General features: G+C 68.4%; 45 protein-coding genes and 1 tRNA gene (1 of these 46 running past the window's edge). 25 read left to right on the top strand and 21 right to left on the bottom strand.

What is annotated here, in order from left to right:
* From HYV14_10665 to HYV14_10630, 8 genes are all read left to right on the top strand, one after another.
* Nucleotides 1-518 carry the 3' portion of a hypothetical protein gene (locus tag HYV14_10665; GenBank protein ID MBI2386462.1) on the top strand. It extends 259 nt beyond the left edge of the window, so only the last 518 of its 777 coding nucleotides appear in the window; its start codon lies beyond the left edge, outside the window; the stop codon is at nucleotides 516-518.
* Nucleotides 508-1002: an acyl-CoA thioesterase gene (locus HYV14_10660; GenBank protein MBI2386461.1), complete on the top strand. Its 495-nt coding sequence runs from the start codon at nucleotides 508-510 to the stop codon at nucleotides 1000-1002. The genes HYV14_10665 and HYV14_10660 overlap by 11 nt, the downstream gene beginning before the upstream one ends.
* Nucleotides 1003-1254: 252 nt before the next feature.
* Nucleotides 1255-1455, top strand: coding sequence for a cold shock domain-containing protein (locus HYV14_10655; protein ID MBI2386460.1), 201 nt, complete (start codon nucleotides 1255-1257; stop codon nucleotides 1453-1455).
* A gap of 88 nt (nucleotides 1456-1543) precedes the next feature.
* Nucleotides 1544-1723, top strand: a complete 180-nt coding sequence (locus HYV14_10650; protein MBI2386459.1) for a hypothetical protein — start codon at nucleotides 1544-1546, stop codon at nucleotides 1721-1723.
* Nucleotides 1724-1789: 66 nt separating this feature from the next.
* Nucleotides 1790-3466 (top strand): FecR domain-containing protein, encoded by a 1677-nt coding sequence (locus HYV14_10645; GenBank protein ID MBI2386458.1) that lies wholly within the window; start codon nucleotides 1790-1792, stop codon nucleotides 3464-3466.
* Nucleotides 3463-7986 carry a PQQ-binding-like beta-propeller repeat protein gene (locus HYV14_10640; GenBank protein ID MBI2386457.1) on the top strand — a complete coding sequence of 1508 codons (4524 nt, stop codon included), beginning with the start codon at nucleotides 3463-3465 and terminating at the stop codon, nucleotides 7984-7986. Before HYV14_10645 ends, HYV14_10640 begins: the two co-directional genes overlap by 4 nt.
* Nucleotides 7983-8918: a PorV/PorQ family protein gene (locus tag HYV14_10635; protein MBI2386456.1), complete on the top strand. Its 936-nt coding sequence runs from the start codon at nucleotides 7983-7985 to the stop codon at nucleotides 8916-8918. Before HYV14_10640 ends, HYV14_10635 begins: the two co-directional genes overlap by 4 nt.
* Entirely contained in the window at nucleotides 8915-10120 is a 1206-nt protein-coding gene (locus HYV14_10630; GenBank protein ID MBI2386455.1) for a hypothetical protein, read from the top strand. The genes HYV14_10635 and HYV14_10630 overlap by 4 nt, the downstream gene beginning before the upstream one ends.
* 52 nt (nucleotides 10121-10172) lie before the next feature.
* Here the strand turns inward: HYV14_10630 and rmuC are convergent, their stop codons facing one another.
* From rmuC to HYV14_10610, 4 genes are read right to left on the bottom strand one after another with little or no spacing between them, the layout of a single operon-like run.
* Nucleotides 10173-11285, bottom strand: coding sequence for a DNA recombination protein RmuC (rmuC, locus tag HYV14_10625; GenBank protein MBI2386454.1), 1113 nt, complete (start codon nucleotides 11283-11285; stop codon nucleotides 10173-10175).
* Entirely contained in the window at nucleotides 11282-11824 is a 543-nt protein-coding gene (locus HYV14_10620) for an SRPBCC domain-containing protein (protein ID MBI2386453.1), read from the bottom strand. The genes rmuC and HYV14_10620 overlap by 4 nt, the downstream gene beginning before the upstream one ends.
* A 49-nt stretch (nucleotides 11825-11873) precedes the next feature.
* The gene (locus HYV14_10615) at nucleotides 11874-12587 is read right to left on the bottom strand and encodes a hypothetical protein (GenBank protein ID MBI2386452.1); all 714 of its coding nucleotides are present in this window, start codon (nucleotides 12585-12587) and stop codon (nucleotides 11874-11876) included.
* A gap of 48 nt (nucleotides 12588-12635) precedes the next feature.
* Nucleotides 12636-14507: a hypothetical protein gene (locus HYV14_10610; GenBank protein ID MBI2386451.1), complete on the bottom strand. Its 1872-nt coding sequence runs from the start codon at nucleotides 14505-14507 to the stop codon at nucleotides 12636-12638.
* A 52-nt stretch (nucleotides 14508-14559) separates the two neighbouring features.
* On the opposite strand from HYV14_10610, the gene HYV14_10605 reads away from it, so the two are divergent.
* The gene (locus HYV14_10605) at nucleotides 14560-15711 is read left to right on the top strand and encodes an acyl-CoA dehydrogenase family protein (GenBank protein ID MBI2386450.1); all 1152 of its coding nucleotides are present in this window, start codon (nucleotides 14560-14562) and stop codon (nucleotides 15709-15711) included.
* Nucleotides 15705-16187, top strand: coding sequence for a cupin domain-containing protein (locus tag HYV14_10600; protein MBI2386449.1), 483 nt, complete (start codon nucleotides 15705-15707; stop codon nucleotides 16185-16187). Before HYV14_10605 ends, HYV14_10600 begins: the two co-directional genes overlap by 7 nt.
* Before the next feature lie 130 nt (nucleotides 16188-16317).
* Here the strand turns inward: HYV14_10600 and HYV14_10595 are convergent, their stop codons facing one another.
* Complete coding sequence (locus tag HYV14_10595) at nucleotides 16318-16857, bottom strand: hypothetical protein (GenBank protein ID MBI2386448.1); 540 nt, start codon at nucleotides 16855-16857, stop codon at nucleotides 16318-16320.
* Here HYV14_10595 and HYV14_10590 point away from each other — a divergent pair.
* From HYV14_10590 to HYV14_10580, 3 genes are all read left to right on the top strand, one after another.
* Nucleotides 16856-18568 carry a hypothetical protein gene (locus HYV14_10590; GenBank protein ID MBI2386447.1) on the top strand — a complete coding sequence of 571 codons (1713 nt, stop codon included), beginning with the start codon at nucleotides 16856-16858 and terminating at the stop codon, nucleotides 18566-18568. The genes HYV14_10595 and HYV14_10590 overlap by 2 nt on opposite strands.
* A gap of 63 nt (nucleotides 18569-18631) precedes the next feature.
* On the top strand, nucleotides 18632-18928 hold the full coding sequence (locus HYV14_10585) for a hypothetical protein (GenBank protein MBI2386446.1): 297 nt from the start codon (nucleotides 18632-18634) through the stop codon (nucleotides 18926-18928).
* A gap of 72 nt (nucleotides 18929-19000) precedes the next feature.
* Entirely contained in the window at nucleotides 19001-20359 is a 1359-nt protein-coding gene (locus HYV14_10580; GenBank protein MBI2386445.1) for a cytochrome B6, read from the top strand.
* 126 nt (nucleotides 20360-20485) lie between these two features.
* Here the strand turns inward: HYV14_10580 and HYV14_10575 are convergent, their stop codons facing one another.
* From HYV14_10575 to HYV14_10560, 4 genes are read right to left on the bottom strand one after another with little or no spacing between them, the layout of a single operon-like run.
* The gene (locus HYV14_10575; protein MBI2386444.1) at nucleotides 20486-21088 is read right to left on the bottom strand and encodes a cytochrome b/b6 domain-containing protein; all 603 of its coding nucleotides are present in this window, start codon (nucleotides 21086-21088) and stop codon (nucleotides 20486-20488) included.
* Complete coding sequence (locus tag HYV14_10570) at nucleotides 21073-22722, bottom strand: cytochrome C (protein MBI2386443.1); 1650 nt, start codon at nucleotides 22720-22722, stop codon at nucleotides 21073-21075. Before HYV14_10570 ends, HYV14_10575 begins: the two co-directional genes overlap by 16 nt.
* Nucleotides 22716-23048 (bottom strand): hypothetical protein, encoded by a 333-nt coding sequence (locus HYV14_10565; GenBank protein MBI2386442.1) that lies wholly within the window; start codon nucleotides 23046-23048, stop codon nucleotides 22716-22718. Before HYV14_10565 ends, HYV14_10570 begins: the two co-directional genes overlap by 7 nt.
* A 10-nt stretch (nucleotides 23049-23058) precedes the next feature.
* Entirely contained in the window at nucleotides 23059-24549 is a 1491-nt protein-coding gene (locus tag HYV14_10560; GenBank protein ID MBI2386441.1) for a DUF3373 family protein, read from the bottom strand.
* Nucleotides 24550-24713: 164 nt separating this feature from the next.
* Between HYV14_10560 and HYV14_10555 the strand changes: the two genes are divergently transcribed.
* Entirely contained in the window at nucleotides 24714-25109 is a 396-nt protein-coding gene (locus tag HYV14_10555; protein ID MBI2386440.1) for a winged helix-turn-helix transcriptional regulator, read from the top strand.
* A gap of 7 nt (nucleotides 25110-25116) precedes the next feature.
* On the opposite strand, the gene HYV14_10550 is transcribed toward HYV14_10555, so the two are convergent.
* The 3 genes from HYV14_10550 to HYV14_10540 all read right to left on the bottom strand — a co-directional run bounded on the left by HYV14_10550 (nucleotide 25117) and on the right by HYV14_10540 (nucleotide 26679).
* A tRNA-Thr gene (locus tag HYV14_10550) sits at nucleotides 25117-25187 on the bottom strand.
* Nucleotides 25188-25243: 56 nt separating this feature from the next.
* A complete protein-coding gene (locus HYV14_10545) occupies nucleotides 25244-25858 on the bottom strand; it encodes a hypothetical protein (GenBank protein MBI2386439.1) in 615 nt (204 codons plus the stop codon).
* Between the two features lie 107 nt (nucleotides 25859-25965).
* Nucleotides 25966-26679, bottom strand: coding sequence for a polysaccharide deacetylase family protein (locus tag HYV14_10540; GenBank protein ID MBI2386438.1), 714 nt, complete (start codon nucleotides 26677-26679; stop codon nucleotides 25966-25968).
* A gap of 123 nt (nucleotides 26680-26802) precedes the next feature.
* Here HYV14_10540 and HYV14_10535 point away from each other — a divergent pair, with 123 nt between their 5' ends.
* Genes HYV14_10535 through HYV14_10520 form a run of 4 tightly spaced genes read left to right on the top strand, consistent with a single transcriptional unit; the run spans nucleotide 26803 to nucleotide 33952 of the window.
* Nucleotides 26803-28419, top strand: coding sequence for a hypothetical protein (locus HYV14_10535; protein ID MBI2386437.1), 1617 nt, complete (start codon nucleotides 26803-26805; stop codon nucleotides 28417-28419).
* Nucleotides 28416-30461, top strand: coding sequence for a hypothetical protein (locus HYV14_10530; protein ID MBI2386436.1), 2046 nt, complete (start codon nucleotides 28416-28418; stop codon nucleotides 30459-30461). Before HYV14_10535 ends, HYV14_10530 begins: the two co-directional genes overlap by 4 nt.
* Nucleotides 30448-32892 carry a hypothetical protein gene (locus HYV14_10525; GenBank protein MBI2386435.1) on the top strand — a complete coding sequence of 815 codons (2445 nt, stop codon included), beginning with the start codon at nucleotides 30448-30450 and terminating at the stop codon, nucleotides 32890-32892. The genes HYV14_10530 and HYV14_10525 overlap by 14 nt, the downstream gene beginning before the upstream one ends.
* 7 nt (nucleotides 32893-32899) lie before the next feature.
* Nucleotides 32900-33952, top strand: a complete 1053-nt coding sequence (locus tag HYV14_10520) for a hypothetical protein (protein ID MBI2386434.1) — start codon at nucleotides 32900-32902, stop codon at nucleotides 33950-33952.
* 444 nt (nucleotides 33953-34396) lie between these two features.
* Here the strand turns inward: HYV14_10520 and HYV14_10515 are convergent, their stop codons facing one another.
* Complete coding sequence (locus HYV14_10515; GenBank protein MBI2386433.1) at nucleotides 34397-35416, bottom strand: IS110 family transposase; 1020 nt, start codon at nucleotides 35414-35416, stop codon at nucleotides 34397-34399.
* 134 nt (nucleotides 35417-35550) lie between these two features.
* Between HYV14_10515 and HYV14_10510 the strand changes: the two genes are divergently transcribed.
* Genes HYV14_10510 through HYV14_10500 form a run of 3 tightly spaced genes read left to right on the top strand, consistent with a single transcriptional unit; the run spans nucleotide 35551 to nucleotide 38294 of the window.
* Nucleotides 35551-36819 carry a glycosyltransferase gene (locus HYV14_10510; protein ID MBI2386432.1) on the top strand — a complete coding sequence of 423 codons (1269 nt, stop codon included), beginning with the start codon at nucleotides 35551-35553 and terminating at the stop codon, nucleotides 36817-36819.
* Between the two features lie 30 nt (nucleotides 36820-36849).
* A complete protein-coding gene (locus HYV14_10505) occupies nucleotides 36850-37698 on the top strand; it encodes a hypothetical protein (protein ID MBI2386431.1) in 849 nt (282 codons plus the stop codon).
* 8 nt (nucleotides 37699-37706) lie between these two features.
* On the top strand, nucleotides 37707-38294 hold the full coding sequence (locus HYV14_10500; GenBank protein MBI2386430.1) for a hypothetical protein: 588 nt from the start codon (nucleotides 37707-37709) through the stop codon (nucleotides 38292-38294).
* On the opposite strand, the gene HYV14_10495 is transcribed toward HYV14_10500, so the two are convergent.
* Entirely contained in the window at nucleotides 38291-39040 is a 750-nt protein-coding gene (locus tag HYV14_10495; GenBank protein ID MBI2386429.1) for a hypothetical protein, read from the bottom strand. The two genes, HYV14_10500 and HYV14_10495, sit on opposite strands and share 4 nt — an antisense overlap.
* Nucleotides 39037-40041 carry a hypothetical protein gene (locus HYV14_10490; protein MBI2386428.1) on the bottom strand — a complete coding sequence of 335 codons (1005 nt, stop codon included), beginning with the start codon at nucleotides 40039-40041 and terminating at the stop codon, nucleotides 39037-39039. The genes HYV14_10495 and HYV14_10490 overlap by 4 nt, the downstream gene beginning before the upstream one ends.
* 107 nt (nucleotides 40042-40148) lie before the next feature.
* Between HYV14_10490 and HYV14_10485 the strand changes: the two genes are divergently transcribed.
* Entirely contained in the window at nucleotides 40149-41375 is a 1227-nt protein-coding gene (locus HYV14_10485; protein ID MBI2386427.1) for an adenosine deaminase family protein, read from the top strand.
* On the opposite strand, the gene HYV14_10480 is transcribed toward HYV14_10485, so the two are convergent.
* The 6 genes from HYV14_10480 to HYV14_10455 all read right to left on the bottom strand — a co-directional run bounded on the left by HYV14_10480 (nucleotide 41372) and on the right by HYV14_10455 (nucleotide 49204).
* Nucleotides 41372-41734 (bottom strand): cupin domain-containing protein, encoded by a 363-nt coding sequence (locus tag HYV14_10480; GenBank protein ID MBI2386426.1) that lies wholly within the window; start codon nucleotides 41732-41734, stop codon nucleotides 41372-41374. The two genes, HYV14_10485 and HYV14_10480, sit on opposite strands and share 4 nt — an antisense overlap.
* Before the next feature lie 62 nt (nucleotides 41735-41796).
* Nucleotides 41797-42396, bottom strand: a complete 600-nt coding sequence (locus HYV14_10475; GenBank protein MBI2386425.1) for a hypothetical protein — start codon at nucleotides 42394-42396, stop codon at nucleotides 41797-41799.
* 11 nt (nucleotides 42397-42407) lie between these two features.
* Nucleotides 42408-43211, bottom strand: a complete 804-nt coding sequence (locus HYV14_10470; GenBank protein ID MBI2386424.1) for a hypothetical protein — start codon at nucleotides 43209-43211, stop codon at nucleotides 42408-42410.
* Nucleotides 43212-43234: 23 nt separating this feature from the next.
* A complete protein-coding gene (locus tag HYV14_10465; protein MBI2386423.1) occupies nucleotides 43235-44587 on the bottom strand; it encodes a hypothetical protein in 1353 nt (450 codons plus the stop codon).
* A gap of 94 nt (nucleotides 44588-44681) precedes the next feature.
* On the bottom strand, nucleotides 44682-45845 hold the full coding sequence (locus HYV14_10460) for a hypothetical protein (GenBank protein ID MBI2386422.1): 1164 nt from the start codon (nucleotides 45843-45845) through the stop codon (nucleotides 44682-44684).
* A gap of 5 nt (nucleotides 45846-45850) precedes the next feature.
* Nucleotides 45851-49204, bottom strand: a complete 3354-nt coding sequence (locus tag HYV14_10455; protein ID MBI2386421.1) for an ERAP1-like C-terminal domain-containing protein — start codon at nucleotides 49202-49204, stop codon at nucleotides 45851-45853.
* 178 nt (nucleotides 49205-49382) lie between these two features.
* Between HYV14_10455 and HYV14_10450 the strand changes: the two genes are divergently transcribed.
* The 3 genes from HYV14_10450 to HYV14_10440 all read left to right on the top strand — a co-directional run.
* The gene (locus tag HYV14_10450; GenBank protein MBI2386420.1) at nucleotides 49383-53987 is read left to right on the top strand and encodes a hypothetical protein; all 4605 of its coding nucleotides are present in this window, start codon (nucleotides 49383-49385) and stop codon (nucleotides 53985-53987) included.
* 218 nt (nucleotides 53988-54205) lie between these two features.
* Nucleotides 54206-55426: a hypothetical protein gene (locus HYV14_10445; protein MBI2386419.1), complete on the top strand. Its 1221-nt coding sequence runs from the start codon at nucleotides 54206-54208 to the stop codon at nucleotides 55424-55426.
* Nucleotides 55427-55524: 98 nt separating this feature from the next.
* A partial coding sequence (locus tag HYV14_10440) for a hypothetical protein (GenBank protein ID MBI2386418.1) occupies nucleotides 55525-57671 on the top strand: 2147 nt, incomplete at its 3' end.

The raw sequence follows: 57671 nt of genomic DNA, 5'->3' as shown, positions 1-57671 counted from the left end.
AAGCGGGCTCCAAGCTGTACAACTCGGCCGTCCTGGCGCAGGGCGGCAAGAGCCGCGTCTACCGCAAGACCCATCTGTTCGGCGGCGAGAAGAAGTTCTTCACCCCCGGCGACACCGGCTTCTGGACCGAGAAGGTCAAAGACGTGTCGGTCGGCGTGATGGTCTGCTTCGACTGGTTCTTCCCCGAGGCCGCCCGGACCTTGGCCCTCAAGGGGGCGGAGATCATCGCCCACCCCTCGAACCTGGTCCTCCCTTGGGCGCCCGAGGGCATGAAGATCCGCTCCCTCGAGAACCGGGTCTTCTCCGCGACGGCCAACCGGGTCGGCATCGAGCGCGGCCTGCGCTACATCGGCCAGTCCCAGATGGTCTCCCCCAACGGGACCTTGCTGGTCCGCCTCGGCCCCGAGCAGCCCGCCGCCGCGGTCGTCACGATCGACGCCTGGACCGCCAAGAACAAGAAGGTCCACCCCGCCTGCGACTTATTCGACGACCGCAGGCCTGCTTTATATGGCCGCTAAGCCCCCCAAGGCGGACCGCCGCCTGGCCCCGCGCCCTTCCCGAGATTCCATCTCCGACGTCGCCGACCTGATGTTCCCCCCGGACGCCAACATGCACGGCACCGTCTTCGGCGGCAAGGTCCTGCAGATGGTGGACAAGGCCGCCTCCGTCTGCGCCATGCGCCACTCGGGCAAGCCCTGCGTGACCGTGGCCATGGAGCGCGTCGAGTTCCTGGTCCCGATCCACGTGGGCACCTTCCTGATCGCCAAGGCCCAGGTCAACCACACCGGCCGCACCTCGATGGAGATCGGCGTCGAGGTCTACGCCGAGGACATGCCCGGCGGCAGCCGGGTCCACACCAACTCCTGCCTCGTCACCATGGTCGCCGTGGACGACCAGGGCCGCCCCGCCCCCATCCCTCCCCTCCTCGTGGAGACGCCGGACGAGAAGGAGCGCTGGATCGCCGCCGAAGCCCGCCGCAAAGCCCGCTCGGGCTCGAAGTAAGCTTCTTTTCGGCCTTTCCGCGCCCGCCCCTCGCGTTTCGCGTCCATTAAGCGTCGTTTAGGCTCATTATGACCCCGCTTATAGGTCTTTTCTAGGCCCTATGGAGGGTGCCAAAATAACCCCCCGAATCAGTAACAAATGGTACTTGACGGACGAATGCCTCGTGGTATAATTTTGTCAGTTCCCGTCGATTCGTCGACGAGAAGGCCCTGCCGAGGGGCCCGTACAAGTCGCAATACGAGGTGTACAAGCATGCAAGGCAAAGTGAAGTGGTTCAACGACCAGAAGGGCTTCGGGTTCATCACTCCCGACGACGGCAGCGCGGACGTGTTCGTGCATCACAGCGCGATCCAGTCCGACGGCTTCCGCTCCTTGAGCGAGAACCAGGCCGTCCAGTACGATCTCCTTCAGACCGAGAAGGGCCCGAAGGCTGCCGGCGTCGTCAAGCTCTAACTCAGAGCTAGCTCCGGGTAAAAAGCCCCCCGACCGCTTCAGCGGCCGGGGGGCTCTCTTTGGCGGGTGCGTTGCGACCCGAATGGGCATGAAACGCTTCCTGGACGACCTTTTGGGCCGCCAGCCGGCCCCGAACCGCTCCAACGGATTCTTTCCGATCGGTCCGATGCCGCAGGCCTTGCTCCGCTGCCGCCAGGGCCGCAAGGCCGCCATGAACCCGCAGCCGAAGCGCCCGGTCACCCGGCGCCGGCCTCAAAACCCCGTTTAGAGACTCCGGTCTCGTAACCTTTATGACATTGACACCCCCGGGAGGCCCCTCTATACTTCACGGGTAATGCCGCCTCCCCTCCTCAAAGCCCCTCTCCTCGCCCTCGCGGCGCTTTTTTTTGGCCAAGCGGCGCGGGCGCAGATCGACATCGTCGAGAGGCAGGGCAACGTCGAGGTCTACCTGCCCCGGGTCCAGAGCTGGAATCGGGTCACCGAGGTGCCCTGGCGCGTCGAAAAGGGCGATAAGATCCGCACCGGCGGCGGCTCCACGGCCTCCCTCCTGACCCCGGACGGCTCGAAGATACTCCTGGGGGCGTCCTCCGAGTTCACGGCCGAGTCCTCCGCCGCGGTCGGGACCATGGCCCTGTTCAAGCTCGAGGTCGGCACGCTCAAGGCCTGGGTCACCAAGACCCTCAACCGCCGCTTCCAGGTCCGCACGCCGACCGCCGTCTGCTCGGTGCGCGGCACGGCGTTCTCGGTCGACGTCGCCGCCTCCCGGGCCACCTTGATCGACGTCAGCGAGGGTGTCGTCGGGGTCAAGACCTTGCTCGGCGAGGAGATCGAGCTCGGCGACGGGCGCACGATGCGCTCCATCCGGGTCATGCCCGACCAGCCGCTCGAGCGGGCGGCCGAGCGCGCCGCCGCCGCCGCGGCCGCCGCGGCCAAGCCCGCCGCCCCCGCCGCCGCCCCCAAGGTCATCGTCGCGGAGCGCAAGCCGCTGAAGCGGCTGGAGAAGACCACCGCCCCGCGGACGGTGGACGACGATTTCAAGAAGGACGTCGAGCGCGAGGTCGCCCTCGGCCAGTCCAAGGAAGCGATCCAGGCCGCCGCCGCCGTCGAGTCCCGCCGCGCCGAGTACCAGGAGGGCAAGACCCTCATCGACGCGTTCGGCAAGCGCGTGCGCCTCGAGGAGTACGTCGTGCGCCCCGCCGCCGACCAGTTCAAGCTCGTCGCCCTCTCCGAGCGCGCCGACCGTTTCGACTACTTCTACTATCAGGCCCGCTTCAACCAGACCCTGCCCGCCGACCTGACCGCGGCGACGCGCTACCTGACCGGCAAGTCCGGCGCCGCCCCCGACTACTTCATCACCGAGTTCGAGACCGGCCGCTCCAACACCCGGGACTCCGTCGTCGAGATCGGCACCGGCGGCCACCTCGTCAACTCCCCCCTGACGGCCGACAAAGTCGCCTACGACGGCCAGACCAACACCTTCACCACCGAGACGGCCGGGACCGCCTTCTGGACGACCCTCTTCGACAATTACTCCTACAAGATCAACGGGACCGAGAAGTACGGCTGGGAGCCCGCGGCCGGGGCCAACATCACCTCCTACGACTACGCCGTGGGCGGCATCCACACGCGCATACTCGGCGGCGGCGCGGACTGCGCCCTGGCCGGCTGCGCGGTCGCCGCGCCCGTCAACTGCACCTCCACGGCCTGCGAGAACGCCGCCCGGCCCTCCGCGATCACCCAGCCCGAGGGCGCCGGCGTCTTCCACGACCGCGTCACCATCACCTACGCCTTCGACGGCACGATGGAGATGTACGACTTCTACGTCGTCTCGGACGAGGGCCGCGTGGCGACGAAGGCCGACTTCAGCGGCGTGACGAGCGGGGCGCGCTACAAAGAGAAGCTCGTCCAGCACAACTTCCAGCAGCGCATCATCGCCTCCGAGTTCGGCGGCCGCAGCATCGACATCGTCGTCGAGCCCAAGATCCTGATCAAGGCGGGGGTCCTCCAGTGAGGAGGCTCCTCCTGGCGCTGGCGGCGGGCCTGGCTCTCGCGAGTCCCGCGTCCGCCGGCCCGGCCCAGACGCCCTGGCCGATGCGGCTAGGGAACGCCCAGCACACGAGCTCGACGACCGCCGGCGGGAGCATCGGCAACCCCCGCGTCTATTGGAGCCGGCAAGTCCTCGGCAGCGGCGACTTCTCGGGCGGCGTCGGCACGGTGCGGCCGCGCTACGGACCCAGCATCGGCCCCGACGGGACCCTCCTCGTCCCTTCGTTCGACCGCCTCCTGGCTCTCAATCCCTCCGACGGCGCCACGCTCTGGCAGACGGGGGCGACAGGCGCCAAGATCTCCCAGCCCGCGGTCACCGACAACGGCCTCGTGATCTATTCCAGCCAAAACGTCGTAGTGGCCGTTTCCACCAACACCGGCGCCGTCCAGTGGACGGTCGATCCGCGCGGCCCCTTCACGACCTTCAACTTCCCCGGAGGCTCGCCTGCGATCGGGGCCGACGGCTTCATCTACCTCGGCGACCAGGACGACGAGCGTGGCCTGGGCACCTATCCTTCCTACATCTACAAGATCGACGCCAGCACGGGCGGCGTGGCCTGGCGCACGAAGGTCGGAGCGAGCAGCTACTCGGGAGCTCCCGCGATCTCCACGGACGGGGCGCAGGTCATTTATCGCGGGAATTATACGGGCACGATCTCGCTCGCCAGCGCCACCGGCGTTTTCATCAGCAGCCACTACCCCGGCGGCTGGGCGGACTCGCTGGCGCTATCGGTGGACGATCAGGGCTTCGCCTACTTCACCTCGGAGAACGCGGCCTCCGGCGGCGAATATCTGATGAAGATGGACCTCCTGACGAACACCACGATCTGGCGCACCGCTGGCGCGGGGTCCGACAGCAACACGACCATATTCAGCCCGATCATCGCTCCGAGCCGCGTGATCGCCTCGAACGGATTTTCCAACCTCCAAGCCTTCGACCGGACCACCGGCGCCGCCTCCTGGACCTACTTCCCGACCGCCAGCCTGCAGTACGGCGGCGCGCCGACCTTGGTCAACGGCACGTCGCTCTATTTCCTCGACGACGGCAAGCTCGTGTCGCTCGACCCCGCCACCGGCGCCGTCAACTGGACGATGAACTACGCCGGGAACGACGGCTACGCGCAGTGGGGGTCCGGCGGCATCGCCGTCAGCAGCACCGGCGCGCTCTATTTCACCCACACGCAGACCTCCGGACGCAACGCCTACGCCGTCGCCGACTCGGGCGCGCGCCAAGTGGTCGGCATGTCCTCGTCCTCCATCGTCGCGCAAAACGGGAGCGTGTGGACCTCGACCGTGGTCTTCGAGACCCGCGACGGCGCGAGCGCTCTCCGGGGAATGGCCTCGCTGGCGATCTCGCAGACCGCCACGACGGGACTGGCCTACAACGCCTCCGCCACGACTTACAGCGTCGTCGGAAACCTCGTCAACGGACAGTACAGTTCCAGCGAAACCGGCTTGCTGGGTCTGTCCGTGGAGGCGAACCTCAACTCGCTGAGCCACGCGAACTGGAGCACGTTCTCCTCCACGCTCACCGCGACTTTGATCGGCGTGGGCGCGACCGCATCGATCGTGACGCGCGAGACCCGCGCCTCGACTTTCACGGTGACGCTCTCGACGCCCTCGATCGAGGACGACGGGACCGGCCGCATCGTTCAGGTGACGACCTTGACCTTCACCGTTTCCAATTCGACCGGCGGCCGGGTCTCGAATTTCCCGGTCGGCCTGGACCGGACGAATTTCACCGGAACCTGCAACGCGGTCGCCCCGGAATCCTCCTTGACCCCGGCCTCGAACTACTATCTGACCGACAGCACGGGGCAGGTGAGCGTCGCCTACCGCCTGCGCTACAGCGAGTCGGGGACCCTCCTATGCGCTCCCGCGCTCGCGCTTCCGTACGTCGCGCCGACGGTGACCGCCTACGCGCTCGGACTCCCGAATCTGCCGGTCGTCCTCGCCGACGCCCGCGCCTCGACGTTCACGGTCTCCTACTCCTCGCAGGCGCTGCAAAGCGACGTGCGGCGCACGACGATGACGGTGACCGTCTTCGACCCTCTCGGCAGCACCGTACCGGCGACGATCGTCCTGCTCAAGGACATGGTCGGCGCCGCCTACTTCCTCTACGGCTTCAACGGGATCCTGGCCGGCCCGACCGTGACCTGCGGCGGGACCCAGCTCATCGGGTACACCGACTCCCTCGGCCGCGCCCAGTTCCACGCCGACGGCCGCAACTGCGGATCCCACACGTTCGACAACTTCGCGAGCTTCCTCGCGTCGGCGCCCGTTTTCACGCCGAACGTGGCCGTCTCGACCCCCGCGGTCCTCGTCGAGTCGAACTTCCTCGACTCGTACCAGGTCTCGGTGCCGACGGTCACCTCGGTCGGCGTCTCGTTCCGCAGCACGGTCACGGCGGTCAACGCGTACGGCCATCAGCTGCCGGGCTACACCGAATCGGGCGTCACTTTGACGCCGCTGTTCGACCAGACCGCGGTCCAGGGCACCGGCACGCTCGGCACGAGCGTCATGAGCTTCGCCGGCTCCGGCGGCCAGGTCGTCATCAGCTCGCAGACCTACAACAAGATCGAGGACATCCAGATCAAGGCGACCCGGGGCAGCGGCAGCATCAAGACCGGCCTCTCCGGAACGCTCGTCGTGCGCGGCCCGAGCCACTTCATCGTCACGATCCCCACCGGGACGCAGGCGGGCGTGCCGTTCTCCATGACCGTGCGCGCCGTGGACTCGTCGAGCACGCCGGTCGTCGGCTACGCCGGCACCCTCTCGCTGTCGGCGCTCAACGCGGCCAACCAATCGCTCGCCGGCGCGGGCGTGCTGGGCGTGACGAACATCAACATGCCCGCCAACGGCGTCGTCACGATCGCCAACCAGACCTACACGAAGGCGGAGAGCATCGTCATCCGCGCGGCCGACACCGGCGCGGGCGTGGTCGGCGTCTCGACGTACGCGGCCGTCGTCGGCGCGGGCACGCCCGCCCAGATCGCGCTGCTCGCCAACCCGCAGTCCACGATCGCCGGCGTGCCGAGCGTGCTGACGGCGACGATCTACGACGGCTACTCGAACCCCGTGTCCAACTCGACGGCGACCTTCTCGGTGGCGACCGGCTCGGGCGTCGTGTCGCTGTCCTTGGTCAACGGCTCGGTCGTCTCGGCGGTGACCTCGACGCAGGCCGTCACCGACGCCTTCGGCCAGACCCAGGCCTTCTTCTCCTCGACCAACAGCCTCAGCGCCCAGGCCAACCTGCTGCGCGCCTCGATCGGCGCCTTGGCCCGCGACACGACCGTGTACTCGACCGTGCTCGTGACCTCGGCGGGCGGCGCCGTCGTCAACTTCAGCAACCCCCTGCTGCGCGCCGACATCCCGGCCAACACCTACGGCTTCAGCGTGCGCCTGGGCATCCAGGGCAAGTCCGAGCTCGCCGCCGCGGACCTGGCGCTGACGACCGCCGCCTTCGCGGCCACGGCCAACACCTTCGTCTCGACGACGGTCCTCAAGCTCTCGGCCGTGCGCGACGCGAGCCCGACGACGGCGGCCGGCGCGGGCAGCAGGCTCGTCACGGTCAGCATGCCCTACGTCGTCACCTCCGGCAGCATCAGCGTCGGGGCCTACGGGGCGCAGTCCATCCTCGTGCCGCTGTCGGTGATGCGCGTCTTCAAGCTCAACCAGGCCACGAGCGTCTTCGAGCAGGTCATCGACGGCGTGACGGCGGTGAACTCGGTGACCGGCGTCGTCACGGCCGAGGTCTCCAACCCCGACGGCATCTACGCCCTTGGCGCGCCGTCGTTCACGAACCTCACCACCGGCTCCTCGGCCACGGTCACGACCGCGCTCGCCGGCGGCACCACCGCCGAGGTCGTCGTCCCGACCGGCGGCTTCTCGGCCCCGGCCACGATCTCGGTGACGGTGCCCGGCGCCTCCGCCGTGCCGGCCCTGCCCGCGCGCCCCGGCCTGACCGCGCTCGGCGTCACGATCTCGGTGACCGCCGGCGGCCTGCAGCCCTCGGCGCCGGTGACGATCAAGATCGGCTACACGCCCGCCCAGGTCGCGGGCGTCAACCCCGACCACCTGAGGCTCGCCCGCTACGACGCGACGACCGGCTGGGTCGTCCTCGACAGCAGCGCCGACAATGAGACGCGCCAGGTCACCGGCACGACCGACCATTTCTCGCTGTTCCAGATCGTCGCCCAGACGCCCGGCGCCTCGGTCGCCGACGGCTTCGTGTTCCCCAACCCGTTCCGCCCCGCGCTCGGCCACACGAAGATCAAGCTCTCGAACCTGCCCGCGGGGGCGCACGTCAAGATCTTCACGGCGACGGGCCGCCTGCTCAAGGAGCTCGACGCCGACGCCGCGGGCCAGGTCCTGAGCTGGAACGGGACCGACCGGGACGGCCGCGCGCTCGCCAGCGGAGTCTACCTCGCCGTCATCGAGGGCACGGGCGGAAGGCGCACGATCAAGTTCGCGGTGCAAAGATGAGGCTCCTCGCCCTCGCCGTCCTGCTCGTCCTCCCGGCCCTCCCGGCCCGGGCGGCGGGACGCAATTCGACGGCCGAGTTCCTCAATACCCAGCCCGACGCCCGCGCCGCGGGCATGGGCGACGCCGGCCAGGCCTGCGCCTCGGGCGCGGGCGCGCTGACGACGAACCCAGCCGCGCTCTCCGCCATCTCGGCCCACGAGGCGTACTTCACCCACTCGATCCTCGGCAACGGCATCGGCGCCGACCATCTGGCCTACGGCGGGGCGTTCGGCAAGCACCGCTTCGGCCTGGCGTACCGCCACCTCGGCTACGGGACCCTCGAGGGCCGCGACGACGCCGGCGCGGTCACCGGCGGCTTCGGCCCCGGCGACACGGTCTACGCCCTGAGCTACGGCACGACCGCCGGCGACAAGATCCGCCTGGCCGCGACGGTCAAGCGCGTCGAGTCGAAGATCGTGACCACGGCGAAGACGACCGCCTTCGACGTCGGCGGCCAGTACGACCTCGACGACGACTGGGCGGTCGGCGTCTCCGGCCACAACCTCGGCGGCGGGCTCAAGTACGAGACGCAGTCGGACCCCCTGCCCGCCCGCGCGGCCTTCGGCGGCGCCTGGCGTCCGAGCCCGGGCTGGAACGTCGCGGCCGACCTCGTCGCCCCCGCCTACTCCCCTTTCTACGTCGCCCTCGGCGGCGAGTACCGCGCCCGCCTCTCGGGCGAGAACAATTCCGTGGCTTTCCGCGCAGGCATCAACACCAAGACTCCCGACGCGGGACGCTTCTCCGGCCTCAAGGCCGGCGTGGGCGGCCGCTTCGGGCCCGTCGAGGCCGATTACGCCTTCGGCCCCGGCGGGGACATCGCGGGCTCGCATCTCTTCGCGATCACCTACCGCTTCGGCACGCCGAGCGGCGAAAAAGGACCCCGCGAGAGATGACACGCCCCCACCTCCTATTGGCGGCCGCGCTGCTCGCGGCGGGACCGGCGCGCGCCGTCGAGCTCATCCCCGTCCTCGGCGGCACCTTCCTGCTGGGGCAGACCTTGCAGGACGGCAAGTCCACCTCGTGGAACGGGAACGCCAGCCTGCAGGCCACGCCGGCCTTGAAGTTCTCCGAGGCCTGGGGCCTGATCCCGACCTACGCCTTCGCCTACCAGGGCACCAAATCCATCGCCGACCTCGGCAGCGGCGGCCAGCTGTTCCAGGACTCGATGAGCCATTCGCTGCGCGTCAAAGGCGTCTGGCGCCGCGGCAACCTCAAGCTCAAGCCCCTGGCGGGCTATCGCTGGGAGTTCCTGCGCGAGACCGCCGACGAGAAATGGGGCAAGGGCCTGTTCGACTACCGCAAGCCCTCGCTCGGCCTCGAGGCCGAGTACGCCGTCGCCGAGGCCGTCACCGTTGGCGCGTCGGTCGACTGGTACCGCATCGAGTTCCCGAACTACCGCTCGCTCGAGTCCACCGTCAAAGGCCAGGGCCTGGGACGCGAGCAGGCCTCGGGCCGCACGCTCGACACCAACAACCTGTCCTGGACCGGGACGGCGGCCTTCCCGTTCGCGATACCCGGCGTGAAGACGCGCCTGTCCGTCAATTGGACCGATCGCCGCTATCCCGAGCAGAACCTCGTCCAGCCGACGGGCTCCCTCTCCGCGGAGCGCCGCGCCGACCAGCTCAAGACCGTGGCCGTCGGGCTCGGCCGCGGCTGGCGCCTGGGGGAGGAGAGCGGCGTCTACGTCGACATGCAGGGCTCCTGGACGCGCCTGGACAGCACGCAGAACCATTACGACGCCCAGACGGCGCGCTACACCGGCGACTACTACTCCTACGAGGAGATGTCGCTGCAGCCGCGCGCGACCTTCACGCTCGGGGCCCGTAAGGTCGAGCTGGCGCTCGCCTACCTCAACACGCGCCGGGAGTACCTCTCGCGCCTCGCGCAGGACCCCGGCGGGACCTACCTCGGCGACACGATGGTCCTCAACCAGGACAACTTCCTCTTCGACCTGGCCGTGCCCGTCGGCCGCGGCTTCAAGCTGCTCGTCAACTCGACGATCGCGACCGCGCGCTCGAACCAGAAGTACGAGAAGTTCTTCAAGACGAGCTACACGCTCCAGTCCCACATGGTCGGGTTCGCCTACAACTACTAACTGCTAAAGGCCTTCCTCTAAAGCAGTTGTGTCCGGCCGCTCGCGGCCGGACCTAGCCGAGGTCGGGAGGAAGGGCGGGCGCCTCGGGCTTTTCCTCGCCCTTGCGCACGCGGTCGATCTTCGCGACGGAGGCGTCGAGGCGCTTGAAGGACGTCTGCTCGATGTCGTGGTAGAGCTCGCCCACCTTGCCGACCTGCTCTCCCAGCTTGACGAAGCGCGCCTTGAACGTCTCGTAGGTGGCCGAGAAGCTCGAGATCAGCTTGAGGACTTCCTGGGTGGCCTGCGCGAAGTGGAAGTTGTCGAAGGACTGGCGGATGACGCCGAGGACGGCGTAGAGCGTGAACGGCGAGCACAGGACCACTTTTTGTCCCAGCGCCTCGTCCACGAGCCCCGGATAATTCTCCTGGATGAAGCCGTAGACCTGCTCGTTGGGGATGAAGAGCAGGACGTAGTCGAGGGTCCCCTCCTCGACGCTGATGTAGCCGCGCCCCTGCAGCTCCTTGATCCGGTTCTTGACGTCCCGCTCGAAATCCCTCTTGAGCTTGCTGCGCTCCTCGTCTCCCTCGGCGTGGAGCATCTTCAGCCAGTTGTCGAGCGGGAACTTCACGTCCATGTTGAGCTTCTTGCCCTCCGGGAGAAGGAAGGTGAAGTCGGGGCGGGTGGCGGCGGTGTCGAGGGCGCGGTTCTTGCGGTATTGAACGCCGTCGGCCAACCCGGACGCGCGCAGGATGTCGTCGGCCATCCGCTCGCCCCACTGGCCGCGGGCGCGGGAGTTGTCCATCAGCGCGCGCAGGCCCTCGGTCGAGGAGGCGAGCTTGGCGGTCTGCTCGGTCGCGTCCTTGAGGCCCTTCTCGAGGGAGCCGTACTTGGTCGCCCGGTCGGCCTCGAACTTGCGGACGAGCTCCTCGTAGTTCTTCAGGCGCTCGGACAGCTTGTCCACGGTGTTCTCGACCGACGCCTTCTTCTCGTCGAGCTCGCTCTTCTGCTTGACCCGCTCGGTCTCGAACTTCTGCTCGGCCAGCTCCAGCAGGGCGCGGAAATCCTCGCGCATCTGGACGCGGCCGGCGTCCTCGTTCTTGCGCGAGGAGAAGAAGATGAGATAACAGATGACGACCGCGACGGCCGCGCCGGAGATCACCGCCAGCAAGATCGTCAATACGTTCATCGCCGGGACCTCGTCGTGAGGATATTCACGGCCTCGAGGTCGAGGCACTCGAGCTTGCAGGTGCGCCCCGTCTCGAGATAGAGCTTGAGCTTGGCGAGGCCGTCCTCCCAGGCGCGCGCGTAGCGCTCGCGGAGCTCGCCGGCGCCGGGGTCCGACGGGAAGCCGGCATGGAGCAAGGTCACCTCGCTCTTGCCGCCGCGGGCGGGCAGGATGAAGATCGAGGCGAGGGCGGGCGCGCCCTTCTCGCCGCGGGCCGGCTTCCACAGCCAGGCGACCTTGCGCGCGGGCTCGAGGTCCACGAAAACGCCCTCCCGCTCGCCGAACCCGGGGCAGCGGACCCCGTCCTTGGCGCGGCGGACCGGCCAGATCATGCGCAGGCGGCCCGCGTTGCGCGCGTCGGTCTCGGCGCCGAGCACCCACCAGCGCGTCAGCTCGCGGGCCGAGGTCAGGCTGCGGTAGACGAGCTCCGGCTTGGCGCGGATCGTCGCGACGAGGCGGATGTCGCGGGTGGAAAGGCGAGGGGTCTCGGCGGACGGCATCGTTTCAGTGTAGCACAGGGCCCGCGAACGGGCCAGGGGTCGAAGGGCGTCAGGCTTTGGGACCGGGGACCCGGATCTTCGCGCCTCCGGGGCCGGCGGTGCGCGGCATGAAGGAGCCCATCAGCCCGGCGAATTTATCCAGATAGCTCGGGAAGCCCCGCTCCGTCGCGGGATAGGTCAGCACGTAAAAACCGTCCTCGATGGGGACGACGACATAGGCATGCTTGCGCAGGACGAACGATTCGCCGGTGCCCGCCCGGGCGCTGATGCCCCACTTGTTGGCCGCCGGGGCCGGCGTCGCGGACTCGACGATGAAGCCCTTCGCCTTGAGGCCGGACTGCTTGAGCGTGACCTCCGGGATCACCTCGGCCTTCGTCTCCTCGTCGTAGGATACCTTGCCGTCGAGCCGGAGCAGGATGTACTCGGGGCCGTAGACCTGGGCCAGGGTCTGACGGATGAAGTCGTCGGCCCCGGAATACAGCTCCAGGCGGCCGTCGGTCAGGCGGTGCGGGCGGTAGCGGCGATACCAGCGCACGCTGAGGCTCGGCGCGCCGAGATAGAAATCGGGGTCGAAAGGGCCGATGAAGGCCGTCTGGGAGAAATCGGAGTCCTGCTGGTCGGTCATCACCTGCCAGCCCCACGGGACGGACGCGGCGAAGTCCTTGTTGATCGACTCGTAGCTCGCGTATTTGGGCGGGCTGCAGGCGGCGGCGAGGGTCAAAAGGAGGACCGCGGACAGACGGCGCAGAAAGGTGCTTTTCATCCTCTTATAGAGTTCCGAGTATAACAGGACCGCGGCATGTTGTCCAGGTCATTCCTCGGGCTCGACGGGCGCGGGCAGGGCCTTGGCCCGGGCCTCGGCCTCGCGCGCGGCTCCCTCGTTGCCCAGCTTGCGCTGCACGGCGGCCAGACGCGGCAGGATCTCGGCCTCCACGGCCGGCGCGCCCAGAGCGCGGGCCGACTCGACGGCGGACCGATACGCGTCCCGGGCCTCCGGCGCGCGGCCGCGAGCCTCGAGCGCGAAGGCGTAGGCGGCCTTCAGCTCCGGATCGCGGCGCAGGCGCGGGCGTTCGCGCGCGAGCTCCAGGTGGCGGTCGGCCTTGTCGGTCAGGCCGAGGCGGCCGAGGGCGTAGGCCTTCCAGATCAGGGCCTGCACGGAGTCCGGGGCCTGGACGAGCCAGCGGTCGAGCTCCTCCAGCGCCTTGCCCGCCTTGCGCTTGTCGGCGAGCAAAGGATCGAGGCCGTCAGGCCACATCCGGTTGGGAGCGATCAGGCGCGGCTCCCGCGGCGCGAGAAGGGCGTTCTCGCCGACCTTCTTCAGATAGACCAGGGCCCGGTCGTCGGCGTAGCCGAGGACCCAGTTGGGGTCCTCGTCGATGACCCGCGCCGGCGCCCCCGCTCGGTGGTTGTGCATCACCGCGTAGTCGAAGCGGTACACCATGTCGAGCTGGCGGAACATCCGCGGCCAGGCCGCGGCCTCGCGCTTGAACGAAGCCGGGTATACGCCGGGACGGGCGTCCACGAAGACGGGGCGGTCGGACAGGCCGATCAGCTCGGCGCCCGTGTCCGGCTCGTTGAACATGCGTCCGTGCACGCCGTTGGACTGCATGTAGTGCGCCGCGCCCGACAGCGCCGGCGCGCCGTAGCCGCGCACGCGGGAGAGCGGCTCCGCCACGAGATGATGGTAGCCCGCGAGCAGCAAGCCCGCGAACGCCGCCCAGCGCAGCACGCGCGGCCACGTGTCGGAGCGGGGCTTGAGCCAATGCCCGAGCGCGAGGGCGATGACCGGGCAGGCCGCCAGGACAGCCAGCGGGCGCAGGCCCGGCAGGACGAAGGAGAGGGCGATGACGGTCGTCGCCGCCACGGTCGTCACGAACTCCTGCTGAAGCGTGTACCAGGACGAGGCCAGCCCCGCGACCGCGAACAACGTGTAAAGGGAGAGCCAGTCCGCCGGCCAGCCGCCGGCGACCGCGGTCGCGTCCGCGAAGGTGCGCCCGAGCACGGCCCAGCCGAGCGGGTTCCAGGCGAGGGTCAGCACGCAGGCCGCGAGCGTCGCCCAATAGCCGAGGCGCTCGCGCGCGGCGGTGCGCAGGGACGCCTTGAACACCTTGAGCCCGACGAGCCACAGCCCCAGCAGGGCCGACGCGCCGTGCGTGTTGGCCCACAGCGCCGTCAGCGCCGCGGCCGCCGCCCCCTGCCACCATCGGAAGCGGTGACGGGGCCGCAGCAGGCGGACGAAGAGCGCGAAATACAAAAGATCGAAGACCGCCGGCGTCTCGACGAGGCCGGCCCAGCCCGCGCACGCGCCGAGCGCCAGCAAGGCCGCCGCCGCGAGCGGGCTGCCGTGGTTGACCGGGAGCAGGAGCGCGAAGGCGGCGGCCGCCGCGACGCTCTTCAGGAACACGACGGCCTTCACGCCGCCGAGCGCGTCGAGCCGGGCCGCGACGACGTCGAACAGCCAGGAGTCCGTCGACCACGCGCCGCCCGAGGCGCCGTAGCCGAAGGGATCCGTCCGGGGAAGGGCGTGCTCGGCGAGGATCTTCGCGCCGGTCTTCAGATGGATCCAGGTCTCGGGGGCGTGCACCGAGCGCCAGCCGAGCGCGAACACGAACGCGAAGAGCAAGGTCTCGAGGGGCCAGTGGGGGTGATGAGGCTTATCGTGCGGGTGCGCGCCTTGCTTCATTCAGCGGCTATCCTACAAAATCGGCTACAATGCGTTTCACGGAGAAAAACAAATGGATTTCGAGCTCAGCGACGCCCAGAAGGACATCCGCGACACGGTCCGCAAGTTCGCGGAGGCCAAGATCAAGCCCCTCGCCCACGACCTCGACGAAAAAGAGGAGTTTTCCGCCGACCTGACGCGGCAGATGGGCGCTCTCGGCGTGTTCGGGCTCATCGTCCCCGAGGAGTTCGGCGGCTCGGGCCTCGACTACACCTCCTACTGCATCGCCGTCGAGGAGCTCGCCCGCGTGGACGGCTCCCAGGCCGCCACGGTCGCGGCGGGCGTTTCCCTCGGCGTGGCCCCCATCCTCTACTTCGGCACCGACGCGCAGAAGAAGGAGTGGCTCCCCCGCCTTGCGGCGGGCGAGCTGTTGTTCGCGTTCGGTCTCACGGAGCCCGACGCCGGCAGCGACTCGCGCGGCTCGCGCACGAAGGCGACGAAGAACGCCGACGGCACGTGGACGATCGACGGCTCGAAGATCTTCATCACCAACGGCTCCAACGAGCTGACCGGCGGCGTGATCGTGCAGGCCGTCAGCGACCGCAACGCGGCCGGCGATCCGGAGTTCACCTGCTTCATCGTGCCCAAGGGCACGCCCGGCTTCACCTCGAGGCGCATGCACAAGAAGCTGATGTGGCGCGCCAGCGACACCGCCGAGCTGTATTTCGACAAGGTCGTCGTTCCCGATTCGGCCATACTCGGCAAGCGCGGCACCGGCTCGCGCCAGATGCTCAAGACCTTGGATTCCGGCCGCCTGTCCATCGCCGCGATGGGCCTCGGCTGCGCGCAGGGCGCCTACGAGGCCGCGCTGTCCTACGCCCAGAAGCGCGTCCAGTTCGGCAAGCCGCTCTCGCGCTTCCAGGCCATCGCCTTCAAGCTCGCCGACATGGCGATGAAGATCGAGCACGCGCGCGTCTTCCTGTATAAAGCGTGCTGGCTTCGCGATCAAAAGAAGCCCTTCGGCAAGGAAAGCGCGATGGCGAAGCTGTACTGCTCCGAGGTCGCCCAGTGGGTGGCCAACGAGGCCGTCCAGATCCACGGCGGCTACGGCCTGATGAAGGAATTCGACGTCGAGCGCTTCTACCGCGACCAGCGCCTCCTTCAGATCGGCGAGGGCACGTCGGAGATCCAGCGCCTCGTGATCTCGCGCGCGATCGGCTGTTGAACAAGGAGCTCATCGCGGCCTTCGGCCTCGAGCCCCATCCCGAGGGCGGCTATTACAAAGAGACCTACCGCAGCGCGGAAAGGATGACCACGCGCGGCGGCGCCTCGCGGCCGATCTCGACGGGGATATTGTTCCTCCTGCCCGAAGGGCAAAAGTCCCGCCTCCACCGCATCAAGTCCGACGAGCTGTGGCACTTCCACCTCGGCGGCCCGCTGCGCCTGACCCAGATCGCCCCGGAAGGCGCCGTCACCGAGGTCGTCCTCGGCCCGGACTTCAAGAACGGCCAGCGCCTCCAGCACGTCGTGCCCGCCCGCCACTGGTTCGGCGCCGCGCCCGAGCCCGGCTCCGGCTTCTCCTTCGTCGGCTGCACCGTCGCCCCCGGCTTCGACTTCGACGACTTCGACCTGGGATCTCGCTCCACCTTGCTCGCGCGCTTCCCGGACGCGAAAGACGTCATCGTCAAGCTCACTGATTAGCCGAGGCGTCCCCGTCAACGCGCCCGACTGTTTCCGGAAACAGTCGGGCCGCAAGCGACAAAAGTTCCGTGGGCCTTCGGACCTGGTCGAAACAGGGCCGAATGCCTCCTTTTATATCCCCCCGGCACCCTTATAATGAGGCCATGAGGCTCATGCGACAGACGATCGCTCTCTTACTGTCCATGACGCTGGGCGCCACGCCCGCCCTCGCCCAAATCCGGTCGATATCCGTCTCCGTTCCCTCCGCCGCCGCCCCCTCAGCCGTCAGCGCCGCAGGCGCAAGCTCCAACCCCTCGCTCCCCGGAATTCCGGTCTTCGGCACGATCCCAAACACGTTGCCGTCGTTGTCGTTGTCTCCGTCTTTATCCGCCCCTTCCGTCGTTCCCAACGCGCAGCCGGTCTCTCCGGGAATCGCTCCATCCGTTGCCGTTAAAGCCGTTGTCGCCGTCCAAGCCTCCAAGTCAGCGGCCGCCCCGAAGCCCGTCCAAGCCACGGCCGCGGCGTTAGCTTCGGTCCAGCACGCGGCGTCGAAGGCCGTCGAAGGCCTTTCCAAAGCGTCAGGCGATTCGGCCAGCTCCAAAGCCTCGGCCCAGTTCTCCGCGCTCGTCTCCGAAGCCCTCGCGACGCCGTCCCGCTCCGACTCCTCCCTCGCGCCGGTCGCCGGCCGCATGGCCGCCCTCGCCCCCTCCGGCCTTTCCGCGAGGCGCCTCTCCGCCCCCGCCGCCGACGAGAAGGCCGTCCCTCCCGCCCCGCGCAAAGCCGGCATCACCACGGTCTTCAAGGACCCCGAGCGCAACCGCGCCTTCTGGCGCTACGTCGGCGGCTACAGCATCTTCCTCTTCGGCTATCAGATGTACGTCGTCGGCCTTCCCTACCTGATCTCCGCGATCACGCGCAATTCCCTCACCGAGAACCGCGACGCCCGCGCCGCGAACGAGGAGACCCTCAAGTCGATGATCCGCTCCAACCGCTCCCTGGCGCGCATCGCGCACTGGGTCGCGCAGGGCGTCAGCTACGCGACGATCCCCCTCTTCACGCGCGGGATCGACGGCGACGGGCCCAAGAAATGGCTCGTGCGCTCGATGCTCGGCCGCGCCGCCATGCTCGCGGGCATCGCCGGCCTGTTCTTCGCGACGGGCCTGCTCAGCGTGACGGGCGCGCTCTGGACCTTCCTCGGCCTCGTCGCCCTCCAGTCCTTCTTCCAGGGCATCGCGGTGACCTTCGAGGGCGCGGCGACGACGCGCATCATGGGCGACTCGACCGTCACCAGCGAGGAGCGCACCAAGGCCAACTCGATCCTGACCTTCATCGCCGCGCTCTTCGCGATCATCGCGCCCGTCATCGCCGGCCAGATCGCGCAGATCGGCCCGGTGATGGGCAAGACCGGCGTCGGCGGCGCCGTGATCTACTCGATCTATGCCGGCGCCATCGCGCTGGCCGCCTTGGTGTACGCCTCGATCAAGCTGATCGGCGGCGCCAAGAAGGCCAACCTCGCCCGGAAGCCCGGCGAAGCGGCGGAGGCCCCCGCCCCGAAGGGCGCGGGCGGCACGCTCAGGAGCCTGTGGTCTTCGATCAAGGACGGCACGAAGCTCGTGTTCAAGGACCGGTTCCTGCGCACGCTCCTGCTGATGTCGATGGTGACGTCCCTGTTCTCCGACCCCCTCGTCTTCAACGTGCTCCCCGAGTACATCGAGGGCCTCGTCGCCGGCAACCCGGGCTCGGTCGGCGCGATCATGGACATCCCCGTCCTCGGCTGGTTCCTCAAGTCGCTGACCGCGACGCCGATGGGCAACTTCGCGATGATGATGGTGATGGCGAGCGTGGGCTCCATCGCCGCCTCGCTGCTCATCAAGCCGCTCACGAAGCTCTTCCAGAGATTCGGCTTCAAGACCGACGAGGCGCTGACGATCCCGTTCTTCATACTGGCCGCGCTGGAAGCCCCCCTGTTCCTCCTGATGATCAACACCCCGACGATGCTCGGCGCCGTCGCGCTGTACGGCCTGCAGTCGCTGGCCGTCGGCTTCATCGGCATCGCGATCTCGGGCCTGTACCAGAAGAACCTCGGGGCCCACAAGGACGAGGACGTCAACAAGATCCTGGCCGCGCAGTCGCTGCTCGGCATCGCCGCCGCGATCGTCTCGACCTACGTCTACGGCTTCGTCCTCAAGGACATCTCGATCGCGACCTCGCTGACGATCGCCGCGATCGCGACCGGCGTGATGGGCCTTCTGCGCCTCGCCGCCCCCTTCCTGTCCTTCAGCAAGGCCTCGCGCCAGCCGCCGCCCGAGCCGCCCGCGCCCGGCCCCGTCCCGCCCGCGCACGCCAAGCCTCCGTCCGGCGACCACCACGGGCCGAACTCGATCCTCTCCACCCACCTGTAAAATACCGGCTCATCCGGCATTTTAACGCTGGCCTCGCGCGGCGCGTTATAGTATGAATAGGGCGTGAGCGTGCACGCCTTGCCCATGGCCACCTTAGAGATCGACCACCCCCAGCAGGACCAGATCGTGACCTCGCCGATCTACACCTTCCGCGTCGACGGGCCCGAGACCCTCGGCTCCCTCGAGATCGCGGTCGACCGCGGCCCGTGGCGGGCCTGCCGCCGGGCCTGCGGCTACTGGTGGTACGACTGGTCGGACTACGGCAACGGCGAGCACGTCCTCGTCGCGCGCGGCCAGAACCGCGACGGCTCCCCCGTCGGCTCCACGCCGCGGCGCTTCACCGTCGCGCTGCGCAAGTAGTCGCTCCCCCGTCATAAACGGCTGACTCCCCCGTCGTGGACGCCGCGCGCGCGCCTTGTCTATCCTTCGCGCATGAGACACCTGATGCTCGTCCTCCTTCTCGCCCCGGCGGCCTTCGCCGCCGATGACGACAATCCCGCGACGCCCAAGGACCTGAAGGGCTTCGCCGAGACCAAGCGCTGGTTCACCGAGCACCGCAAGGATTTCGGCGAACGCCAGGCCGCCATGCTCAAGCGGCGCTACGACCTCTCCGACCGCCCCGCGAAGGACGCGACCATGTTCCGCGGCAAGAGCGTCCAGCAGGGCGTGCGCGCGAGGCTGCCCGTCGGCGCCGCCTGGGAGGACCTGCTGAAGTCCCCGCCCGAGGACGTCCGCGCCCGGGACCGCTTCCCCGAGGGCTACATGCCGCTCCCTCATCCGAACCATCCCGAGGGAGGGATGCTGTTCCCCCGCGCGCAGATCGACGAGATCAAGAAGCAGGAGGGGCGGGACCTCGAGCGCTACGACCTCGACTTCGATCTTCCCGATCATTTCCTTCCCGAGTTCCCCCCGGCGATGTTCCTGACCACGCGGCCGGACCTCGGCGACGTGTCGAAGGGCAGGCTCGTCACGCTCGACAACTTCCACGAGCTCCTGGGCGGCGTCCTGAACATGAAGCAGCTCGACGGCCTGCGCCTGCTGCTCACGCCGTTCCCCCAGCAGCAGTTCAACGCGACCGACGACCGCCGCGTCGTCCGTCCGAGCCTGGGCGTGACCTGCTTCGACTGCCACGCCAACGGCGGCGCCAACGGCGCGACGCACCTCGTCGGCGACATCCGCCCGCAGGAGTTCCGCCACCGCATCGAGACCCCGGCCCTGCGCGGCGTGAACGTCCAGCGCCTGTTCGGCTCCCAGCGCGCGCTCAAGAGCGTCGAGGATTTCACCGAGTTCGAGCAGCGCGCCGCCTACTTCGACGGGGACATCGCGCTCGCGGCGAAGAAGGGCGTCCACGCGCCCGACCGCGCCTCGCAGGTCCACCACATGGCGGAGTTCCAGGAGCTGCTCGACTTCCCGCCCGCGCCGAAGCTCGGCCTCGACGGGAAGCTGCTCGCCGCGAAGGCCTCCCCCGCGGAGCTGCGCGGCCAGATGCTGTTCTTCGGCAAGGCGAAGTGCGCCGACTGCCACGAGCCGCCGTACTACACCGACAACGCGATGCACGACCTGAAGGTCGAGCGCTTCTACAAGCCGCGCCTCATCCGCGGCATGATGGCGTCGGCCGATGGGCCGATCAAGACCTTCCCCCTGCGCGGGATCAAGGACACCCCGCCGTACCTGCACGACGGGCGCCTCCCGACGCTCGACGACGCGGTGAGGTTCTTCAACCTCGTGCTGGAGACGAAGCTCACGCCTCAGGAAGAGGCGGACCTGGCGGCGTTCCTCAAGGCGCTCTGACTCGAGCCGCCCCCGGCGTTCGCCGGGGGCGGCTCTTTCTCAGGAGCGCCCGGAAGCGCCCGAGGAAAGGCTCCTGGGAGGAACCTTGCTTTCCGCGGGATCTTCAAGCCGCCCGATATCCATCGCTCAATGCTCGACCCAGCCGGTGAGCATGGACCGGAGGTTCGAGCCGAGGGTCCGGCCCGTCGTGATCATGTAGAGGTGCACGACGAGAAAGCTGAGCATGGCGAACGCGCCGGCGGTGTGGACGAGCGCGACGAGCCTCAGCCCTCCGAGCGCGTCGACCAGCGCCGGCCACAGCGGGACCCCGAGGTAGAGCACGCCCGCCGCGATCTGGACCGGGAAGACGAAGATCAGCAGGCCGAAGTAAGCCGCCCGCTGGATGGGGTTGAACTTCTTCTCCGGCGTGGGGATCTCCGGGTGAGGGGCGCTGCGGAATATCCCGCTCGTGTAGAAGCGGATCTGATCGAGGAAGTTCTTGCGCGTCGGGATGAACTGCCTCACCTCGCCGGTGGTCCAATGCCAGAACATCGTGAACGCGGTGAGGATCACCAATCCCAGGCCGCACGCCTCGTGAAGGCGCACCGCGTTCTCGAAGCCGACCACGCGCAAGGTCCCGTGGACTTCGAAGCCGGTCGCGGCCAAGGTCAGGATGAGGACGACCTGGGCCCAATGCCAAAGGCGCTCGTAGCGCTTGTAGAGATAGACGCGGCTCATCGCTTCCTCCATCCGCTCAGCCAGGCCAGGAGACGCTCGAACTGGCCCCGCCCGGCGAGCCAGCGCAGGAAGCCGTGGCCGAGCACGCCCAACAAGGACAGCAGCGCCGAGGACCAGCCGAGGAAGTCGAGGACGGCGCTCCGGTCGTAGCCCGGCATGTAGACTCCGCCGACGCCCGCCAGGCGGCTGGCGCGCGAGTGGCAGTCCGCGCACGAGAGCCCTTTGTCGCCCTGCGTGACCATGTGGCTGACGGGCCAGTACATCTCGGTCCGGGCGAAGCCGACCTTGCCGCTGAAGGGAAGCCCGGCGTACTTCATGCCGAGGCGCGAGGCCTTCTCCCAATCGTAGTCCGACCAATACGCTCCCGAGCCCTTAGGCCCGTAGGTCTTCGGCTGGATCAAGGTCTTATGGACGACGTCGTAGGGCTGATTGCCCTCGTGGAGCTTGAACGGCCAGATCTTCGACGCGCCGTCGCCGGCCCCTCCCAGGGGCGGATTCATCACCAAGGTGCGCGAAGGATCGAAGGCGTCCCCGGTCAGATAACGGCCGGAGGTCCCGTTCCACCAGCGATAGGCGGGAACGACGTTCTTCCCCCACTTGAAGGCGCCCTTGATGCCGAGGTACGAGATGTTCCCGTCGTCGTCGTACTCGGTCACGGGGCGGCCGTCCGGATCGCGGCGGCCGGCCTTCGACCAGTCCCAGGACAGCTTGGTCGAGTTCTCCCGGGCGAAGGTCGGGATATGGCAGGTCTGGCAGGCGACGCGCCGGGCGTGCCAGTTGCGGCGCAGGGACTGCCAAGGGGCGAGCTTCTGCGGCCCGGCCGTGAAGCGGCCGGCCGCCTCGCGCTCCTTCTCGGAGCGGGAAGCGAAGTCGCGGCCGTGCGGCCCGTCGCCGTGGCACTGCGCGCAGGTCACCATGTTCTTGGAATCGACGGAGACGCTGGGCGCGCGGCCCTTGAAGCGGTGACCGGACTCCTCGCCGCGGTGGCAGGAGGCGCAGGTGAAGCCGACGCCGTCCGAGGCCATGTGCACGTCGAGCGTCTTCTTCGCCTCGAGCAGCGAGGGGTCCAGGTCCCCGTGCTTGACGCCCTCGCCGCCGCCGCCCGCGAAGTGACAGGCCCCGCAGGTGCGCACGCTGGTCGGCCCCACGCCCAAGGCGAGGGCGGTCCATTCGGCCGCGGATCCGGCGTCCGGCGCGGCGCCGGGGGCCTTCTTGACGTACTCCCCGGTCCCGTCGTGGCAGGCGATGCAGTCGATGTTCGCCTGGCTCTTGAAATCGAAGGTCTTGTCCTTCCAGCCGAATCCGATGTGGCACTTGGCGCAGGACGCCTCGTTGGACCGGACGCCGACGCAGAAATTATTGAGGAGGTTGGCCTTGCCCAGGCGGTGCTTGCCGGCGCGGCCCGGAACCTCCACCTCCTCCCCGAGCCAGTTCCAATGCGACGTCGCGTGGATCTCCTCGCCCGCCTTCGTGTGGCACCCGAGGCACGCCCGCGTGACGGCGGGCCCGTCCGCGAACTTCTTCTTCAGCGCCGCGAACTGCCGGTGGTCCGCCGTCGACGCCCGGGCCGTTCCGCCCAGGACGGCGAGCAGGACGGCCGCCGCGACGGCGGCCGTCCCCCCGGTCCGGGTCGAGCGGGTCAGCATCCCGCGGCCCTCAGGAACGAAAGGCTTATGTTCTTGCCCTCCACCGTCTTGTACTTGCACTTGATCTCGTCGTCCGTGCGGATCTTCTTGACCTTGAACTTCTTGAGGGTCAGCGCGTCCTCCACGCGGATCGGGACCTTCTTGCCCTTCACCAGCAGGACCGTCTCCGCGGACTTCCCGTCCGCGGAGACGTCGATCTTGATCAGATAGCCCGTGACCTTGACGACCTCGGCCTCCTCGCTCTTCTCCGCGGCCCGCAGCGCCGACGGCGCCGCGCCCGCGAAGGCGAACAGACCGGCAAGCATGAGTCCGCGCATCCTAGTCATGGCACCCTCCTCAGAATTTGACTTCGAACGTCGTGTACACGTCGTACGCGTTGCGGATCGGCACCATCATCTGCGCCTGGTTCGCCCGCAGCCCCGAGATGCTCTTCGAGTTCCCGATCCAGGAGTTCGAGCCGGTGTATTTGAAGTCGTAGTACTGCCAGCCGACCCGGAAGAACACGCGTCCGTCCCGGGCGATCGGCGCGCGGCCGACGTCCTGGATGGCGTACAGCTCGTAGACGCTGCCGCGCGTGCCGAGCTTGCTGGTCCAGATGTCGTCGCCGGCCGGGGCGAAGGTGATCCAGTCCTTGGAGCCGTAGTTGTACTCGGCGCCGACCTTCGTCTTGGTCTTCGTGATGTCGAAGCGCGCGCCGGTGTAGAGGCCCATGCCGGTCTTGTTCGCGCAGTCCGGCCCGTCGCACATCAGCCCCGGCATCGCCGCGTTTCCGCCGTAGCGGTTCCCGTTCGGGTGCGACGCGCTGACCGCGCCGCTGCCGAAGACCGTCAGGTCTCCGATCCCGAGGTCCCGCGCGACGCCCAAAAGGCTCCCGCCGAAGTTCTCGATGTCGCCCAGGTTCGTGGCGACGGTCGGGCCGGGGATGCCGTCCATGATGTTGAACCCGCGCTGGTACTGGACATCCACGCGAGCATCCGGAGTTTCATAGGCGAGCATGGACACGCCGAGCATGTCCGCGTCGCGCATGGCCGCCGAGCCCTGGGCGTCCGAGCCCTGGCGGTAGCCGCTCTCGAAGGCCCGCCCGTAGCACAGCTTCGCGGCGAAGCCGGGCAGCGCCTCGATCTCGGGCGCGACGCCGAGCGTGGCGCCGTCGAAGGCGTAATCGACCAGGAGTCCCGGGATGCCCGCGGCCCCGGTGACCTCGCGATCCGCCCTGACATGGGTCGGCGCGCCGCCCGTGGAGGGGCGCCGTCCGGCGGAGAACCAAGCCGAGGTCCCGAAGAGGTCCTTGACCGTGGCGTAAGCGTAATCGATGCTCACATTGCTGTCGGAGGGCACGTGCCCCCGCGTCCCGTCGAAGTTCTTGCTGTCGCGGTCGCCGAAGAGGCCGGTCTGCGTCGCGCCGCCCTCCTGCATGCCGAACGTCTTATAGGCGAGCATGCGGATGTGCATCGAGACGCTCTCGGCGGGCTTGACGTCGATGTTGAAGCCCAGGCGGTTGGTCAGCAGCGAGTCGTTCTTGATCGTGCTCGCTCCCTTGGACGCGCCCGTGAAGTCGGTGTACGACGGCGCGTGCGCGCGGAGCATGTCGTGGCGCACACGGAGGTCGCCGCCGAACGAGATCCAGTCGGGCTTGCGCGCCTCGTCGGCGCCTTTGGCCTCGGAGCTCGGCATCCGGCCGCGCAGCTCCTCCACCTGCTTCGAGAGCTGGTCCACCTTCTTGGACAACTCCGCGTCCTGCGCCGCCGCGAGCGACGCGGTCAAGGCCAGGCCGGAAACGCACACCGCGCGCGCGATAACGCGCAGGCTTCGGCTGAATCGGATCATAAAACCCCCTTTAAGCGACTTGCGCGCGTTAGCACATATATATCTGCGCACACAGATGTTTTATGCAACAAACATTCCCAATATATCCGTATGCGCAGATATATAATCCCGCGAACTCCCGTCTTGAATCAGCGGGGGAGGCGTGTTACCATCTGAGGAGTCCCATGGATAAACCCGTCGACGGGATGTTCCGGGCGTTCGCGGACGTCACGCGCCTGCGCATCCTCCACCTGCTGGCGCGCCGGGAGCTCTCCGTCTGCGAGATCATGGCCACGATGGGCGAGCCCCAGTCGAAGGTGTCCCGCCACCTGAGCTATCTAAGGAACTCGGGGCTCGTCGTCTCCCGCACGCAGGGCCAGTGGCGCCTTTACGCCCTCGCCGAGCCGACGACCCGCTTCCAGGCGCGGGCCATCCATTGCCTGAAGGACTGCTTCGACGAGGTGGCCGTTCTCAGGCAGGACATGACCCGGCTGAAGGCGGTGGGTCCGCTCTGCGCGGCGCGCAGGAAGCGGCTGGCCGATTCCTCCCGCAATAAAAGGAAGCGCCGGGCGGCGCGATAAAAAGCGCAGCCCCCTCCCAGAATCGAACTGGGGTAGCTTGTTTACAAAACAAGTGCTCTGCCACTGAGCTAAGGGGGCGCCCCCCTGAGTTTAACAGGTTTTAGCTCATGCGGGGAGGGAGGCCGGCTCCGGCGTCACGGCGCGCTTGCGTCGGCAGGGAGGACGGGAGGGGCGACGCGCGCCGGCAGGACCAAGGGCAGAGGCTCCTCGAAGATCAGGCCGTCGCGATAACGGGAGGATTTGCCGGCCTCCGCCAGCCTCAGCTCCTTGTCCCGGACCCGCCGCGCCTTCTCGGGGGTCGTGAAGCCGCTCGCGATCTCATGCGCGAGGTTCAGGACGAGGAAGCTCGTCCTCACGCTCTGCGTGCGGGCGGTCAGTTCCGAGGCCTTCCGGTCCACCGAGATCCGGTCGTCGAAGAGCGCCAGGTCGCGGATCTTCTCGGCGGGGACCCGGTAAAAGACCGTCTGCTCGACCATGCCCTGGCTCGTGCTCGAGCGGCGGATCACCGTCCGCTTGCCCCGATAGACGCCGATCCAGGTCAGGGAGTCCGCGTCGCGGCGGTGAGGCTCGCCGAGCTTCTCGATCATCGCCAGGGCGGTGCGGCGGGACGGCTCCGGCCATTCGGCGACGACCGTCTCGGCCTTCCCGGCGGCCGCGGCATGCTCGGGCCAGCCGCGCCCGGCGCCCGCGGCGAGGGCGAGCAGGGCGAGGCCCGTCGCGCAGCGTCCGACGATGCGTCGCATCACCATAGTCATGAGGCCTCCGTGGAGCTTTCGAGGACAGGATAGTCCCGAAGCGCCGCGGCGGTCCATGGACGGCAAGTACCGTTGTCTTGACGGGCCGTGAGCCTGCTCGCCTACGGGCGCGAGGACGACGGGAACCTGTAGCCCGCCCGGCGCGCGCCGTCGATGATCGCGGGCAGGGCGGCCACGGTGGCCGAGCGGTCGACGAGGTCCGGCGCCTTCGCCTCGAAGCCGTCGTGCAGCAGGACGATCGCCCCGGGGTGGAGGCGGGCCAAGGTCGTCGAGACGATGCCCGCGGCGTCGAGGTCCCCGTCCCGGCCGCGGTCGGACCAGAGCATCATCCTCATCCCGCGCTCCTCGAGCAGGCCGCGCAGCGGGAACCAGCGCACGCCGTAAGGGGGCCGGAACCAGACCGGCCGGGTTCCGGTGATCCGCTCGAGGACGTCCTGCGTCCGGTCGATCTCGGCGGCGATCGCCTCGCGGCCCATCAGGTGGAGCCATGGATGCGACCAGGTATGGTTGCCGATCTCGTGGCCCTCGTCGCGGATGCGACGCACGAGCTCGGGATGGCGCTCGGCGCTCGAGCCGCACAGGAAGAAGGTCGCCTTGACGCCGCGGTCGCGGAGGATGTCGAGGATCTGGCCGGTGTAAGGCGCCGCCGGGCCGTCGTCGAAGGTGAGCAGGACCTCGCCCGGGTCGGAGCCGCGCACCAGCGCGGGGCCGAGCAAGGTCGCCTGCGGCGAGCCGAGCCCGTAGGCGAGGACGCCGACGGCTCCGAGCGCAAGCCCGGCGATCGCGAGCACGTTTCTCAGACGGGAAAAGTTCATCGGCGGCCCCATTATTGTATCCATAATCCGCGATGCCCGCAGGCCTAGGCCAAAGGCCCAGCACCTTATAGGTCCCATGCCCCTGTGGACCCCGCGGCCGCCGGGTTACAATCTCATTAGGCTATGAAACCCTCAGGGTTGATCGCAGTCATCCTTTCAGCCTCGATCCCAACCTCCTCTTTTGCCCAAGCCGTTTCAGCCTCCCGCGCCGGCGCCTCCGCTCCATCCTCCGTCTCCGCCGCGGCCGGGACCGTCTCGATCGTCCCCTCGGCCTTCGGGGCTTTGACCCCCCTCCCGCTCTCGGCTCCGTCGATGACCCCCGGCCTGACGCCCGCCCCCGGGATCACGCCGACGGCGCTCGCCGCGGCTCAGGCGGCGCCCTCGGCCGCCCAGGTCGTCGGCGCCATCCCCGCTCTCCCCGCGGCCCTCGCGCCCATCCGCCCCGCCGCCGCGACGCGGCCCCTCGAACTCTCCCAAGTCCAGGTCGTCCCCGCGGCGGCCTTCGTCGCGCCTTCCGCGGCCAAGGACGAGGCCGCGACCTCCAAGACCTGGACCGAGAAGCTCGCCGCGATGTTCGACGGCGCGAAGAAGTCCGCCGCGGAGCCCGCTCTCGATCCCTCCGGCCTCAAGGCCTTCGTCGTCCGCCACGGCCGGCCGATGACCGAGATCACCTTGGCCGAGGCGGCCGCGCGCAAAGGCCAGGTCCGCCTGCTCACCGCGAAGAACGACCCCTCGGGCCTGAGCGAGAAGAACGCGGCCCAGGTCGGCGCGCTGCTGGGCGTCGCCGCGAAGGGAAAGATCGAGCAGGAGAAGCTCGCCGTGGACTGGTCGCCGAAGACGGCCGCCGCGCCGCAGGCCGCGCCGGCGACGGAGAAGAAGGGGCCGACCTCGCTCGGCGCGAAGCTGCTCTGGCCCTTCCGCGAGGCGAAGTTCCTCGCGAAGCTGTTCAAGGATTCGCTGGTCAAGCCCCTGCCGAGCGAGATCCTCGGCGGCCTCGCCACCAAGACCTTCCCCCTCGTCACCTCGATCGGCGTCTACTGGGCCGCGGCCGGCCTGGCCCACCCGGTCGCGCTCGTCGGGCTCATCGCCTTGAGCGTCGTCCAGCAGGTCTTCCACGGCTTCTACCTGAAGAGCTGGAACAACTTCCAGGAAGGCCTGGTGAAGGCGCGCGGCTTCAACTACCAGATGTTCTTCAACCTCGCCTACATGCAGGGCGCGGGCACGATCTACCGGTTCCTGACGTGGACCGCGAACCCGGCGAGCGTGACGCCCCCGTGGAGCGTCGGCTACTGGAAGGACATGGCGCTGATGTCGGTGATCGGCACCTTCTTCGGCGTGCTCGGCTACAACGCCCTCAACGCGCTGTACGCGAAGGGCTCGATCAAGCGCTGGCAGCACTCCGGCATCCAGCAGGTCCGCGACCTGTGCTTCCTCCTCGCAGCGCCCTTCTTCGCCTCCGGCTCGATGACCTTGTTCTGGGCGATCTTCCTCTTCCAGCAGTCTCTCGACCTCGGCATCGCGCTCTGGGCCGGCTGGGCGAAGTCCCGCGAGATCGTCTTCGTCACGAGCGCCTCCGTCGCCGGCACCGCCGAGTTCAAGGCCAAGTATCCCGAGGCGGGCGTCGTCATCGAGCCTCCGCTGCGTCAGGCCGTCAAGGCCGTCTTCGACAACCCTCTCGTCCGCGTGATGACGTGGCCCGCCCGCGCTCTGTGGAAGCTGGTCCGCGGAGGCAAAAAGTGACGCGGCGATTCCTCGCCGCTTTTGTCTCAATACTCCTCGCGCTCTCGAGCGCGCCCGAGCTCCGCGCCCAGGCCGTCTCCGGGGCGGCGAACGCCTCGGTCCCCCGCATCAACGGGACGCTCGGCGCGACGCTCTCGTCGCCCGCGCTCTCCCCGCTGACCGGACCGTCCGCGCTCCCGCTCGACGCCGCGCTCGCCCCGTCGCTCGCCGTCCCGGCTCTCGCTCCGGCCTTGGCCGCCTCGGCGATCCCGGCGGCGGCCAAGCCGGTCGCGCCGGTCAAGGCGGCGGCGCCTCTCGCCGCGAAGGCGGCCGCCCCTGCCGCGCTCTCCGCGACCGCCCTCCCCGCGCCGGCCGCCGAGGAAGGCCACACGCCGAGCGAGATCGCCGCCCTGCGCAAGGCCTGGCAGACCGCCCACGCGCTCGTCGAGAAGGTCCCCGGCGCGCCCGACACCTTGGCCGACGCGCCGATCGACGCGACCCCCGCCCGCGCGTACACGCCGTCTCCCGAGGACTGGCGCGACGAGATCCTCCACTTCATGCTCCTCGACCGCTTCGCCCGCGCCGGCAAGGTCCGCACGCACGGCGACCCGGCGAAAGGCGGCACGCGCCACGGCGGGAACCTGCGCGGCGTCATCGAGCAGCTCGACTACCTCAAGGGCTCGGGCGTGACGACCTTGCTGCTCTCGCCGGTGAACCAGAACCAGCCCGACTCCTACCACGGCTACGCGCCGGTGCACCTGCTGGCGATCGACCCGCACCTCGGAACGATGGCGGACTTCAAGGAGCTCGTCGACGAGGCCCACAAACGCGGCCTCAAGGTCGTGCTCGATTGGGTCCTCAACCACAGCGGCCCCGTCTTCGAGTACACGGAAGGCTCCCAATGGCGCGGCCTCGAGGGCCAGCCCAAAGAGATCGGCGAGTGGACCGAGACGCTCAAGCCCGACGACCTCAAGGACCCGAAGCACTTCACCCGCCGCGGCGTCATCGACAACTGGAACGACCACGCGCAGGCGACGAACGGCGACTTCCCCCCGAACTACCGCCACTACGCGTCGGATAAGAAGGAAACCGCGGACGCGCTGATCCACATCGCCAAGTGGTGGATCCAGGAGACGGACCTCGACGGCTTCCGCGTCGACGCGGTGCGGCACGTGGCCCCCGGCTTCGTGCCGGTGTTCGCGAAGGCGATCAAGGAGTACGCCGCCTCGATCGGAAAGAAGAACTTCTTCCTCGTCGGCGAGAACTCGACCGGCGTCGACTCCGACCTGATTCCGCACCTGACGACCGACGGCCTCGACAGCGCGTTCTCCTACCCCGCCTACCGGCGCGAGACCTACGTCCTGCACGGCAAGGCCCCGTCGCGCGTGCTCGAGGACAGCATGCACCGCACGAACCAGGCACTCGGCCCCCTGGCGGACCGCCTCCTGCGCTTCATCGACAACCACGACGTGTACCGCTTCCTGCGCCTGGGCGAGCCCGAGGCCCAGCTCAAGGTCGCGCTCGCCTATCTGCTGTTCTCCGTCGGCATCCCGATGACGTACTACGGCACCGAGCAGGGCTTCCGCCAGGACACCGACCGCCTCGACCCCGAGGGGCCCGACCATCCCGCCGACCCCCGCAACCGCGAGGATCAGTTCGCCGACGGCGCCTTCAAGTCCGAGAGCTCCAAGGGCGACAAGTTCGACCGGAGCAACCCGACCTACCGGTTCCTGAAGCAGCTCGCCGACGTGCGCAAGTCGTACGCCGCCCTGCGCCGCGGCACCCAGTGGGTGCGCTGGTCGGACGCCGACCGCCCGGGCCTCTTCGCCTTCAGCCGCATTTACGAGGACAAGGAAGTGGTAGTGGTCCTCAACTTCTCCCGCGAGGCGCGGCAGGAGGAGATGTGGGTCGACGCGAAGCTCAGTCCGATCGGATCGGCCTTCCACGACGCCCTCGACCAGGGCTACCAGACCATCGCCCGCAGCCCCGGACCCGTCGGCTCGAAATTGCTCGTCTCCGTGCCGCCGCTGAGCGTGCGCGTGCTCGTCCGTGACGCGAAATAACCCGCTGCCTTCTTGGTCGGGGAAGGTCCTCTATCTCGTCCTCCTCGACCGTTTCGCCGACGGCGACCCCTCGCGCAACGACTTCGGCCGCGACGAGCACTCCCCCGCCGACCCCGAGAAGTTCCAGGGCGGCGACCTCGAGGGCCTGCGCCGGCGGCTGCCGGCGCTCAAGCGCCTCGGCATCGACGCGGTATGGCTGACGCCGCCGACCCACGGGCAGTGGGTCAACCCGACCATCGCCACGCGCGGCTACCACGGCTACTGGCCCTACGACTTCACGGCGGTGGACCCCCACTTCGGCACGATCGAGGACTACCGGCGCATGGTCGCCGACGCTCACGCGCTCGGCATGAAGGTGATCCAGGACATCGTCGTCAACCACACCGCCAACTTCTTCACCGTGACCGCCGAGGGCTACGACCCGAGGCACCCCGAGCGCAGCTGGCGCTCGATCCCCGGCACCTATCCTCCCGACGGGGAGCCGAAGGCGCCCAACGATCCCGTCTTCCGGATGAACGACGCCCGCGATCCCGAGCATCGCAAGGCCGGGGCCTACAACTTCACGCCGAACATCGACGACTACCGCGACCGGCGGCAGACCTTGACCCACGCGATGGGCGACCTGGACGACATCAACCTCGACAATCCGCTGGCCGCCCGCCGGATGAGGGAGATCTACCGGTTCTGGATCGAGCAGGTCGGCGTGGACGGTTTCCGCGTCGACACTGTCTACTACACTCCCGAGGGCTTCTACGACGATTTCCTGAAAAAGACGGATCCGAAGGATCAGGGCCTCAAGCCGTTCGCCGCGGAGCGCGGCAACAAGGAGTTCCTGGTCTTCGGCGAGGTCTGGAGCTACGACTACAAAGCCATCGGGAAATATCTGGACGGCCCCAAGGGCCCGCGCCTGGACTCCGCCGTCGACTTGCCCCTCAACGAGGCCCTGAACCAGGTCTTCTTCCGCAAGTCCGCCACCGACAATCTCCGCGCGCCGCTCGCGGCGCGCAAGCGCAACCCGGAATTGTGGGTCACCTTCGCGGATAATCATGACGTCGAGCGGGTGTACGCAAGAGGCACGCCGCGCGCGGCGCGGCAATGTTTGGCGGCATTATTCACCTTGCCCGGTTTACCGTGCGTCTACTATGGGACCGAAGCCGGTCTCACCGGGGCGCGCCAGCAGATGTTCGACGAAAGTCTTACGGACGCGAAGCGTCCGGAAAACAAGTTCCTACGCAAACTGATCTCCCTGCGCAAGGAACATGCAAGCCTCGCCGTAGGCGAGGCGACCGTGGAGAATTCCGGTGCGTCATGCGGGATCCTGTCATACGTTGTCGTCAGCGGAAAAAACCGTTATCGCGTCGTCTTCAACACCGCGCCCGAACGCCGTGCTTACGCGCTGGCCAACGCCGGCAAGGGCGTGAAGGTCCTGCTCTCGTCCGACCCCATGCCGTTGTCGCCGGTCCTGTCGATGGCCCCCGAGTCGTTCCTGATCCTCGATGAGAGCCGGTCTCCCGTGAGGATCGCGGCGCCTTCGGCGCCGAAGTTGAGGGTCCCCAACGACGGACCTTACAAGGAGCCTTTCCAGCTGAAGTTCGACTTGCCTCGCGGTCCCAAGCCGGCGAAGCTCGAGCTCCTGTGCGACGACGACCTGGAGCGCCGCCGGCCCGTGCGCGACCTGAAGGCCGGCGTTCTGACCGCCGACCCGGAGAATCTCGGCGGAGGGAAACGGACCCTTCGCCTTCTATCGACCTCCCCGAGCGGCGCCCGCTCGCTGTCTCCGGCCGTCAACGTCGACCTCCGATGTTGCGACCGATTGCTTGTCGAGCGCGGCGTCCCCCCCGCGAACAAGGGCGGCTTCGGCGGCCGCCGCCTGCGCGCCCCCACCGAGGCCAGCTACGACGGCCAACTGTCGTTGGAACGCGTCCGCGTCTGCTCCCGCGGCCGCGATCTGAAGATGGAGCTCCTCATGAGCCGCGTCACGGACTCGTGGAACCCCCCCGAGGGCTACGACCACGCCTACTTCGGCGTCTTCTTCCAGCTCCCCGGCCGCCCCGGCGTCGAGGCCCTCCCCAAGATGGGCGCCAAGGTCCCCGGCTTCCGCTGGGACGCGGGCTTCCTGCTCTACGGCTGGGGGTCCCGCTCCTTCTCGGCCAAGGGCTCGAGCGCCGACGCCTACGGCCCGCCCCTGCCCGGCGAGGTCAAGCAAAGCGCCAACCCCGCGCGCCGCACGGTCAATTTCCTGTTCTCCGAGCGCTGCTTCGGCAAGCTCAAGACCTTCGCCGGCGCGAAGGTGCTGATCACCACGTGGGACGGCTACCTGGGCGAATTGCGCGCGCTGTCCGCGACCCCCGAGGACTGGGCCTTCTCCGTCGCCGACGGAGGCCCGCTCGACGCCCCCAAAATTTACGATCATATCCTCCTCGACCTGTGAGCCACGCATGACCCTTTCCGCCGAAGACCTCGTCGTCCTCGCCCTCGACCGCAGCGACACCGAGCGCGGCTATTATTACTTCCACGCCAAGACCTCCGAGGCCGCGACCCGGTTCACCGCCGCCTCCGAGCTGCCCGACGCGGAGCGCGTCGTCATCGCGCTGTTCGAGACCAAGACCTACTCCGAGGGCATGGGCGGCGGGTCCGCGGAGCGCTCCCCCGAGGACCGCGCGCTGACCCGCTCGATCAGCTCCCGCTTCTCCGGCCGCACCACCGTCGTGCTGATGAGCGGCGCCGCCAAATCCGGCGGCGACGGCCCCCGGGGCCTCGTCGAGTTCAAGCCCGACATGCTGCGCCGCGCGCCCGCGCTGCTGCGCGAGTGCTGGACCCGGCCCAACCGCCAGGACTACATGTACCTGGTCACCAAGACCTTCGGCCTCAACCTCGTCGTGCGCGTGGTCTTCATGATCCTCCCCGTGCGCACGGGAGGCCTGGCGCTCGCGCGCGCGGCCGCCGCGCTGACCTGGTACCAGCTGCAGGACACCGTCTTCACCGTCTTCGGCCAGACCTACATGAGGTTCCTGGGCCGCATGACCGGCATGCTCCGCGTCGGCCCCGCCTACCTCGGGGATTTCACCTTCGTCTACGTCCAGCTCTGCTTCTTCGAGTTCCTCAACCGCCTCGTGCTCGGCCCGCTGGGGATGAACCCGCTGGTCTACACCTGGCACGGCATGGGCCTCATTTTCATAAACATAATTCAGGGGATGATCTCCGGCGGCCCGCTGATCCCGGCGATCAACAAGATGAGGCGCGCGGGCGTCATCAGCCACTCCACGATGATGCACTTCTACCAGCTCTCGAGCCTGACCATGCAGTTCGGCCTGTTCGCGAGCTTCGGCTACCAGTACTTCTACTTCCTGCTGACCACGGGCACGCTCGTCCTCTCCTGGGGCTCCTACGCGCTGTTCTCCCTGTTCTTCCAGGACCCGCCGTCCCGGCAGGCCGAGCCGGAGATGGCGTCCCGCCTCGAGAACCTGGCGAAGCTCGCGCACGCGCGCTAGCGACGGATTTCACGCCGACTGTTTCCGGAAACACTCATTAGAGGTTTCCGCGTCAATAGGCAATAGCGTCCCTGCCACAGGTTGTGTGGTTGTCCGTTGTCCTTCCACTTCCTTGCCGCCGTTTCAGCGTCCACGCGTCCGGGTTCTCTTTTCTATGGCATCGGCACGAGGCCGCACCAAACACTCATCAGGATCAAGGCTTCGGCGATACGCTGCCGAGCCCCTGCCCTCGTTCGAGGGCCCAGAAAACCGTTAGTACCCTGCCATGTCCAATATTTGGCGGCTTACGCCGCCCACAGTTTCTTGGCTTCGATTCTCATCGATCCAGTCTCCCGTGGCTCACGGCCGAGGCGTCTCGCTTAAAACGACGGTGGAGCAGGCGGCTAATCAGTCGCCTAGGTTATTCCAGTTTCCGGCCGAGCTCATCTGCTCCACCTAAATCAATCATGCAAAGGCCCTCGTTAAATCGAACTCGACCTGATCCGTGAGCACGTGGTAACAGGCGCGCGCCAATTTATGAGCCACTGTCTTGAGCGCCACGATCCGATGGGTCTTGGATTGCTTGCGCTGATAAAAAGTCCGGATGCGCTCGTTGTAGCGAATGGCGAAATTGGCCGCCTCCATGAAGGCCCACGACAAATACTTATTGCCGTTCTTGCGGTTGCCTTCGCCCTTCTTCTTGCCGTTGCTCCAGCGGGAACTGCTCACGCAGCGCGCGTACGAAGCGAACTGCCCCACCTTCGCGAAGCGCTCCATATCCCCGGCTTCGTACATGATGGTCATGCCCAGGATATTCCCAATGCCGTCGACCGACAAAAGCTTCTCGAACTGAGGCTTGAGCTTTGCCTGCTTGAGCGCGACGAGCTCGAGAGCGTGGATTTGCTCATCAAGGCAGCGCAGAACCGTCAGGTTGCCTTGCACGGCCAGCGCCCGCATCTGGTTGCCGCCGCAAAGTTCTTTGAGCGCCCCTTCATCAAGATCACGGATATCATTGGCTGCAATCCCATGGCCGCTGTTGCGGGTGACCAGATTTTGAATGCTCAGGATCTGAGCTGTGCGACAACGCACCAACTGGGCGCGCTTGCGCAGCAGGTCGCGCACGGCCCGCTCTTTCTTCGGGTAGATGTAGCCTGTCGGCAGGATGCCCAGGCGCAGCAGGTGGGCCAAATGTCGAGCGTCGTGCTCGTCGCCCGAATACTTCATACCGTCATACTTTTTGACCGCCGCGGTGTTGACCAGCTTGACGCTATAGCCTGCATCCATGAGACCATCGACGAGCCAATACCAATTGTACGTCGACTCCACGGCGATGCCCTGGACCTTTTTGCGGTGCGGCTTGAGCTCGTTCAAGATCGCCGGCAGCTCGTTTGGCAAGCGCCGCTCGTATATGACGCGATCTCGCTCGTCCAAGATCACCAACACGCTGTTGTTGGAATGCAGGTCGATTGCCGCGTATAATTTCATCAGTTGTTCCCTCCTTGGGTTTGTTGTGTCCGTCTTGGAAACCGAACACTACACAACCCGGGGAGGGGACCTCTAGATGATTATCAGTCGGCGCCCGCGCCGGCGCCCCGGCGCCAAATTGATATTCTGACGTCATGGCCCGCATCGTCCTCGCCACCTTCGGCTCGTACGGCGACCTCAACCCCTTCCTCGCGCTCGCCCTCGAGCTCAAGCGCCGCGGCCACGAGCCGGTCGTCGCGACGGCGGAGGGCTACCGGCGCGACGTCGAGAGCCGCGGTCTCAGCTTCGCTCCCGCGCGCCCCGACCTGGACCGCGGGGACCTCGCCCTCCTCGAGCGCGCGCTCGACCGCGTGAGGGGCCCCGAGGTCATCATCCGCGAGATCGTGACGCCGCGCGTGCGCGCGAGCTACGCGGACCTCGAGCGCGCCGCCGCCGGCGCGGACCTGCTGCTCTCCCACTCCCTGACCTACGCGGCGCCGGTGCTCGCCGAGAAGAGGAACATGATCTGGCTGTCCGTCGTGCTGCAGCCGCTGATGTTCCTCTCCGCGGAGGACCCGCCCGTCATGGCGCCCGCGCCCTGGCTCGCCGCCCTGAGGCCGCTGGGCCCAGCGTTCCACCGCGCGCTGTTCGCGCTCGCGAAGCTCTCCGTCTCGCGCTGGGGAGAGCCCGTGCGCGCCCTGCGCCGGGACCTCGGGCTTCCGCGCGGAGCGGATCCGGTCTTCGACGGGCAGTATTCGCCGTACGGCACGCTCGCGCTGTTCTCGCCGGTGTACGGGCCGCCGCAGCTCGACTGGCCGGAGAATACGCTCGCGTGCGGGTTCCCGTTCCTGGACTCGGACATCGGCGGCAAGGAGCTAGACCCGGGATTGGAGTCCTTCTTGAACGCCGGAACGCCCCCGGTCGTCTTCACGCTCGGCTCCGCCGCCGTGATGATCGCGGGCGACTTCTTCCGCAACGCGGCCGCCGCCGTCGAAGGGCACGGCGTGAGGGCGGTCCTGCTGGCGGGACCCGCGGCGAAGGAGCTGACGGATCTGCCCAAAGGCGTGGAGGCGTTCGAATCGGCGCCTTATCACGCCCTGTTCCCGAGGTGCGCGGCGGTCGTGCACTCGGGCGGGATCGGGACGACGGCCCAAGCGCTGCGGGCGGGGATCCCGCAGATGATCGTCCCGTTCGCGCACGACCAGTTCGACAACGCGGCGCGGATCGTCCGTCTGGGCGTCGGGGAGGCGCTCGACGGGAGGAACCCGACGGGCCGGGAGCTTGCCGCGACTTTGTCGCGGCTTTTGGACGACGACGGCATCAAGACGGAGGCGGCTCGCGTCGGGACCGCCATTCGGGCCGAGAACGGCGTGGAGCTTGCCTGCGACGCGATCGAAGCCGCGCTGAAGGCTGCGAGCTTGTAAGCACCCCGCTCGTCTAGTAGACTAGCGGCCATGCGCTGGCTGACGACGTTCGCGTTGTCGACGCTCCTGGCCTTGCCGGCGGCGGCGGGCATCGCGGGGGACCAGCTGTGCCGCGCCGCCGGGCGGTCCTCGGGCTGCATCGACGCCTCCTGGCCGCGCGACTCGTACCGCCCCCCGCGGGACCGCGACGACAACGGACGCGAGGCGCCGCCCGGCTGTCCCGAGTGCCGGGCCGAGACCATCCGCCGTCTCGGGCATTTCCGACAGCTCCAGCCCCCGGCGTGGAGCGAGGAGGACCAGCGACGGGAGATCCTCGGCTCCATCTGGCGCGACGAGCGCCGCACCGCGGCGGGTCTGGGCCCTCTGCTGGCCGCGAAGCCCGCCGTGAAGTCCCCGCTCCCCGCGCCGAAGAAGCCGCCCGTCTCGCCGATCGATCTCATCCGTCAAAAGATCGCCGAGCGAGCGGCCGCCATGAAGGGAAGTCTTCTGTGGGCGCAAGCTGTCGTCCGCGGCGTGTTCAAGAAGAACCACAACAAGTGCAACCTGTTCGTCGCGGAGATGGCGCGCGAGGGCGGGGCCGTCGTGCCTAACATCAGGGGTTATAGGAACCCCAGCCCGCCCACGGCGGGCGATTGGGCCAACCCGGCTGTGTCCATCCCGGGCTGGGCCGTCGTCGCCGAGCCCAAACCGGGAGACATCATCGCGATGTCCGCCCCCATCAGTCTTCCGGGCGCGACCGGACATTGCGGCGTCGTCGTGGGTCCGCGTCGGACGGCGTCGGCCAACGCCCATGCCGACGTGCGCGGCCGGATCACCGTGAACGACTGGGGTTTCCGTGAAGGAGACACCCCTACTTTCCGGCGTTACGTGGGAGAATGAGAATGTCTATGAAACGGACTATAGCCTGCCGCGTCGTCCTGGTTGCTATACTCGGTCTGGCGTGCCCGCCTGCCTTCTCCGCGAAGGTGAAGGCCGTCTCGCCGCAGACCATGTTCCGCGACAGGATGAGCCGGATCGAGAAGAAGGTCGTCGACTTGACGGCCCCCTCCGACCTGTTCCGCTCTCCCGACTTTCTGCAGGTCTACAAGGATCCGAAGACATACGTCGAGGACTCGCTCGAGTTCCTCAAGAGCCCGGATGTCTCCGACACGCGCAAGCTCATCGCCGCGTATTCCATGCAGAGGCTGAAGACCCCGGACTACCTCAAGTTCCTGGACGGGGTTCTCGGACTTTTGAAGACCGAGAAAGTCTCGCCGAATGTCTTCCAGACCGCGGCCTTCCCGACGCTGGAATGGAACACGACTTTGCAGGAGAACTACAAAGACCCCGCGGTGATCGCGTTCCTCAAAAAAGCGAAAACCGTCGTCAAATCGGACGAGGATAGGAAGTACATCGACCGAATCCTCAGCGGCGCCGCCGCCCAGGACGTCGAGGACATGCGCGATATGGAGGCACCCAGGCCGAAGGCGCCTTAGGGATCGGGGTCTTCCTCGACCGTGCAGCGCCAGCCGCGGCACCGGAGGAGATGCTTGAGCCCCGCCCAGCCGCTGCGGGCGAGGTGGTAGAGGCCGCCGCCGGCGAAGTCGTCCTTGGTCCCGAAGGTCGCGCCGAAGTACACCTGTCCGGCCGCGTACCACTGCGCCGAATAGCGCTCGAGGAACGGGCCGGAGCGCCTGGTCTTCAGCTCGAGGCGCCCGATGCGGGCCGCCACGTACTTGCCGTAGTCCCAGCGGACGCCCGTGTTGATCATCCGCGCGGGCACGGAGCCCTCCACGGGGACGCGGGTCCGCTCGCCCAGGATGTCCGTGCCGACCTCGGTGAAGTCCCCGAGGCTGGACCAGTTCGAGTAGCTCGCGAACAGCTCGACCCGCTGAAGGGTCAGCGACCCCCAATAATCGGAGAACATCGCGGGCTCGCCTTCCCGGCTGTAGACGATGGCGTAAAGGTTGATCGGAGCGATCGTGACGATGTTGTGGCCCGACGCGTCCGGCCTTCCCGGCCGGCGCACGTCCCAGCCCTTGCGCTTGACCTCGAAAGGATTGGTCCCGATGCCCAAGCCCGTGACCGGCTCATAGATCGCCAAGTCCAGGAGGCGGAAGCCGACGTAGGCGTGGCCGGCCTCGAAGTCGAAAAGCTCCCCTTTCCACACGACGGCGCCCGCGCTCGCCGGAAGCAAGGCGCCGGCGACGATCAGCGTCGCCGCGGCCCCTCGCGGATTCATGGGGCGGCGACCAGCTGCTGGAGCCTTTCCATGCGGGCCCGGCCCGTGTTCACGCTTCGCGCCCCTTTCTGACGGCGGCGCCAGTTGTCCTCGAGCGCGCTCCAGCCGAGCTTCTGATAGGCGTCCGCCGTCCTCTGGTAGAGCGCCTCGTCCCAGGGAGTCTCCAGAGCGAGGGTCTTCTGGAGAACGAGGGCGTCGTTCCAGTCCTCCGCGCCGGCGGCGGCCCGCCAGCGGCCCGCGATCTCGCCGTCGCGCGGCGCGCGAGCCGGCGCGTCGGCGATCGCCTTCAGGACCTCCCGGGCCTTGTCGGCGACGTCCTCCGGATCCTGACGTGACGACTCCAGGTAGGCGGCGAAATACCAGTAGGCTTGATCGGCCAAGCCCAGCCCGGCGTACGCCTTCGCGAGCCCGAAGTAGAGCGCCGGCGGCTCGACGGGGCTCTCCAGAGCCAGGTGCAGAAGCTCGGCGGCCTCGTCCCAGGCGCCCTCTTGGAGCTTACGGGCGCCCTCCTCCGTGAAGTGCCGGAGGTTGGCCGCCATGAAGGCGGTCAGCGCCGGGGCGGCCACCTTCTCCTCGTTCATCGCCAGATTGATGGCGATGGTGCGCGAGGCCAGGTCGTCGCCGTCCGAGCCGCCGATGCGCGGCACCTTGAACCCGTAGATCTTCTGCCTATCGGGCCAAAAAAGAGCGACGTGCACCTTGCCTTCTCCCTGAAGGTCGCGGCACTCCAGGATCAGGTCGGCGCGCCATGTCACCGCGGGGTCGCCCGCAAGCCACAGGAACGCGCGGCGATGAAGCCGTTCTCTCAGGGTCGCCGAGGAGCAAAGTCCGTCCGAACGGGGTCCGTTCTCGGTCTTGTCGAGGATCTCGACGGTGACCGGGAACAGCGGAAGCGTGAAGTTGGGCTCGGATCCCGGCGCGCCCAAGAGGTTCAGCCGGCTCTTCGCGAAGGAACGCGGTCCGGCGGCGAAGGCGCCGAACCACGCGAACCAAGCCGCCATTAAAGCGCCCCAAAGGCGCGGAAGCCAGAAGGACAAACGTCGCATCCGGCCGATAATAGCATTCATGACCATCGGTGATAACGCATGATTTTGGTAGTCTATCGCGCATGAAAGACCGAATCACCCCCGAATTCATCGCCGCGATCCCCAAGTCCGACCTGCACCTCCACCTCGACGGCTCGCTGCGGCTCAAGACCCTGATCGAGCTCGCCCGCGAGGCGAAGGTGAAGCTGCCCTCGTACTCCGAGGCGGGGCTTCGGAAGCTCGTGTTCAAGGAGTCGTATAAGGACCTCCCGGATTACCTGCACGGGTTCATGTACACCTGCGCCGTGCTCCCCGACCTCGAGAACCTGACGCGCGTCGCCCAGGAGCTCGTCGAGGACAACGCCGCCGAGGGCGTGCGCTACATCGAGGTGCGCTTCGCGCCGCAGCTTCACGTGACGAGCACGACGGGCGTGCGCGACGTCGTGCGCGCCGTCGCCGCGGGCCTCGCGGCCGGCGCCAAGGCGCACAACGGCTCCAAGGCCGTGAAGTCCGGCGAGGACGTCCCCTTCCATTACGGCATGATCCTCTGCGCGATGCGCCGCTTCAAGAAAGGCATGTCGCCTTACTTCGCCGACATGCTGCGCCTCATGGAGCACGCGCCGAAGGACGAGATATACGCGGCGGCGTCCCTCGAGCTCGCGCGCGCGGGCGTCGAGCTCGCCCAGGAAGGCCTGCCCGTCGTCGGCTTCGACCTCGCCGGCGAGGAGGCGGGCTACCCTCCCGCCGACCATTGGGCCGCTTATCAGTACGCCCACAACCACTTCGTGCGCAAGACCGTCCACGCCGGCGAGGCCTACGGCCCCGAGTCCATCTGGCAGGCGATCACGCAGTGCCACGCCAACCGCATCGGCCACGGCACCTTCCTGTTCGCCCAGGACATGATCCAGGACCCGAAGATCGAGGACCGCAAGCGCTACGTCGAGGACCTCGCGAACTACCTCGCCAGCCAGCGCATCGGCATCGAGGTCTGCGTCACGAGCAACCTGCAGACGATCCCGTCGCTCAAGTCGCTCGACAAGCACCCGATCCGCCAGATGATCGACCACGGCCTCTCGGTGTCCATCTGCACGGACAACCGCCTCGTGTCGAACACGACCGTGTCGCGCGAGGTCGGGCTCGTGTGCGCGCACGCGAAGGTCAGCCGCCTCGAGCTCAAGCGCCTGATCGTCGCCGGCTTCAAGGGCGCGTTCTTCCACGGCACCTTCGAGCAGAAGCGCGCCTTCGTCAAGGCCGTGTCCGCGCGCTACGACTACCTCGCCGCCCGGCACTTCCCGGCCGCCAAGTCTTAACCGGGATCGCGGCGGACGGTGTCGGGCGAGAACGCGGGCACGCACACGGCCACGTATTCGCACGGGCCGCCCGGCGTCGAGTAGCGCACCCACTCGCCTTTCGGGATGATGACGGCCTGCCCCTCCTTGACGAGGAAGGTCTTTTCGCGCGTCTCGACCCGGAGGGTGCCGGAGATCACGACCGTGTATTCGTCGAACTCCGGCGTCTGGCCGGGCTCGACCCACCCCGCGGGGCTCGACATGCGCGCGACGCTGGCCTTGTCCGTCTTGGAGCTGACGCGCCCGATGAACTCGCGGATGATCTTGGGCTTGTTGCCCGCGGCGGCGACTTGGACCGGCTTGTCGATGAGAACGGCCATGTCTTGTCCTCGAACTACTTCTCGGCCGGGTACCAGCCGCGGATCTCGACGTCGACCCTCATTTAGAGGTCGTCCTTGGCCTTCGACGGCGCGGGCGCGACGCCGACGAAGAAGCTCGACGCCTCCTTGGCCTTCCACAGCCCCTTGTCGTTGACCTTCAGCGTGATCGGGCGCGGCGTGTCCGCGCCGGCGCAGACCCCGAAGAGCTTGACCTGCCCTGGTCCGGGCGGGCCGTGCTTGTCGGTCTTGAACCGGAAGCGATAGGGCGGCGCCGGCAGGACGTAGTCGGACTCGGTCTTGACGCCCTCCGCGTAGCACCGCGCCACGCGCGCGTCCTTCTCGAGCTTCGGCAGCAGGAACTTGAAGCCCGCCGCCGGCTCGTAGCCCTTGTAGCCCGTCTTGCTCTTGGTGAGCTGCCCCTGGTCGATCGCCATGGTCATCAGCGGCTCGCCCAAGGCCTTGTCCTGGGCGTAAACCAGCATCGCGGTCACGAAAACGGCCGCGCCTCCCTCCGGCGTCTTGGCGAGCGAATCGCGCAGCGCGACGAATTCCTCGGTCGAGGACGGGAGCTTGTCCACCGTCACGACCTTGTCCGTCGGGGCGGCGGCGACGGCCGCGGCGGGCGACAACGAGACCGCGACGGCAAGAGCGATCGTTCTCATGGGGGTTCTCCTTACTTGCCGCAGTTGTAGCTGAACACGCACATCTTGTACGGCTCGACCTTGACGCCGAAGGCGACTTTTCCGCCGGAGTAGCATTTCGAGTTCTTGGTGATCGCGGCGATCGCCGCCGCTCCGCCGTGGACGCTCACGCTGCCGCTGTTGATGGCATCAAGATAATAATCGTCGACCTTCGGCTTGTAATCCCTGAGCTGCCCCTCGCCTTTCTTTTTAGCGGCGTCGTTGTCGGGCTTGAACTCGTAGATCATGCACTGCGCCGGACTGACGCAGTCGGGCAGGGCGCCGTTGAACGGCTGAGCCTGGCCGACGCAGCCGAACTTGGGCATGTCCTGCATGTTCTTGTGCTGGCTGACCCCGTACTTCGCGGCCTGCTGGAACCACGGATGGTTGGAGCCTCGAAGCTTGCTCAGCGCGAGGTTGTTGACCCGGGTCAGCTGATGCGCGACCTCCGCCACCAGAGGCTTGAGGTAGGTCGGCGGATTGGACTTGTTCTTCGTCATCCAGGGCTCGAGCTTGCTCTTGTACTTGCTCAGGGCCGCCTGGACCTTGCCCGGGATGGCCGAGCCGGCCTTGTCCGCCGCGGCCTTGGCCTCGACGAGGTCGCGGTCGGCGGCGCCTTCGAGGTCCGCGGCGCAGCCCGCGTACCAGATGTCGTGCATCGCCGCGCAGTCCAAACTGGCGACGGCCTTCGCTTCCTCGACCCATTTCTTCGCCTCCGTCTCGAACTCCTTCGGGGACATGACGGCGGCGGCGGCGGGGACGGCGGACAGCATGAGGCACATGATCGCTGTTTTCACGGTGGCTCCTTGCTTCTTCGTTTCTAAAGCACGCGGCTCTGGCTGGCGCCGTAGCGGCGGGCCTTCGGCTCGGTCGGGAAGGGGACGGCTCCCTCGGGGAGCTCGAGCCGCGGGGCGTAGTTCTTGATCGGCACGATCGGCACGCCGTCGGCCGCGGCCTCGGGCGCCGCCTCGCCGCCCTCCGCGCCGGCCTCGACGCCCTCCTCGGGCTCCTCGGCGGCCTCGTGATGGTCGCTGCCCTTATAGTTGACGGCCTTGGTCTTGACCACCGCGATCTCGATCCTCGGATCGAGGGCGACGTTGCCGGAGACCTTCCAGGAGAAGTCGTCCTCCAAGTCCGCCGCGTCGTACGCGGCGTATTTGGCGGCGCGGTTGAACTTGCCGATCACGGCTCCGGCGCCCGGGCTCTTCGCGCCGAAAAGAGCGCCGTTGCCGAAGAAGAGGTTGTCCTGGATCGAGACCTTCGGCCCCGTCTTGTCGTCGTATTGAGGGAAGATCGCCCCGCCGTAGTTGAGGGCGAACAGGTTGCCGACGATCTCGACCGAGGAGGCCGTGTACCGGTCGCCGATCTCGAGGGTCCCCGGGTTCGAGGTCGCCGGGTCGGGGTTGTAGGGCCAGTTGCGCGCGAACGTGTTGCCCTCGATGCGATAGCGCTTGAGCATGGTCTTCGAGGACGGCGAGCGCGCGCGCCAGCAGAACACGTTGTTGAGGAACACGTTGTTGCGCACGAGGACCTCGGCCTCGGTGCCGGCCGGGCGCAGGAAGGGCTCGGAAACGCCGGACGACGAGTTCAAGAATACATTGTCCGCGATCGTCAGGCGCTCGGCGGTCAGGTAGCCGAAAGCCAGCAGGGGCGAGGAGGGCGAGGTTCCCTTCTTGAGCGAGTTCGACTTGGCGTCGTAGCGGTTGGCCGCGCCCGAGTCGATCAGGAAGCCTGAAAGAGTCAGCTCCTTCAGGACCGCGCCTTTGCGGCCCTCGAACTTGACGACCGGCATCGTCATCGAGTCTCCCACGACGAGCCGCGTCGGCGCGGCCAGCGGCGAGCGCTTCTCGAAAGAGGCGTCGAAGCCGCCCAGGATGAGCAGGGCCGCGCCCGGAGCCTTCACCTCCGGAAAAGGCCAGTGCGGCACTCCGCCCTTGCCCGTCTGCTCGCCGGAGGCGACCTTGATCGTGACCGTGCAGTCGCCGCAGGCGTTCAGATGCTCGGCGGCCTTATCGAAGGCCGGACCCAGCTTTCCGGCGGAAACCACCGCCGACCCGTCCGCCTTCGCCTTCGCCGTCTCATAAGCCGGCGTGTCCTTCGCCGCCACCAATATCGTCAGGTCCGACGCGGCCGCCGGCGCCGCGGCCAAGACCGCGGCTAGAAAAATGTTCATGAGCCCTCCTCGCCCGCGCTGGGGCGGCACGAAGGCGGGTAAAATAACAAATATCGCGAAGATTGGGTGGGAATATGACGGCGAGGGACACGCCCTAGCGCGGCTCGCCCGGCAGATAAGGCCGCGTCGTCCCGTCGCCCTCGAGCACGATTGCCTCGGGCCTATGGGACAGATCGTTCGAGCCCGTGAAGAACAGGACGATCTTGACCCTGCTCCAGCGTCCCGGCTCCCGGCGCATGATCGCGGTCAGCGCGTCGCGCATCTTCTCGAAGTTCGCCCAGGTGTCGTCGGAGAAGCCGATGGCGTGACGGCCGCCGTCCGCGCCGAGAGGCGACGCCTGCAGGGCGTCGATGAACTCCGCCATCAGCTCGGCCTTGCGCTCCGCGGTGCGGCGCGTGCCGCCGACGCCGTGGAGGTTCTCGACCTTCGGCAGATAGCGGATGTAGCCGGCGGACTGGAGGTAGCGGAAGCCGTCGAGAAGCTGCTCGGAGGTGTGCTGGCGCGCGGTCAGCACGTAGGTGTGAGCGGCGAGGACAGGGTCGTTGAGCGCGCGGACCAGCGCTCCCCAGCTCGGGCCCTGCCACTCGGAGGCGGGAAGGTTCTCGACCGCGTGCTTGAGGTCGGCCGCGAACTTCGGGCCGAAGAACTCGCGGAACGAGGCGTCGCCGCGCAGCTCGTAGTCCCTGAGGTTGACGCCGCCGTAGGCGAAGTCCGCGCCGATGCTCTTCTCGATCACGGCGAAGCGGGCGGTCGGGACGGGAAGCTCCTGGTCGCCGCCTTTTTTGAACAGGATGATCTTCGTCGGGAAGCCGGGACCGAAGGCGTTGCCGTCGAGGTCGAGAACGTAGGCGGAGACCGGCGCCGCGACGGAGTCATCGGACGGGGCGACGCCGGGCTTGAGCCAGTCGACGAGCGCGGCGCGCAGCTGGCCGAGAGGGTTCGGGCGCTCGGGCGCGGCCGGAACGGCGGACGGACGCAGGGCGGCGGGCACGGCGACCGGCGCGGGGATCGCGACGGCGGGAGCCGCCAAGGCCGGCGCCAGGGACGGGGCGGACAGAGCGAGGACCGGGGACCGGAGGCCGGCGGGCGCGACGAGCGCCGGAGCGGAGAGGCCCGGGACCGGGACGGCGCCCGTCTGGACCCGAGTCAGGACCTGCGCGGGCGCCGGCGCGACCAGCCCCAGCGCCGCGAACGCGAAGAAGACTCGCGCCGGCGCGAGTCTCCCGGACCGGCGGCTGTTTCCGGAAACAGTCGCCATATGACCTACAGCCAGCCGCCGCCGACGCCGAGGAGGTAGTCGCGGACCTCGCGCAGGCCCTGAGCGTCGCGTGCCATCAGGTCGAGGGCGGACCTTCCGCCGAAGGCCTTGTTCGGGCTCTTGATCCAGTCGTTGGAAGCCGGCGCGCTCAGGATCTCGTTGATGCGGCGGTACACGCCGAGGGCCAGGGAGACGCGCTCGAGCGACGCGCGCGACAGGGAGGAAGGCGACTTCCGGTACCTCGCGTAGGTCCTCGCGTCCACGCCGAGGACCGCGCGGCGCTCGGCCGCCGTCAGCTTCCAGAGGTCCGCCAGCCGCTCGAAGGCCTTGAAGCCCGGAGCCGACAATCTCGCGCCGTTCGTCGTCAGGCCCGACCACTCGGCGAACGAGGAGGCCTGGCCGTCCTTGAAGCGCAGGCCGAGGCCGATCGCCTCGAGCGTCTGGTCGAGCGTCTTGCGCGCCATCTCGATCTCGTTGTCCGGCGCGCGGAAGAACGACTCCACCTCGGACTTCCACGGGGCGGAGACGAGGCCGCCGGCCGCGCCGATCACGCGGGTGCCGCCGCGCGGGCCGACCTTGGCCGACAGCGCCTTCCAGTTCGCCTTCACGAAGGACCACGCGCGCTCGCGCGTCGCGGAGTTCGAGAGGAGCCAGGCGTACGGCATCCACGCGTCCTGCGCGCGGATCTCGTCCGACACCGTCATCGCGAGATACCGGTCGAGCAGCGCCGGCTCCGAGAACTCGGCGAGGGCGCGCAGCATCAGGCTCTTCTGCTCCGGCGTCTTCGGCGCGGCGAGACGCGCGCGGAACGCGTCGAACAGCGCCGGGTCGTTGCGGCGCGCGGCGGCGGTCAGGACCACGGCGGAGATGGACGAGTCGATCGACGAAGGGTCGGCGAGATACTTCTCGAGACGCGCCGAAACCTGGTCCTGGTCGAGCGCCTTCGGCGCGAGAAGCGCGAGAGCGTTGAGCACCGTCGGCCGGGTCAACGTGGTCTCCTGGCTCTCGCCTTTTTTCTTGTCCCACCCGAGCTTCTGTTCGAGCGGCCCGAAGAAATCCGTCGCAAAAACGCCGAGCGCGTCGCGCTCGGCGTCGGTTTCGGACAATTCCTGACGGATCGTCTTCAGGTACCCGAACGCGTCCTCGACGATCAGTCGCGAAGCGTCGCCGCGGAACGCGGCGAGCGAATCGAGAAAAGTCGCGACCGGCATACGTCCGGCGCGGACCTGGGCCCACAAGTTGTTCAAAAGCCCCGCTCTCTCCACCGGAGAAAGTTCGCCGCGGCGCGACAGCGCCGCGGACAACAGCTCGGGGGACAGCGCGAAGCGGTAGTATCCGGTCTCATTCGCGTTCGGGTACACCCAAAGTATTTCGCCGGCGCCCGGCAAGGTCACCCTCTTCGTTGCTTTATCCAACAGCACCGAGGCGGTGCGCGTCTTGCGCTCCCCCTTGAGGCGATAGCGCACCACGACGGGGATGGACCACTTCGTGTCGGCCTTGAGGTCTGACGCGAAGAACCGCTCCTGCGCCAGCGTGAGGACGCGGCCTTCGGCCGTCACCGACACGACCGGGACTCCCCCCTGGCTCAGCCACTTATCCATCATCTTTCGCACCGGCTTGCCCGACGCGCGCTCGAGCTCCCTCGCGAGGTCCTTCGCTTCCGCGTTCTTATACGCGAAGCGCCTCATGTAGCCCTGCACGCCCTTGCGGAACGCGGCTTCGCCGACATACGCCTCGACCATGCGCAGCAGCGCCCCGCCCTTCTGGTAGGACATCGGGTCGAACATGGCCTGGATCTCGGCGGGCGTGGCCGCGTCGGAGCGGACCGGGCGCGTGCCGGGCAGGGCGTCGATGGACAGCGGCGAGCGCTTCCCCTGGTCGAACTCGTCCCAGACCTTCCACTCCGGCTTCCACGAGTCCACGACCTTGTAGGCGAGCCAGGTCGCGAAGGCCTCGTTGAGCCACAAGTCGTTCCACCAGCCCATCGTTACAAGGTTGCCGAACCACTGGTGCACGATCTCGTGGCAGACGACCTCGGCGACGCGGCGCTTGGCGGCGTCGGAGGACAGCCTCGGGTCGATCAGCAAGGACGTGTCGCGGTAGAGGATCGCGCCCCAGTTCTCCATGGCCCCCGAGGCGAAGTCGGGCGCGGCGACCATGTCGAGCTTGGGCAGCATGTACGGGAGGCCGAAGTACGAGTTCAGGCGCTTGAGCGCGTTCTCGCCCGCGTCGAGGGCGAAGTCGGCCTGGGCGATCTGGTCCGGCGCGGCCCAGACGGTCAGGACGGTCTTGCCGACCTTGCGCGTGCGGGGCTCGAGACGGGCGGCGAAGACGGCCAGGAGATACGACGACATCTTAGGGGTCTCCTGGAAAGAAACGACGCGGCGGCCGTCGAGGACCGCGTCGGAGACCGGCGGCATGTTGGATAACGGCGTCAACCCCGCGGGGACGTCCAACGTCAACCTGAAGCCCGCTTTGAACGACGGCTCGTCGAAGCACGGAAGAACGCGGCGCGCGTGCGTGGGCTCGAGATGGGTGAACGACCAGGACTCGTCCTTGGTCCCGTTCTTGCCCCGCGACTTGTACAGGCCGCGCATCAGCTCGTTCATCTTGCCGGAGTACTCGATCTCGACCTCGGCGCGGCCCTCGAGCGGCGCGTCGAGGAGCAAGGTCACGGTCTCGGCCTTCGCGTCGACGACGATCTTCGACGGGTCCAGGCGGCGGCCGGCGACGACGACCGAGGTCAACGACAGGTCGAGCGCGTGAAGGACGAGCCGCGGCGCGGGCTGTTTCGATTCGAGGGAGATCTTGACGCGGCCGGTGAACGCGGCGTTCTCGGGATCGAGCCTCAAGCGAAGATCATAGGTCCTCGGAAGCACGGTCTTCGACAGACGGCCCGCGGAGGACGGGGGCAGCGGCGCTTGCGCGGACGGGGCGCCGGAGGGGACCTCGTCGCCCGCGCAGGCGGCGCAGGCATGACCCTTCGCGGCGTCGAAGTGGAGGTTCAAGGTGGCCGCGGCGGCGGCGGGAGTCTCGGCGAGGCCGGCGGTCAGCGCGTCGAGGGAGGGCTTGGCGGCGGAGAGCTTGGGTTCGTTCTTCATGATGGGGGCGGCCGCGACGGGGGCGGCAGGGATCACGACGACGGCCGGGAAGGGCATTATAGAAGGAACGGCGGTCAAAGCGGGGGTGATGGAGAGCGCGGAGGGGAACGACAGAACGGAAGGGGCGCTCATGTTGGCGCCGACGGATTGGAACGGCAAAGAAATATGACCGGGACTCACGGGAAGACCGGATTTCACTTGAGCCGCCGACGGCGACGGCAATGAAACGACCACGGCGACGGCGATCAACCTCGTCATGCGTCCTATTTTATCGAATGATTTCAACGCTCATATGGGACCTAGGGGCCCGCGAGGCTTAGACTTTCGGCCCAAGAGATGAGTTCAAAGTCCCAATAATTCCTAGTCCCCTTACCTGAGGCTTTTGGGCCCCGAGGGCTCATCCGCTCGACCCCCTCTTGCGGTTATACTTCGAGCTATGATCAAACACGCTCTTTCCCTTTATATCGCTCTCTTCCTCGCCGCCGGCCCCGCGACCGCCCAGATGCAGGAAGGCGCCGCCGCCGGACGCGCCGGGACCGCCCCGGTCGGGACGGCGGGCATCAACGCCGGTCCCTCCGTCAACGCTCTCCCCGCCCTTCCCGCCGCGTCCGCCGGCCTGACTGGAGCGCTCAGCCCGTCGGTCGCCCCCGTCGTGACGGCCATCGAGGCCGCCGCCGTCCGTCCCGAGACCCTGAGGACCTTGGCCGCCGACGTCTCCCCCGCCGCCGTCTACGCCCGCGCCCTCATCGCCGCGCCGGTGACGCCCGCCGTCCGCGCCGAGGCCGTCAAGTCGCTCGGCGAGGCCGCCGTCGTCCGCCTCGAGACCGCCGTCAAGACCTTGTCCGTCGAGGCCCAGGCCTCCGCCAAGGCCGCCGCGTCCCTCAAGACCGTCGCCGCCGAGTTCGCCGCCCTCGGGAGCCGCGCGCCCGAGGCCGTCGCCGCCCCGGCCGCCCCGAAGCGGGTGTGGAACGCCCTGAAGCGGGCCACCGTCACCGCGATGATGGCCGTCACCTTGACGATGTCCGTCGCCGGCCCCGCGATCGCCCAGCACTCCGCCGCCCTTCCGAACGTCCCCGCCGCGACGATGATGGCCCAGCTCGGCGCGCAGCAGCACGCCCAGGTCGTGCAGGCCGCCGACATCAACGACGCGATCGCGAAATGGACGCCGGCGACGAAGGTCATCGTCATCGGCAACCCCGGTCTCGACGCCGGCTCCCAACGCCAGCTCGCCTCGTGGCTCGCCGACAAGCACTGGACCGTGATCATCATCCAGAGCAACGCGGGCATGACCTACCGCGACGCCGAGGGCCGCACGCACTACGACAACGACGCCGTCGAGTACGGCGCCGGCCAGGGCATCTACAAGAAGAACGGCTTCTCCTCCCAGATCGACGAGGCGAGCGGCCTCCAGGACGGCTCGATCCTGGTCATCACCATGGAGCAGCGCAAGCTGTTCCTGCGCAACTCCGAGGCCCAGCGCGTCAACGGCCTCGACGGCGAGCGCGAGTTCCCCGGCAACCTCGACCAGTGGGCGAAGGCCCGCCTGCGCGCCGGAGGCGACATCATGGGCGCCGCGAAGGAGACGGTCACGAACGTCGATTCCCAGCTCCAGTCCGCCGTCGCCTCCGCCTCCCAGAGCGCCAAGTCCTCGGTCGCCTCGGCGAAGTCCTCCCTCGAGGAGCTCGCCAAGGCCCGCGCCGCCTTCACCCGCTCGCACCCGTCCGCCGCCGCGACCGTCGGCGCCGCGGACCTCGGCGCCCTGCGCCTCCAGCTCGCCGCCGCCGAGAAGGCCCTGGCCTCCAAGTCCAACGCCGAGGCCGCCCGCCTCGCGGGCGCGGTGTCCTCCGCCGCCCAGAACGCGTCCTCCTCGATGGCGAGCTACCAGTCGAACTACGACGCGGGCAAGTCCCTGATCGCCTCCGTCCGCGGCGAGGTGGACGCTCTCGAGCGCGCCTCCGGCTCGTTCCTGAAGGCCCACCCCAAGGCGACCGGCGACCTGGCCCGCCCCGATCTGCGCGCGATGCGCGAGAAGCTCGCTTCCGCCGAGTCCGCGCTGGCCGCCAACCCGTCCGGGGCCAAGTCCGCCGCCGACGCCGTCGCCGCCGAGGCCCGCCGCGTGCAGGCCGCCCTCAACGAGCACGCCGCCGGCGCCGACCAGATCGCCGCCTCCGAGGCCGTGCTCTCGCAGCTCGAGTCCCGCGAGCGCGCCGGCTCCGCGTCGACCGACCTCGTGACCGCGAAGCAGTCCCTGCGCGAGGCCCGGGAGGCGCGCGACCTCGGCGCCTCGACCTGGTCCTCCCAGCTGCAGAGCGCGAAGTCGGCGCTCGCCAACGCGGAGCGCTCGATCGCCGACGCCGACGCCGACGCGAGCCGCAACGCGATGCTGGCGATGATCTTCTGGATCCTGCTCGGGCTCGGCACGGCCGGCACGAGCGCCTTCCTCAACTGGCGCGCCCGCAAGGCCCGCGGCAAGGCCGAGGCCGAGCTCACGAAGTGGGACGCAATCCTGGAGACCAAGCTCGACGCCGTCATCGACGAGCTCGACAAGCGCATGGACGTGTACGTCGGGCCGATCTCCGGAGAGAAGTCCCGCGGCTGGGAGGACGAGACCGACGCCGCCGCGGCGAAGGTCCGCCAGGACGCGGGCCGCGCGAAGCTGTACCTCGCGATGGCGCGCAACATCCACGACCGGGCGACCGCGCTCGTCCGCCCCAAGGCGATGACGCTCGGCTGGATCGTCAACCAGCTCTGGCCCTCGCGCTACCTGAAGGCCGAGGCCATGCTCGCCGCCGAGCCGCTGACCTTCAAGCCCGAGGACGGCTTCGACGCGCTGTTCGAGAAGAAGAGCGATTGGCGCGGCGACCTGTACGGCGAGGCGAAGGACTACGCCCCCGTCTCCGAGAACTTCGAGAGCGTGATGGCCAAGTTCAACGCGACGTCGAGATCAGCCGTCGCGGCTCTCGACGAGATCGAGAAGGCGTCCACCGGCTACGGCGCGGCGTTCGACGCCACCGAGGCCGCGATCGCCGCCGCCGCGAAGAAGGCCGCCGAAGCCGCCTCCGGCGCCTTCTTCAGACTCCCGGAGCTGGCCGCCTCCATCCTCCCCCAGGCGAAGGAGACCTTGGCCGCCGCGCGCGGCAAGGCCGCGAAGAACCCTATCGGCGCGATGAAGGGGCAAGGCGCGCTGGCCGGGCGCATGGCCGCGGATTCAAAGTCGCTCGCCGAGCTGGCGCTGTCGATGTACCGGGACGAGCTCGCCGTGACGGACCCCATCGTCGCGGCGCTGACCGCGGCTTCCGTCGGAACCAAGTGGATCGCCGACGACCGCGCGGCGCTCGACGCGCGGGCCTCCAAGCTCGCCTCCTCCCTCGCCCAGAGCGACGGGGCCAAGGGCCTCGCTTCCCTCCAGGCCGCGTACGCGGAGCGCGCGGCGAGCCTGGCCAAGGCCAAGAACGGCCTGAGCCGGATCGCCGCGTCGCGCGCCGAGGCCGTGAAGTCGGCCGCGGCCGTCGAGGCCGCGCGCTCCCAGGCCGCCTCCCGCCTCGGCCTCGAGGCGGACGTCATGCTGCGCGAGGCCAAGAACGACCCGACCGAGCGCCTGACCGCCGCCGCCGTGGCGCTCGACGAGGCCTCCGCCAAGCTCGGCGAAGGCAAGCTCGCCGAAGCCGAGGCGTCGCAGAAGCTCGGCGCGGACCTCGTCGCCCAGGCCGACGCCATCGTCTCCGCGTCTCTTCAGTCGTTGAAGGAGCAGGACGGCGACGTCGCCGGCCGCATCGCCGAGGCCCAGCGTCTCGACGCCCTGCTCCCCGAGAGGGCCGAGGTCCTCAAGACGATCAAGCGCGACTTCGCCGCCTCCACCCTCGGCCTCGCCGCGGGCGACGTCTCCCACCCGAACTCCAACGGCACGATCGACGACAACGTCGACGAGGCCCAGGTCGCGATCGACGCGGCCAAGGCCAAGCGCGAGAAGGCCGTGCGGCAGTTCCGCGAGGCCAAGCTCCTCGAGGCGGCGTCTTTGCTCGACCAGGCGATGGCGCACGAGTCGATCGCGCAGAGCCGGCTCGACGAGATCGCCGAGAAGCGGGCGCGCCTCGACAAGGCCGTCGTCGACAACGGCGCCTTCCTCGAGAAGCTCGAGGCCAAGGTCCGCTCCTGGAAGACCGAGATCCCCGACGACAAGCGCACGATGCGCCCGACGATGGCGGCCTACGCCGACTCCGTCAAGTCCCTCGGCGAGGCGCGGAGCGCCAGCGATATGAAGAAGGGCGACCCGTTCAAGGTCGCGGCCGCCATCGCCGCGGTCTCCGCCGGGCTCGACCAGCTCTGGGTCAGGCTCAACAACGACCGCGACGCGTACGCGGAAGTCGTGCGCAGCCTGAAGGCCGCCGACGCCCAACTCGGCTCCGCCGCCCGGCTGGCCCAGGAAGCCCAGGGCGACGGCGTCGCCGACAGCCCCGCGATCACGAGCGCGTTGAGGGAGCTCGCCAATCTCCGCTCCGCGTACGAGTCCGCCTTGGCCGCCTCCCGGGTCGAGCACGGCGAGTGGCCGAAGGTCGACGCGGAAGCCGACCGCATCACGGCCCAGGCGGCGCACGTCGCGGCTTCGCTGAAGGGCGAGATCGCCGCCGCCGCCCGCGCGACCGAAGTCATCTCGAACGCCGCGCACAAGGTCCGCGAGGCCACGAACTGGACCGGTTCCTATGGGGTTTCCGTTCCCGGCTCCCCCGGCTCCGGTTCGCTGAACTCCGCCAAGTCCGCCCTCAACAGCGGCGATTATGACGGGGCTATCCGTTACGCCGAAGCCGCGCGCAGCGCGGCGATTTCAGCGATCCAAACCGCCGAGGCCGAAGTCTCTCGCCGCAGGCGCGAGGAAGAAGAAGAGCGCCGCCGCCAGGAAGAAGAGCGGCGCAGGCGCCAGCAAGAAGAGGATGATCGCCGTCGCCGAAGCGAAGAGGATAGCCGTCGCTCCTCGAGCGGCTCAAGCGGCGGCGGCTCCAGCTGGGGCGGTTCAAGCTCAGGCGGCGGCTCCTCCAGTTGGTGAGGAAGTTCCTCGCCGTCGCCGTTCTATTGACGTCCGCCGCGGCGCCAGCCGCGGCGCAGGTACGAGTCGGAATAGCCGTTAAGCCCCCGTCGATCGGCGCGGTACCGGTCGTCGGAATGGACCGTCTGAACGAGTCCTCCACGCCGTTGCCGTTGACGTCTTTGTCGTTGTCGCCTTCTTTATCGCCCGCCGTTTCCCCCACGCCGAATTCCGTTGTTTTGCCTGTCCTGCCGCGCCCCTCCATCGCCGTTCAAACTCCGTTGCCGTCGTCGTTATCCGTTTCGATCAAACCGTCCGCCGCCAAAGCCGACGACGTCCGCCGCGAAGCGGCGAAATCCGTCGCTGAATGGAAGTCCTCACGCCAAGCCGCTCCCGCATCGGCCCCCGCTGAGACTCCGTCTCTCGAGCTGGACGCCCTCTTCGACGGCTCCTTCCCCGCCTCGCGCGAGGTGCTTTCCCGCGCCGCCGCCCGCGGCGTGGACGCGGCGGCGCTCGCCCAAGCCCTCTCCCTCTCTCAGTCCCCCTCCGACGCCGCGGCCCGCCTTTCCTCGCTGGGCGTCCTCGGCTCCAAGGAATCCTCCCTCGCCGTTTCTCAAGAAGCCGAGTTCCGCTTCTTATTGACCCGCCTCTGGCGCAAGACCTCCTCCTCCCTCCCCTCGCCGTTCGCCGTGGACAAGACCTTCTCCGTCCCGGCTCTGACCGTGGAGCGCGACGGGACCGTCTTTTTCGTGCACGGCGTCGCCCACGGGAAGTACGGCGCGCCCCGCCGCGGGGCCGTGCTGTCCACGGTCCGACGCGCCTTGGCCGCCGGCCACGCCGTCTACTCCGAGCAGAACCTTCCCGCTTATTACGGGTACAAGGCAGGCCTCGAGACGCTCGACCACGCCTCCGCCTCCGGCGCTCCCGCGAAGGTGGTCCCCGCCGCCCCGGGCTTGACGCGCGCGGCCCTCCTTCTGAAGCGCGCCATCGACTGGGCCGTCGCTCCCGGCTCGACCCTCGCCGCCCTGGCATGGGTGATCGTCTCGCCCGCGTCGCCGTTCGCTTGGATCCTCCTGCCGCTGTCCGGCGGGCTCGCCTGGCTCATACTCTCGGGCGGCCTGCCCCTGATGGCCTGGAAGCGCCGCATGCTGGCCGCGGGCGCCCGCGCCGAGGGCCTCGAGGACATCGCCGACCAGTACGCCGACGAGGCGCGCCATTTCTTCGTCGCCAAGCCCGATCTCGAGGTCCTGCGGGGCCTGGAGCTCCCCCAGCCCCTCGGAGCCTCGGAGGACGCCTTCTCCGTCCGCTCGCGCGCCATCGCCGACGCCGCCGCCGCGCACGCCGCCGCGACGGGCGCCAAGACCGCGCACGTCGTCGTCGGCCATCTGCACGCCCACGAGGTCGCCGCGCGCCTGGCCGCAGGACCCAGAGCGCCGGCGCCAGGGTCCCAGATTTCCTAGGCCTATTAGATTCCTGAAATGACACCTAGAGTCTCATGCCGAAAAAGACGGTACGCAGTAGAATAAGCCCCGAAACCGATTCCCGGAGGATCACCCTGATGTTCAAGAAGTCACTCGCCTCGATCGTGTCGGCCGCCGTCCTCGTGGCCGGACCCGGACACCTCACCTTGGACGCGGCGGCGCAGACGCTCACGCGCGGCCCCGTCACCGGCGTGAGCGTGACCCCGGCGATCGGAACCGGGCTCAACAGCCCCGTCCCCGGCGCTTCTTCCTTTAACACGCCGTCCCTCACCCCCGCCGCCCTCCTCTCCCCGAGCCTGACGCTCGCCCCGGCGCCGGTCCTGCCCGCCATCGCCTCCCCCGTCTCGCTGGCGCCCGTCCCCGCCTCCCTCGCCGACCGGCCGCTGTCCGCCGCCGCGAAGTCCGTCCCCGCGACGCCCAAGGGCTCGCCGCTGTCCGTGATCGAGTCCCGCGACGCCAAGGTCGGAGTCGCCGAGAAGGGCGCCGCCTTGAACGCCCTGTTCGAGAACTCCCTCGCCGCCGGCTCCGAGTCCCTCGAGGTCCTCGGCCGGTCCGCCGCGAGCGATTCGCCTCTGGCGAATCGAACCGGCCTCTCCCGCGCCGAGGCCGTCTCCGCCAAGTCGCCCGCGTCCATCCGGAACGCCGCCCTCGCGAAGGGCCGCGCCGCCGGCGAGCTCGCGATCGTGAGCCTCGTCAAGCGCGCCTGGAACGCCGTCCTCGGCATGCTCGGCATCGGCGTCAAGAAGCTGGAGACGCCCGAGGTCATGGCGCAGCGCATCATCGACCAGCTCAACGCCGCCAAGCCCGTCTACAACCGCAAGGTGCAGGAAGCCTCGACCTTGGTCGAAAAGCTCAAGCTCCAGGTCGAAGGCGAGACCAAGAAGGTCGCCGAGCTCGAGCAGGGCATCACCGCGCTCCTCTCCGACTCCGACCCGGCCAACGACATCATGGCCTCGGGGATGATCAACCAGCAGAAGACCCTGGCGGCGTCAATCGCCGCCAGCCAAGAGCAGATCGTCCTCGCCGAGGCGACGCTCGTGTCCATCAAGGACGAGCGCGCCCGCTTCTTCTCCGAGCGCGAGGAGACCATCGCCAAGATCCAGGCCGGCCTCACCAAGTCCGCCGCCGCCGACATCCAGAAGCAGATCGCCGAGCTCAAGGGCGGCTTCCAGGTCGGGGACCTCAAGGACAACATGGACAAGTTCGAGGACGCGGTCAACGACAAGGTGGCCGACGCCAAGGGCACCGTCGACTCCGTGGAGTCGAACCCCGACCAGATCCTCAAGAAGGCCAAGGATTCCCTCAAGTCGCAGGAGATCAAGGACGAGCTCGCGCGCCGCAAGGCGGCCATCGAGCAGGCTCAGAAGGACAAGGGCGCGGCGGGCGGCGGCGTCGTCAGCACGCTCAAGGCCGTCGGCATCGCCGTCAACGTCGTCATCGGCGTGTGGGCCGGCCTGAACACGGGCTGGATCGCCATGATCCTCGCGGCCTCCGCCGTCTCGGGCCTCGTGATCCCGATGGGCTCCATCGGCGCCGTCGCCGGCGGCGTGTTCGCCGAGAAGGTCATGAAGACCTCGGGCGCCAAGACCGCGGGCATCGCCATCCTCGGCGGCGTCATCGGCGCCGGCGTGGGCGTCGCGCTCGTCGGCCTCGCCGGCTACGCCGGCTTCGCGCTCGCCTCTCCCGCGATCGCGATCACCCTCGGCGTCTCGGCGCTCGTCGCGAGCGTCCTCGACCTCGGCTTCAAGACGATCTTCAAGAAGGACAAGCCCGCGAGCAACGACGACAAGCCCGCCGCTGGCGGCCTGCTCCTCGAGCTCGGCATCGGCGCGGCCGTGATCGCGGTGATCGCCGCGGTCTCCGCGCCGTTCCGCAACCTGCTGGCCCGGGCCTGGAACGCCGCGCTCGGCATCTTCGGCCTCGGCGTCAAGAAGCTGGAGACGCCCGAGGTGATGGCGCAGCGCATCATCGACCAGCTCAACGCCCAGAAGCCGGTGTACAACCGCAAGGTGCAGGAGGCCTCGACGCTCGTCGAGAAGCTCCGCCTGCAGATCGAGAAGCAGGAGGCGCAGTCCGCCGAGCTCGACCGCTCGGTGACCGCGATCCTCTCCGACAGCGACCCGCTCAACGACGTCATGGCCGAGTCGCTGCTCAACCAGAAGAAGACGGTCGACGCGTCGACGCTGTTGACCAAGGAGCAGCTGGCCATCTCCGAGAAGACTTT

Source organism: Elusimicrobiota bacterium, assembly GCA_016182905.1.
Taxonomy (GTDB): Bacteria; Elusimicrobiota; Elusimicrobia; order UBA1565; family UBA9628; genus GWA2-66-18.
The sequence above is the reverse complement of the archived record's forward strand: the minus strand, read 5'-3'. Positions and strand labels throughout refer to the sequence as shown.

Bases quoted from the DNA above. Each gene is read 5' to 3' on its own strand.
- HYV14_10610 (MBI2386451.1), bottom strand. From the start codon at position 14,507: ATGAAGCAAGGCGCGCACCCGCACGATAAGCCTCATCACCCCCACTGG.
- HYV14_10475 (MBI2386425.1), bottom strand. From the start codon at position 42,396: ATGAGAACGATCGCTCTTGCCGTCGCGGTCTCGTTGTCGCCCGCCGCG.
- HYV14_10505 (MBI2386431.1), top strand. From the start codon at position 36,850: ATGCGCTGGCTGACGACGTTCGCGTTGTCGACGCTCCTGGCCTTGCCG.
- HYV14_10570 (MBI2386443.1), bottom strand. From the start codon at position 22,722: ATGCTGACCCGCTCGACCCGGACCGGGGGGACGGCCGCCGTCGCGGCG.
- HYV14_10595 (MBI2386448.1), bottom strand. From the start codon at position 16,857: ATGCGGCCGGCGACCGGCGCGAGGGAGGAGTCGGAGCGGGACGGCGTC.
- HYV14_10540 (MBI2386438.1), bottom strand. From the start codon at position 26,679: ATGAACTTTTCCCGTCTGAGAAACGTGCTCGCGATCGCCGGGCTTGCG.
- HYV14_10500 (MBI2386430.1), top strand. From the start codon at position 37,707: ATGAAACGGACTATAGCCTGCCGCGTCGTCCTGGTTGCTATACTCGGT.
- HYV14_10580 (MBI2386445.1), top strand. From the start codon at position 19,001: ATGAGACACCTGATGCTCGTCCTCCTTCTCGCCCCGGCGGCCTTCGCC.
- HYV14_10575 (MBI2386444.1), bottom strand. From the start codon at position 21,088: ATGGAGGAAGCGATGAGCCGCGTCTATCTCTACAAGCGCTACGAGCGC.
- HYV14_10495 (MBI2386429.1), bottom strand. From the start codon at position 39,040: ATGAATCCGCGAGGGGCCGCGGCGACGCTGATCGTCGCCGGCGCCTTG.
- HYV14_10630 (MBI2386455.1), top strand. From the start codon at position 8,915: ATGACACGCCCCCACCTCCTATTGGCGGCCGCGCTGCTCGCGGCGGGA.
- HYV14_10545 (MBI2386439.1), bottom strand. From the start codon at position 25,858: ATGGTGATGCGACGCATCGTCGGACGCTGCGCGACGGGCCTCGCCCTG.
- HYV14_10535 (MBI2386437.1), top strand. From the start codon at position 26,803: ATGAAACCCTCAGGGTTGATCGCAGTCATCCTTTCAGCCTCGATCCCA.
- HYV14_10590 (MBI2386447.1), top strand. From the start codon at position 16,856: ATGGCCGCCCTCGCCCCCTCCGGCCTTTCCGCGAGGCGCCTCTCCGCC.
- HYV14_10605 (MBI2386450.1), top strand. From the start codon at position 14,560: ATGGATTTCGAGCTCAGCGACGCCCAGAAGGACATCCGCGACACGGTC.
- HYV14_10460 (MBI2386422.1), bottom strand. From the start codon at position 45,845: ATGGCGACTGTTTCCGGAAACAGCCGCCGGTCCGGGAGACTCGCGCCG.
- HYV14_10510 (MBI2386432.1), top strand. From the start codon at position 35,551: ATGGCCCGCATCGTCCTCGCCACCTTCGGCTCGTACGGCGACCTCAAC.
- HYV14_10565 (MBI2386442.1), bottom strand. From the start codon at position 23,048: ATGACTAGGATGCGCGGACTCATGCTTGCCGGTCTGTTCGCCTTCGCG.
- HYV14_10655 (MBI2386460.1), top strand. From the start codon at position 1,255: ATGCAAGGCAAAGTGAAGTGGTTCAACGACCAGAAGGGCTTCGGGTTC.
- HYV14_10635 (MBI2386456.1), top strand. From the start codon at position 7,983: ATGAGGCTCCTCGCCCTCGCCGTCCTGCTCGTCCTCCCGGCCCTCCCG.
- HYV14_10555 (MBI2386440.1), top strand. From the start codon at position 24,714: ATGGATAAACCCGTCGACGGGATGTTCCGGGCGTTCGCGGACGTCACG.
- HYV14_10615 (MBI2386452.1), bottom strand. From the start codon at position 12,587: ATGAAAAGCACCTTTCTGCGCCGTCTGTCCGCGGTCCTCCTTTTGACC.
- HYV14_10620 (MBI2386453.1), bottom strand. From the start codon at position 11,824: ATGCCGTCCGCCGAGACCCCTCGCCTTTCCACCCGCGACATCCGCCTC.
- HYV14_10650 (MBI2386459.1), top strand. From the start codon at position 1,544: ATGAAACGCTTCCTGGACGACCTTTTGGGCCGCCAGCCGGCCCCGAAC.
- rmuC (MBI2386454.1), bottom strand. From the start codon at position 11,285: ATGAACGTATTGACGATCTTGCTGGCGGTGATCTCCGGCGCGGCCGTC.
- HYV14_10485 (MBI2386427.1), top strand. From the start codon at position 40,149: ATGAAAGACCGAATCACCCCCGAATTCATCGCCGCGATCCCCAAGTCC.
- HYV14_10520 (MBI2386434.1), top strand. From the start codon at position 32,900: ATGACCCTTTCCGCCGAAGACCTCGTCGTCCTCGCCCTCGACCGCAGC.
- HYV14_10490 (MBI2386428.1), bottom strand. From the start codon at position 40,041: ATGGCGGCTTGGTTCGCGTGGTTCGGCGCCTTCGCCGCCGGACCGCGT.
- HYV14_10560 (MBI2386441.1), bottom strand. From the start codon at position 24,549: ATGATCCGATTCAGCCGAAGCCTGCGCGTTATCGCGCGCGCGGTGTGC.
- HYV14_10465 (MBI2386423.1), bottom strand. From the start codon at position 44,587: ATGAACATTTTTCTAGCCGCGGTCTTGGCCGCGGCGCCGGCGGCCGCG.
- HYV14_10645 (MBI2386458.1), top strand. From the start codon at position 1,790: ATGCCGCCTCCCCTCCTCAAAGCCCCTCTCCTCGCCCTCGCGGCGCTT.
- HYV14_10660 (MBI2386461.1), top strand. From the start codon at position 508: ATGGCCGCTAAGCCCCCCAAGGCGGACCGCCGCCTGGCCCCGCGCCCT.
- HYV14_10455 (MBI2386421.1), bottom strand. From the start codon at position 49,204: ATGACGAGGTTGATCGCCGTCGCCGTGGTCGTTTCATTGCCGTCGCCG.
- HYV14_10480 (MBI2386426.1), bottom strand. From the start codon at position 41,734: ATGGCCGTTCTCATCGACAAGCCGGTCCAAGTCGCCGCCGCGGGCAAC.
- HYV14_10450 (MBI2386420.1), top strand. From the start codon at position 49,383: ATGATCAAACACGCTCTTTCCCTTTATATCGCTCTCTTCCTCGCCGCC.
- HYV14_10515 (MBI2386433.1), bottom strand. From the start codon at position 35,416: ATGAAATTATACGCGGCAATCGACCTGCATTCCAACAACAGCGTGTTG.